The sequence below is a fragment of the Curtobacterium sp. AB451 genome (assembly GCF_050585845.1).
Classification (GTDB): domain Bacteria; phylum Actinomycetota; class Actinomycetes; order Actinomycetales; family Microbacteriaceae; genus Curtobacterium.
Map to the genome: position 1 here is coordinate 512,623 of NZ_JBOBQG010000001.1, position 55,819 is coordinate 568,441.

Sequence of the window (55,819 nt, forward strand, 5' to 3'; positions counted from 1 at the left end):
ACGCCGGCCGGTCCCAGATGGCCGCCGGGTACCTGCAGCACCTGGCGGGTGACCGGGTCCGGGTGTTCTCGGCCGGCAGCGAACCGGCGGACCAGGTCAACGCCGTCGCCGTCGCGGCCATGGCGGAGGAGGGCATCGACATCGCCTCGGCCGTGCCCGCCGTGCTCGAGACCGACACCGTCCGGGAGTCCGACGTCGTCATCACGATGGGCTGCGGCGACGCCTGCCCGGTGTTCCCCGGGAAGCGGTACGAGGACTGGGCGCTCGACGACCCGGCCGGGCAGCCGCTCGAGCGCGTCCGTCCGATCCGCGACGCGATCCGTGCGCGGGTCGAGGAGCTCGTCGCGAGCCTCTGAGCGGAGTGCTACCGCTCGTCGAGCGCGAGCAGTGGTGCCCAGTAGGCGTCCGGCCCGTCCGCGACCACGGCGTCCGGCTCGAAGCGGAAGCCGTAGCCGCGGACGAAGTCGAGCGCCGCTGCCTGCTCCCCCGCCGCGTCGTCGTCCGCCTCGTCGAAGAGGTACTCGCCGTGCCCCATGCGGACGCCCGAGTCGCTGATCACCGTGAGGTCCCAGCGGCCTTCCTCGGCACGTTCGATCCGCACGACGGCGGCCTGGTCAGCGGTGAAGTCAGCCATGCGGCGAGCATACGGACGCCACGTCGGTGACGTTCAGCCTAGGGTGGCGCCATGACGGCGACGGTGCGGCAGGTGCAGGTGACGTTCGACTGCGCGGATCCCGAGCGCGTGGCGCGCTTCTGGTGCGAGGTCCTCGGGTACGTGGTGCCGCCACCGCCGACCGGCTTCGACTCGTGGGACGCCTTCGACAGCGCACTGCCCCCGGAGCACCGCGGCTCGGCGTTCGCGTGCGTGGACCCGACCGGCGTCGGCCCGCGACTGTTCTTCCAGCGCGTGCCGGAGGGCAAGACGGTGAAGAACCGCGTGCACCTCGACGTCCGGGTCGGCACCGGCCTCGTCGGCGCCGAGCGGCTCGCCGCCCTCGACGCCGAGCGTGACCGACTCGTCGCGCTCGGCGCCACGCAGTTCCGTCGCATGCTCGCCGACGAGGTCAACGAGTCGTGCATCGTCATGCAGGACGTCGAGGGCAACGAGTTCTGCCTCGACTGAGGTCGCCTCGGTCCCGCAACCGGGTCGGCCCCGCAACCGCGTCGGCCCCGCAACCTGGTCGGCCCCGCAACCGGGTCGGCGAAGCCGCACCGCGTCTCCTGGACCCGTCCACGACCGCCGCGGTCCGCGCGCACGGGAACCAGTCGATCGCGGGGGTTCAACCACCTCGGGCGGTTCTCGGGGTACTCCGCCGAGGTCTACGCGGAGTCGCCCTCGCAGACCCTGCGCCGACGGGACGCGTCGAGGCCCTAGTCTGAGCGCATGTCAGTCGGTCTGCTCGCCATCGTCGACGACGTGCTCTCCGCGGCCCTCAAGGCCAGCGCCAAGACCGCTGGTGTCGTGATCGACGACGCCGCCGTGACGCCGCAGTACGTGCAGGGGCTGTCCCCCGCTCGCGAACTGCCGGTGGTGGGACGGATCGCACTCGGCAGCCTCTTCAACAAGTTCGTCATCATCATCCCGCTGGCGCTGCTGCTCACGGCGTTCGCCCCGTGGGTGCTCCCGTGGCTGCTCCTGCTCGGTGGCACCTACCTGTGCTTCGAGGGGGCCGAGAAGGTCACCGAGTGGTTCGGCGCCCACCACGAGGCCGGGTCGGACGAGACCGTCGCTGAACCCAAGCTCGTCTTCGGGGCGATCCGCACGGACCTCATCCTCAGCACGGAGATCATGCTCATCGCCCTCGCCGGGCTCGACCCGAACCTCGGGCTCTGGCCGACGCTCGGCGCGCTCATCGTCATCGGGCTCGTCATGACCGGGGCCGTCTACGGCGCGGTGGCCCTGCTCGTGAAGATCGACGACATCGGTCTGCAGATGATGAAGCACTCGGTCCGCCGGACCCGCCGGGTCGGCGCGCGGATCGTGCGGGCGATGCCGACGGTGTTCCGCGTGATCGGCGTGGTCGGCACGGTCGCGATGCTCTGGGTGGGCGGGCACCTCGTGATCGCGAACCTCGCGGAGACGTCCTGGCACGCGCCGTACGACCTGCTGCACACGATCGAGCACGGCATCGAGGCGGCCGGGCCGGTCGTCACGTGGATCGTGGACACCGCGGTGTCGGCGGTGGTCGGACTCCTGCTCGGCCTGGTCGTCGTCGCCGTCGTCCTCGGCATCGGCCGGCTGCGGGGCCGCACGCACTGAGCGCCGGCTGCGGGGCCGCGCGCACTGAGCGCCGGCTGCGGGGCCGCGCGCACTGAGCACGCGGTCCCCGACCGGCTCAGTTCCAGATGGCGACCCAGTCGATGCTGACGTGCCCGACCGCGCTGGCCGGGATCTTCCCGCCGTTCGTCGTCGTCTCCGCCTGCAGCGTCACGCGGAAGGCCGTCTTCGGCACCGCCTTCGTGGTCGAGGAGACGAGCTTGCCGTCCCAGTAGAACCGCACGATGCCCTTGTCCCACTCGGTCGTGGCCACGTGCCACCCCGTGCTGTCCGTCGGGGCGAAGGCCTCCTTGCCCGGCTCGAACCGCATGCCGAGGGGCGACCAGCTGCCGGGCACCGCCGACGCCGGGCGGGGCCGGGCGCCGAGGTCGGCCTCCGGCCAGTCGATCTCGCCCTCGTTCCAGTCGTCGCTCGAAGGCCAGAGGATCGTGGAGAACTTGTAGCCCTGCGTCTTCGTGGTCTTGTACCGGATGGACACCCGGCCGGTCGTGTGGGGCGCGTACCCGTCGGGCATGATCGCCGCGACGAGGGGCTGGCCCTTCTCGGTGTGGAGGGCGAAGTCGAGCACCCCGTCCTTGACGCTCAGGACCTTCGACGGTGCGTACTTCCCCTTGCCGGTGGTGTCCTTGAACCCGTCGTAGAGACCGATCTTCGGGTACTTCGACGCGAACTTCCCGACCGGGACGTAGCTGTCGAAGCCGGTGCGGAAGGTCTGCTTCCACGTCCGGCCGTTCGACACGACGTTCGTCTTCGGGATCGCCCGGCCGTCGGGCACGGTGGCGGTCGCCCTGGACGAGGCGGGGAGCGCTGCTGCGCCGGCCGGAGCTCCGGCGGCGAGGCTGGTGGCCGCGACGAGAGCGATCGAGAGCGCGGCGACGACGACTGACGGGGACCGCATGCGAACTGCCTCCTGTGTGGGACGGGCGTGTGGTGCGATGGCCGAGGTGCTTGTGCGTTGGAGTATCGGGCGTCAGCGTCCGGCGGTTAGCCGATTCCCGGTCTGGATGCCCCGGCACCCAGGTTCGCTGTACCCGACGTACCCGTCTACCCCTGCTCGGATCCCCCGAGCAGGGGGCACGGGACCACGCCGGACGCACGGACGGGAGGCGCGGTGCCAGCTGGCACCGCGCCTCCCGTCCGTCGACCGGTCACGCCCGACGGTCGTCAGATCTCGACGTCGCTGCCCATCGTCACGGTGCGTTCCGCCGGCAGGCCGAAGCGCGCAGCCGGATCCGCCGCGTTGTGCGCCAGCCCGACGAAGAGCTTCTTCCGCCAGCTCACCATCCCGCGGTTCCCCGGCATCGGCCGCAGGGCACCCCGCGAGATGAAGTACGACGCGTTCGCGATCTCGTCCGGATCGATCTCGAGCACCTCGGCCAGGCACGCGGCGTGCAGTGCCTTCGGCAGGTCCTGGTCGTCCGAGAACCCGAACTTGATCGTGACGTGGTCGATGCCGTCGTCCTCGTAGCCGAGGTCGTCGCGGAAGAAGGCCTTGGCGTGCGGGACGTGGGGCACGTTCGCGGTGATGACGGACACGATGACCACGGTCCGGTGCACGACGTGGTTGTGCTCGACGTTCGCCCGGAGCGCGAGCGGGGTCGTCTCCTTGTTCGGGTGCGGGAAGATCGCGACGCCCCGCACGCGCGGGATGCCCTTCGTGTTGATCTTCTCGATGAAGTCGGCGAGGGACCCCTCGCGCTCCTTGCGCTCCTCCTGCACGAGCTGCCGACCGCGGCGCCAGGTGGTCATGAGCGTGATCACCGCGAGGGCGATGAGGAGCGGGACCCACCCACCGTGCAGGATCTTCGACAGGTTGCCGGCGAGGAACGTCAGCTCGAGTCCGCCGAAGGCGATCGCGGCGACGACGAGCTTCCACGTCTTCCACTGCCAGAGCGGCTTCACCACGAGGAGCAGCAGGAGCGTGTCGACGACGAGCGCGCCGGTGACGGACACCCCGTATGCGGTGGCCAGGCTCGCCGAGGACCGGAACGCGAGCATCACGGCCAGCACCCCGATGAACAGCAGGAGGTTGACGGCCGGCAGGTAGATCTGCCCGCCCTCCTGCCGTGAGGTCTGGCGGATGGTCAGGGGCGGCAGCAGGCCGAGCTGCACGGCCTGGCGGCTCAGCGAGAACGCCCCGGAGATGACGGCCTGGCTGGCGATGACGGTCGCCATCGTCGCGAGGATCACGACGGGGATCTGCAGCGCGCTCGGGAACAGCAGGAAGAACGGGTCCTTCGCCGCCCCCGGCTGGTTCAGCACGAGCGACGCCTGGCCGAGGTAGTTCAGCACGAGCGCCGGGAACACGACGAAGAACCAGGCCCGCAGGATCGGCTTCCGACCGAAGTGGCCCATGTCGGCGTAGAGGGCCTCGGCACCGGTGATGACGAGCACGACCGCACCCATCGCGACGAACGTGATGTACGGGTGGGCGATGAGGAAGGCGATGGCCCAGGTGGGCGAGAGGCCCTGCAGGACACCCGGGTGCGCCAGGATGTGCGGGACGCCGGCAGCGGCGATGACGACGAACCAGAGCAGCATGACCGGGCCGAACAGGTTGCCGACCTTGCCGGTGCCGAACCGCTGCACCGCGAACAGCAGCACGAGGATGACCGCGGCGATCGGCACGATGAGGTGTTCCACCGAGGGGGCCGCCGTCTGCAGCCCCTCGACGGCGGAGAGCACGGACACGGCCGGGGTGATGACCGAGTCACCGTAGAAGAGCGAGACGCCGACGATCCCGATGACGAGGAAGATCGTCGCTCCCCCGCGCCGCTTGGCGTACAGCCGCCGGGCCAGCGCGGCGAGCGCCATGACCCCGCCCTCGCCGTTGTTGTCGGCGCGCATGAGCACGAGGACGTACTTGATCGACACGATGACCGTGATGCTCCAGAACATCATCGAGATCACCCCGTAGACGTCCTCCTGGTTCGCCTGCACGATGCCGCCGTCGATCGTGAACACGGTGCGCAACGCGTACAGCGGGCTCGTGCCGATGTCGCCGAAGACGACACCGAGCGCGGCCAGGGCGAGGGCGGCGATGCCCTTCGCTGGGCCGTGCGTTCCGGCGTCGTCGGTGGTCTCGGTCGTCGGGGTCTGAGAGCGGGTCTCGGTCACGCTCGTCACTTCCGTCTCCTCGCCGTCCGGCGACGGCGTCCTCGCCGTCGGGGCGACGGCCGCGGATCATCATCGCACCAGCGCGGCCCGGGCGCTCGCAGCGCGCGCACATGCGCACGCCGGCGGGACCGGATGCGCAGACCGGACGACCCTGTGCGACCCGGAATGCGGACGGACCCGGGTCACCGCACGCGTCGAGCGACGCGGTCGTAGTGTCGGGGCGACACATCGGGAGGAACGATGAACTTCGACGGCTTCGACCCCGCGGGACTGATCGTCTTCTGCGTGGCGGTGGTGCTGGTGTTCGGCGGGCTGCTGTCCACGCGACGTCGGCGCTGACGCCCGGCCGTCAGGGGCCGGTCGGCCCCTGACGCTCCAGCTCGTCCGCGACCGCTCCGGCGAACGCGTCCGCGCCGAGGTGGTCGTCGGCCGTGACGGTCACCACCGTGTCCCCGTCGAAGAGCAGCATCTGCCCGTACGCGCCGTGCAGCCGCCAGAGCCGCCCGGGGCCGTCCCACCCCGCCATCGCGTACCGCTCGTAGCCCGGCCCCGCGCCGTCGCGCTCGACCCAGTCGGTGTGCATCGCGTCGCACCAGCGGGTCCCCACGACCCGGCGGCCGTCGTGTTCGCCGCGGTCGCGGACGAGCCGCCCGATCCGAGCGAGCTCACCGGTGCGCATCGCGAGGCCCTCGCCCCCGGCGACGTGGCCGTTCGCACAGCGGGCCCAAGAGACGTCGTGGATGCCGAGCGGGTCGAACAGGCGACGGGACACGAACGTGCCGACGTCGCCGACGTGCGTCTCGAGCACCCGCATCGCCGTGTAGGTGCTGGCGTTCGCGTACTGGAACACGCGACCGCGTGACGGTCGCCCGAGGAACTCCAGCGCGAGGTCCGGCCAGTCGTGCAGCTCGGTCGGCGACCACGGCATGTCGACGCCGCTCGTCATGGTCAGCAGGTGGCGCAGGGTGACCGCGTCCGTCCCCGGGCCGTACCGGACGTCGGGGAGCGAGACCGACACCGGGGCGTCGACGTCGACCAGCCCGTCGTCGGCGGCGATCCCCGTGGCGAGGACCGCGATCCCCTTCGCGACCGAGTGCACCTCGCGCCGGACGTCGGGCGTCCAGTGGTGCTCGGCGGTGTCGTCGCCGACCAGGACGTGCAGACCGTGGGCGGCGAAGCCCGAGGCGTCGACGTGTCGGACGAGGGCGTCGAGCAGGCTGGTCGCGGTGCGCACCCGGCCATCCTCTCGCGGACGGTGCCGACGACCCACGGGAGGCACGGTGCGGGCCCGCACCGTCCCTCCAGTCCGTCCCGTCACGGCCGTCGCCCCGCACTCGCGTCGCGACCACGGCGCCCGGGAGCGGGCGGAGCACGGCCTGGTTGGCTGGTCCCGTGCCCCCTCCGGACACCGTCTCCGTCGTCGTGCCGTGTCTCGACGACGCGGACGAGCTCCGCTCGTGCCTGGAGGCGCTGGCTCGGCAGACTCGGGCACCCGACGAGGTGATCGTCGTCGACAACGGCAGCGCCGACGACAGCGTGGCCGTCGCCACCCGGTCGGGCGCGCTCGTGCTGCACGAACCCGTCCGGGCGATCGCCGCCGCGGCTGCGCGGGGGTACGACCAGGCGACGGGGACCCTGGTCGCCCGGCTCGACGCGGACTCCCGCCCGGACCCCGACTGGCTCGAGCGAGCACTCCGGCACTTCGACGACGACCTGGTCGTCGCCGTCACGGGGCCGGGCGAGTTCCGCGGGCTCGGCCGGCTGGAGCGCGCGTTCTGGCGCATCGCGTACATGCGCGCGTACTTCGCCCTGATGGGCGCGGCGCTCTGGCAGCCGCCGCTCTTCGGTTCGAACATGGTCATGCGGCGGGTCGCGTGGCTCGCGGTGCGGTCGCGCGTGCACCGCACGGACCCCCGGGTGCACGACGACGTCGACCTGTCCGTCCAGTTCGATCCGGCCTGGCGGGTGGTGCTCGACCGGTCCCTCGTGATGAGCGTGTCCGGCGGACCGGTCCGCGACCTCAGGGGGTTGGTCGTCCGGACCGGCAAGGCGCTCCGGACCCTCGCGCTCGGCGGGTTCCGGATCGTGCCGGTCGTCCGGGCGGTCCGGCGATCGTCGGCGGGTCCCCGTGCGGTGCCGGTCCGGCGTCCCGAGGTCGGGCATCCGCACGCGGACGCGCTCCGCCCGGTGCGCGGATGATCTGGGACTGAGCGGTCGTACAGGCTCGTCCGCGGGCACGATGGGTGCATGGCAACGACCGACCCACCCACGACGACCCCACGACTCAAGACCTGGGTGTTCTGGCCTGCCGCCGTCATCGTGCTCGCCTTCGTCGCGTGGACGCTCATCGCCCCGTCGTCGGCCGAAGCGGCGTTCTCGGCCCTGCAGGACGGCATCGTCCGGAACTTCAGCTGGTACTACGTGCTCATCGCCGCGTTCTTCGTCGGTTTCTCGGTCTTCGTCGGCTTCAGCCGGTTCGGCGACATCAAGCTCGGCAAAGACCAGGACGAACCCGAGTTCTCGACCGGCTCCTGGTTCGCGCTGCTGTTCGCCGCCGGCATGGGCATCGGCCTCGTGTTCTACGGGGTGTCCGAACCGCTCAGCCACTTCGCGGACCCGCGCCCGGGCGTCACCGGCGACGAGGCGTCCCTCGCCCAGCAGGCCATGACCCAGACCTTCCTGCACTGGGGCCTGCACGCCTGGGCGATCTACGTCGTCCTGGGCCTCGCCCTCGCGTACGCGATCCACCGCCGCGGCCGCCCCGTGTCGATCCGGTGGGCCCTCGAACCGCTCCTCGGCGCACGGGTGAAGGGCGGATGGGGCAACCTCATCGACGTCATCGCACTGGTCGGCACCCTGTTCGGCGTCGCGACGTCGCTCGGGCTCGGCGTGATCCAGATCGGTGCCGGACTCGAGAGCGCCGGGATCGCCGAGAGCAGCACGGTCAGCCAGATCGCCATCATCGCCGTGATCACCGCCCTCACGATCGTCTCCCTCGTCACCGGCGTGACGAAGGGGATGAAGATCCTGTCGAACTTCAACCTCCTGCTCGCGGCGGCGCTGCTGCTCTTCATCCTCATCGTGGGCCCGACGCAGTACCTCCTGCGCGACTTCGTCCAGTCGATCGGCGCGTACCTGCAGAACCTCGTCGGGCTCTCGTTCACGGTGAGCGCGCAGCAGGGCGCTGCCGGTGAGGCGTGGCAGGCGGCCTGGACCACGTTCTACTGGGGCTGGTGGATGTCCTGGGCACCGTTCGTGGGCATCTTCATCGCCCGCATCTCGAAGGGCCGCACCGTGCGGCAGTTCGTCTTCGGTGTCCTGCTCGTGCCGACCGCGCTGACGATGCTGTGGTTCGCCGTGCTCGGTGGCGCGGCCATCCACCAGCAGATGAACGGCGGCGGTCTGATCGGGGCCGACGGGTCGGTCGACGTCGAGGGGTCGCTCTTCACCCTGCTCAGCGACCTGCCCGCAGGCACCGTCCTGACCTTCGGCGCGATCCTGCTCATCGGCGTGTTCTTCGTGACCTCGTCGGACTCGGGATCGCTCGTGATGGCGATGATCGCGTCCGGCGGTGACATCGAGCCGAAGAACTGGCTCCGGGTCTTCTTCGCCGGCGTCTCGGCACTGCTCGCCGTCGCCCTGCTGCTGACCGGAGGGCTCAACGCCCTGAAGACGGCCGCGATCACCACGGCGCTGCCGTTCAGCATCGTCCTCCTGCTCACCTGCTGGTCCACGGTCATCGCCTTCACCCGCGAACGACGCGCGTACGACCGCGCCGAACGGGCGCTCCTGCTCGAACGCGTGGGCGAGTACTACGGCCTCGAGGTCGACGGCCCCGCCGACCGCGGCGTCTACACCGGGATCGGCAGACCGTGGCAGGCGCTGCGCCACCGGCTGCGCCCCGCTCGCTCGTCCGAGGAACGCGGGCGGTCCGATCGCCAGGCCCGTCCGGACGTCGCGATCGAGCCGGATCCGCCGATCCACACCGAGGCGGTCTCCCCGGACCCGGCGCTCGATCCCCGCCTCGACGTCGCGACCGCGCGCGGCGACGAGGACGCGACCGGCGGTCGCTGACGCGACCACGGGCGGACGGGAGGCGCGGTGCCAGCTGGCACCGCGCCTCCCGTCCGTCCCCGCGGCGGGCGCCCCTGATCGGGTTGGACCGCGTCCAGCAGCCCCGGCGGATCATGGCACTGCCCACGACCCCCGAGCGAGAGACCGCGCATGACCACACCCTCCACCACCGACGGCCCGACGTCGTCCGGCCTCCGCGCCGGGGCGGTCTTCGCCGGTCGGCTCCTCGTCATCGCGGCCGCCATCGGACTCGCCGGGTACGTCGCGTTCACGCTCGCCAACGTCGTCGTCCCGCTGCTCATCGGGCTCGTCGTCGCGGCGCTGCTGGTCCCCTTCAGTGCGCTCCTGCAACGGCACGGCGTCCCGAAGTGGCTCGCGATCACGGCCGCGTTGCTGACCCTCGTCGCCGGGATCGCGTTCCTGGTCTTCCTCGTCGTGTGGCGGGTCAACGAGCAACTGCCCGACCTCGAGCGGCGGAGCGTCGCGCTGATCGGTACGGTCCAGGACCTGCTGCGGCACCCGCCGTTCGGACTGCCGTCGGTCGACCTCGACACGATCTCGACCGACGCGAGGACGTTCATCGAGCAGCACAGCGCCGAACTGCAGCAGGGCGTCGCGGTCGCCGGCGCCACCCTGGTCCACCTCGGAGAGGGCCTGTTCATCGTGACGTTCGTCACGATCTTCGCCCTCACCGGTGGCCGGCACATGTGGGACTGGATCGTGTCGCTCTTCCCGCGGCGGGCACAGCACCGCCTGCACGTGGCGAGCGAAGCCGGCTGGACCACGCTCACGCACTTCATCCGGGTGCAGGTCGTCATCGCCGCGACGGACGCGATCGGGATCGCCCTCGGCGCGTTCCTCCTGGGCGTGCCGCTCGCCGGACCGATCGGCGTCGTCGTGTTCGTCGGCGCGTTCATCCCGGTGGTCGGGGCGTTCGCGGCCGGAGCGGTCGCGGTCCTGCTCGCGCTGCTCTTCAAGGGCTGGGTCGTCGCCCTGGTGATGCTCGGCATCGTCGTCCTGGTGCAGCAGCTCGAAGGGCAGGTCCTGCACCCGTTCCTGACCGGCTCGGTCGTCGCGGTCCACCCGCTCGCGGTGCTCGTCGCCGTGATCGCCGGCACCACGGTCGGCGGGATCGCCGGCGGGTTCTTCGCGGTCCCGCTCGCTGCGACGGCCAACTCCATGATCCGAGCCGCGCGCGAGGGCGACCCGGACGTCGAGATCGCCCTGCCGATCCCGCGGGCCGCCGAACCGTCGTCCTGACGGCTCGGCGTGCGACCCCGCTGTCAGCTCGCGGTGCCGGTGCCGGTGCCGTCGTGACGTCGACGCTGCAGGAGGTCCGCGGTCCGCACGAGCCGCAGCGCGGTCACCAGGACCACGCCGCCGATCACGTTGAACAGGAGCGTGTACCCGAACCACGCGAGCCACTGACCGTACGTGATCGACGACCCCGCCAGGATCGCCCCGAACACGAGCAGCGAGTCGAGGATCGAGTGGAAGAGCTGCAGCCCCGAGAGCAGGAAGCCACCGACGACGGCGGCGACGATCTTGGCCGGATCGGAGTCCGTCCCCTGCTGCATCCGTGTCACGAGGGTGATGGTGCTGCCGCCGATCACCGCGAGCACGGCGGTCTGCAGGCCGAACGGCGCGTCGACGTAGTGCCGGGCGGACTCCTCGAGCACCGTGTGCCACTGCGGGAACGCCTGGACGACGAGCCACATGAACAGCCACCCACCGGCGAGGTTGCTGAGCAGGGTGCCGACCCACAGCCGGACCAGCTGTCCGACCGTGCCCTCGCGAGCGATCAACGCGGTGATGGGCAGCAGGAAGTTCTCGGTGAAGAGCTCGCTGTGCGCGAGGTACAGGGCGATGAGTCCGACGCTGAACGCGAGACCGGCGAGCAGGTGGCTGTCGGTCTCGTGCAGCACCGCGAGGTAGCCCATGACACCAAGCCCGATCTCGAGGCCGCCGGCGAAGCCCGTCGTGAGCACCACCCGTGTGGTGCGCTGGAGCCGCTCGGCACCCTCCTCGACGATCGCGGTGAACGACTCGTGGATCTCGTCCTCGACCGGGGCGTCGCTGTCGCCCAGTTCCCTGCGTCGCTCGTCGTTCACCTGCCCGAACGTAGTCGCCGGTCCGTCTCGTCGCCGCGTCTGGGACGCCAGGCGCGGTGCAGGTGAGCCGATCGACTCCACCCGCACCGCGCCTGGCGCAAAGGGCCCCCGGGCGCCGCGTCAGCTCCGGAGGAACGCGAGGATGTCCGGGTTGACGACGTCGGCGTGGGTCGTCAGCATGCCGTGCGGGTAGCCCTCGTAGATCTTGAGCGTCGCGTCGCTGAGGAGCTCCGCCTGCTTGAGCGAGGCGTCTTCGTACGGCACGACCTGGTCGTCGTCGCCCTGCAGGACGAGGACGGGAACGGTGATGGCGCGCAGGTCCTCGGTCTGGTCGGTCTCCGAGAAGGCCTTGATGCCCTCGAGGTGCGCGAGGGCGCTGCCCGTCATGCCCTGACGCCACCAGTTGGCGATCACCGGCTCGGACGGCGTGACGCCGTCACGGTTGAAGCCGTAGAACGGACCGGAGGCGACGGCCTGGAAGAACTCGGCACGGTTGGCGGCGAGTGCCTCGCGGAACCCGTCGAAGACCGAGATGTCGGTGCCGTCGGGGTTGGCCTCGGTCTTGACCATGAGCGGCGGCACCGCCGCGACGAGGACGGCCTTGGCGACCCGGCCCTGCGGCTGGCCGTACCGGGCGACGTAGCGGGCGACCTGACCACCGCCGGTGGAGTGGCCGATGTGGATCGCGTCGTGCAGGTCGAGGTGTTCGACCACGGCGGAGACGTCGCTCGCGTAGTGGTCCATGTCGTGCCCGGTCCCGATCTGCGACGAGCGGCCGTGGCCCCGACGGTCGCTGGCGATGACGCGGTAGCCCTCGGCCAGGAAGTACAGCATCTGCGCGTCCCAGTCGTCCGAGGACAGCGGCCAGCCGTGGTGGAACACGATCGGCTGCGCGTCGGCGTCCCCCCAGTCCTTGAAGTAGATCTCTGCACCGTCGTCGGTGGTCACGTATCCCATGGTCGTCTCCCTGTGTTCGATCGTGGTGGTGTGTGGGTGCTCGGTCGTCAGTCGCGTTCGCCGGCGGTCTCGCGGACGGCGGTCTCGATGACGTCGGCGACGTCCGCCGGGTGGGTGTGCATCACCAGGTGCGGAGCGGGCAGCTCGACGACGCCGCGGAGGCCGGCGCGCTCGTAGCCGAACCGTTCGACGTCGGGGTTGATCGTGTGGTCGTCCGCCGAGACGATGCCCCACCCCGGCGTGGTCTTCCAGGCGGCGACCGATGCCGGTTCGCCGAACGCCGCACCGCTCAGCGGGCGCTGCGACACCGCGAGGACCGCCGCGGTTCCCGGATCGACGCCCTCGGCGAAGACCGGCGGGAACGCGTCGATCTTCACGGACACGTCGGTGCCGTCGTCCGCCCCGGCGATCGGGTAGGGCGTGTACACGAGGTTCGCGGCGAGGTCGGAATCCGGGAAGCCGCCCTGCAGCTGTCCGAGGCTCTCGCCCTCCTCGAGGACGTACCCGGCGACGAAGACGAGTCCGACGACGTTCTCGGCGGCACCCGCCACCGTGACGACCGCCCCGCCGTAGGAGTGCCCGGCGAGGACCACGGGACCGTCGACCGCCTCGGCGACGGCGCGGATGGAGGCGGCGTCATCGGCGAGGCTGCGGTTGTAGACCGGCGGCACGATGACGGTGTGGCCGCGGTCGAGGAGCTCCCGGGTGACCGGGGCCCAGCTGGCGGCGTCGGCGAAGGCGCCGTGCACGAGGATGATGGTGGGCGATGGCATGGTGTGGTCCCCTCCCCGATGGTGCGGTCCGCTCGCTTCTGATCGGACGGTCAGGCACCATGGTGTTGCACCTCATGGAACGGCAACCCGGGGACCCGACACCAGGAAGAAAGCATGAAGAAACCCCGCGTCGACACAGATCCCGATGACTGACCCGCTCGGTGTGCGGTTCCGACGCCACCGACTCACGGCGGGCCTCACGCTCGAAGCGCTCGCGCACGCGTCCGGGATCAGCGACCGGACCATCAGCAACATCGAGCGTGGCATCAGCGCGGCGCCACAACGACGGACCCTCACCGCCCTCATCGACGCGCTCGGGCTCCCCGAACACGAGCAGCAGGCGATGCTCCGTCTGGCGCGCGCGCCGCGCATCGCGGCTGACGGCTCGCTCCGCTCCGCGATGCTCGCGCCCGCACTGGTGACGGACTTCACCGGTCGACCCGACGTGATGCGAGCTGTCGCCGAGTTCCTCGGTCGTCCCGCCACTGACCTCGCTGCGCCGATCCTCGTCATCTGCGGGCCCGCCGGTGTCGGCAAGACGACCCTCGCCCTCGAGGCGCTGAGCCGGCACGGGTACGACACCGGCAAGCGCGCCTTCGTCGACCTGAACGGCATGCACTCGCTCCCCCTGTCGCCCCTCGACGTGCTCCAGTCGCTCATCGCGCAGACGTCGGAGATCCGCGACATCGCGACACTCGACGCGGCCATCACCGAGTGGCGACGCATCACGGCTCGGGAGCGGATCGCCGTGGTCCTGGACAACGCTGCGAACGAGGAGCAGGTCCGTCCCGTGCTCGCCGCGACGAACACCGTGGTCGTCGTCACGTCCCGCCGCAGCCTCGCCGGCCTCGTGAACGTGCACCGTGTCACCCTCGAACCGCTCGACCGCGCCGAGAGCGTGCAGCTGATCGGTCGGATCGTGCCCGCGTCGCAACGCACCGACGCCGATGCGGATGCCCTCGCCAGCGCGTGCGGTGACCTCCCGTTGGCGCTCCGGATCGCCGCGAACCGCGTCGCCGCGCAGCCCCGCTCGACCGTCCGGGACTTCCTCGACACGATGACCGCGCGGCGCGATCCCCTCCGCGCGCTGGTCGCCGGCGACCTCGCCGTCGAGCCGGCCCTGACGCTCTCCTACGGCCACACCGATGCCGCGTCACAGCACCTGTTCCGCAGCCTCGCGCTCATCGACGGCGCCACGTTCGACGCGGACCTCGCCGCAGCGGCAGCGTCCGCCGACGTCGACGAGACCGCCGACGTCGACGAGACCGCCGAGCGCCTCGACGAGCTCACCGACCTCGGACTGGTCGAGGCCCGCGGCGGGAACCGCTACCAGCTCCACGACCTCGTCCGGCTGTTCGCCGCGGCACTCTCGCGACGCGACGAGCCGGCCACCGCACGGCAGCGGCGGGCGCTCCGGCACTGGGTGCTCGCCACCGCGCAGAACGCCGGACTGTGGTTCGAACCCGACCGCGAGCCGGATCCCGCCGCCCCCGGACGCCACTTCGACTCCGCCGAACAGGCTCGGACGTGGTTGCGCATCGAGGGCCCGCAGTGGGCGAGCGCGGTGACCCAGGCCTTCGCGCTCGGCGAGGACCGGCTCGTGCTCGACGTCGCCGAAGCCCTGCACTGGTTCTCCGACACCTGGCCCGCGTGGGACCTCTGGCGGATCCTGTTCCTCACGTCGGCCGACGCCGCCGAGCGATCCGGTACCGACCGGGACGTCGCCGTGCACCGGGGCTACGCCGCGTGGCTCCACCTCACCCAGGGCGAGTTCGACGCCGCCCTGCGCGACGCCCGACGCGCCGTCGCCGCGGCGGACCGGACCGACGACGACAAGGAACGGGGATGGGCGTCGTTCTACCTCGCCTGGGCGCACGGACGCCTCCTCGACCACGACGCCGCGCTGCGCGAGGCGAGCCGCGCCATGGAGCACCTCACGCGCGCCGGCGACGAGGAGGGCACCACCCAGGTGCTCGCGATGATCGCCAACTTCCTGATGCACACCGGCGACCTCGCCGGCGCGGCCCGGCACTACGAGGACGTCCTCGGGCTCCTCGAACGCCGCAGCGGTTCGGTCCCGCCGAACCTCGTCCTCGTGACCGGCGTGAACACGAGGGCCCTCCTCGCGAAGGTCCTCAACCGCGACGGGCAGCCGGCGTACGCGCTCGAGACCATGCCCGGGGTGATCGAGGAGGCGACGGCGGCGCAGTTCCCCGACGGCCTCGCTCGCGCACACCTCGAGCTCGCCCACGCGTTGCACCTCACCGGGCGCTCCGGCGACGCCGGAGTCCACCTCGAGATCGCCGACCGGACCGCGACGGAGCACCGTCTCCTCGGGGTCATCCCCGAGATCGAGAAGCTCCGGTCCGGATGGAGCGGTTCCGACGTGCCGGGAGGTCCGACGCCGACCGGTCCGTGACCTGCGTGTCGGGCGGGTCGACGGTCGGCTCCGATCCTCACTCGACGATGGAGACGACGACCTTGCCGCGGGTGCCACCGCGACGGGCTGCCTCGACCGCCGCAGGGGTCTCGGCGAAGGGGAAGACCCGGCCCACGACCGGACGGATGATGCCGGCGTCGACGAGGTCGGCGATCTCCGACAGCTGCGGACCGGATGCGCGCATGAAGAGGAACGAGTAGTCGACTCCGAGTCGTCGCGCCCGTCGTCGGATCGCAGCGCTGATGACGCCGATCACCGTCCGGAGCACCGGGTTCAGCCCGGCGGCCGCGGCGAAGGTCGGGTCGGGCGGTCCGACGATGCTGACGGCGGTGCCGCCACGACGGAGGACCGTGAGTGAACGCTCGAGGTTCTTCCCGCCGACGGTGTCGACCACGACGTCGAAGTCGGACAGGCGCTCGGCGAAGTCCTCCGTCCGGTAGTCGATGACCTCGTCCGCGCCGATCGAGCGGAGCCACTCGGCGTTCGATCCGCTCGCGGTCGTCGCCACGTGGGCACCGAGGTGCCGGGCGAGCTGGATCGCGATCGACCCGAAGCCTCCGGAGCCGCCGTGGATCAGGACCCGGTGTCCGGGCCGGACGTGCGCACGCTCGACGAGCGCCTGCCACGCGGTCAGCGCCACCAGGGGCAGCGAGGCCGCCTCGGTCATGCTCACCGCGGTCGGCTTGCGCGCCAGGTCCGCCTCGGCGACCGCGATCCGCTCGGCGAAGGTCCCGATCCGGTGGTCACGGACACGTGCCATCACGGCGTCGCCCACGGCGAACCTCGTGACGGCCGACCCCACCTGCTCGATCACGCCGGCGACGTCGTGCCCGAGGACCAACGGCGTCCGGTAGCGCAACAGCGCCGTGAACTCGCCGTCGGCGATCTTCGCGTCGAGCTGGTTCACGCCCGCCGCGTGCACCCGCACGAGCACGTCACGTGCGCCGACGGTCGGCTCGCTCACCGTCGCCGCGTGGATCGGCGTCTTGTACCGGTCGATCTGGAACGCCTGCATCGTGTTCTCCATCCTCATTTTTCTGAGCGTACTCATTTCCGATCACACTCGCAACTGAGTGCGATGCGGGAGGCGGTACGATGCCCGCATGAGTTCTTCGGACACGGCGCCGGTCGGCCGTCGCGAGCGGAACAAGCAGGAGAAGCTCGCCCGCATCACCGCGGCAGCGTCCGACCTGTTCGACCGGATGGGCGTCGACGAGGTCACGACACAGCAGATCGCCGACGCCGCGGACATCGGCACGGGCACGCTGTTCCTCTACGCGCGCAGCAAGGCCGAGCTCCTCCTCCTGGTGCAGAACGCCCACTACGAGGACGCCATCGCGACGGGGCTCCGTGCCTCCACCTCGGACCTGACGACCCTCGATGCCGTCATGGCGCTCATCGAACCGGTCGTCGTCTGCAACCGGCGGCACGTCGGCAACGGCCGCACCTACCTGAAGGAACTGATCTTCGGGGACCCGACCGAGCCGTTCCACCAGCGCGGACTCGAGCTCATCCAGCAGGTCGACCTCGCGTGCGCCGACGTCCTCCGACGGAACGGCTCCTCCTACGACGATGCCCGCGTGCTCGCGCAGACCGTCTCCGCGGTGCTGTTCGTGCACCTGGCGTCACCGGAGCGCACCGACGCCCCGACCGACGCGGTGCTGGACGCGATCCGCCGGAACCTCGACCTCGTCCTGCCGGTCCGGGGGGCCTGAACCCCGACCGGGAGCGTCCACCAGCGGCGGAGGATCGAGACCGCCACCGGGACGAGTGTCCACCCCGAGCTCCGCCTCCAGGATTCGAACCCGGACCTAACGGCACCAAAGGCCGTCGTGCTGCCATTACACCAAGGCGGAACGCGCACGGAGGCGCCAGACCATCCTCCCACGACGCGGCGACTGGTCGTGCAGCCCCGGCTTCCGCCAAGATGGTCAGATGCCGCATGAGGACGAGGTCGACCGCATCGTCGCGGCGTGGGGTCGCGAGCGCGCCGACCTGGACTTCGGTCCGCTCGAGGTCCTGTCCCGCGTGGACCGGCTCGCGCGGCACCTCGACCGTGCCCGACGTGCCGCGTTCGACGCCGGTGCCATGGAGCCGTGGGAGTTCGACGTCCTCTCGGCGCTGCGGCGGGCGGGCGAGCCGTACGAACTGAGCCCGAAGTCACTGCTGCAGCAGACGCTGGTGTCGAGCGGCACCATGACGAACCGGGTGGACCGGCTCGCGGCGCGCGGGCTGGTCGGCCGGCGCACGGACCCGAAGGACGGCCGGGGCATCCTCGTCTCCTTGACGGCGAAGGGCCGGGTCGCCGTGGACGCAGCGATCGCCGACCTGCTGACGGCCGAGCGGGACATCCTGGCCGGGGTCTCCGACGACGAGCAGGACCAGCTCGCCGGACTGCTCCGTCGGCTCATCCTGGGCCTCGGGGACTGAGCCGTCCCCGCGGCGAGACCGGGCGTAGTCTCCGGCCCATGCACGCGATCACCCTGGCCGTCGCCGACGTCGCACGATCGGCGGCGTTCTACCGCGCACTGCTCGGCATCGAGGGCAGCGGGATCATCGGCACCGAGTACCCGTCGACCGAGACCGAGGCGGGCGGCACGACGGCGATGTTCACCCTCGACGACGGGCTCATCGTCAGCGTCTACGGCCGCGACGACATGGTGAAGGACTCGGGTGTCGACCTCGCCGACGGCCCCGCGGCGACGATCGGGCACTTCGTCGAGAGCCAGGCCGACGCCGAGGCGTTCCTCGACCGGGCCCGGGCCGCCGGCGCCACGATGCTCGCGCCGCCGTACACGCGCCCGTGGGGGATGTGGTCCGGCTTCTTCCAGGACCCGGACGGCCACCTGTGGGAGGTCGTCGCGAACCCCGGCGGCGGTGCACCGTCGGAGGCACAGCCGGCCGAGTAGACCGTCTCAGACCCCGAGCTGCTCCGCGACCTCGAGCCAGCGCTCCTCGAGCTGCTCGATCTCGGCCTCGTGCGCCGCGAGCTTCGCCTGGAGCTCCCCGAGACCCGCGTAGTCCGACTGGTCGTGCGTCGCGAACTGGTCGAGCAGCTTCTTCCGGTCGTCCCCGACCTTCGCGATCTTCCGGTCGAGCGCCGACATCTCCTTCTCGGCGGTCCGCCGCTCTGCGCCGGACAGGCCGGAGGCGGCCGCAGCGGACGCGCCCGGACCGGCCGGCCCCGTGGACCCGGCCACGGGACCGGCCGAGCCGGTCCCGCCTGCGGTGTCGGGCCTCCCGGCTGACGCGGCGGCAGCCGCAGACGCGGTCCCGCCACCGGTGCCGGCCGCACGGAGCCGCATGTACTCGTCGACGCCACCCGGCAGGTGCCGCAGGTGGCCGCCGAGCACGGCGTACTGCTGGTCCGTGACGCGCTCGAGCAGGTACCGGTCGTGGGAGACGACCAGCAGGGTGCCCGGCCAGGTGTCGAGCAGGTCCTCCATGGCGGCGAGCATGTCGGTGTCGAGGTCGTTGGTGGGCTCGTCGAGGATGAGCACGTTCGGCTCGTCGAGCAGGATGAGCATGAGCTGCAGGCGGCGCTTCTGCCCACCGCTCAGGTCCTTGACCGGCGTCGACAGCTGCGCCGACGTGAAGCCGAGGCGTTCGAGGAGCTGCGACGGCGTCATCTCCTTGCCGTCGGCCACGTAGCTCGTCTTCTTGCGGGCGACGACCTCGCGCACACGGTCGTCGGCGAACTGCGCGAGGTCGGCGAGCTGCTGGTCGAGCACCGCGACCTGCACGGTCTTGCCCGTCTTCACGCGGCCGCTCGTGGGCTGGAGCCGTCCGGACACGAGACTCAGCAGGGTCGACTTGCCGGCACCGTTCGGACCGAGGATGCCGGTGCGCTCCCCCGGCGCGATCCGCCACTCGATGCGGTCGAGGATCTCGGTGCCGTCGAACGAGACGCTGACGTCGAGCAGGTCGACGACGTCCTTGCCGAGGCGCGCGGTGGCCGTCTTCGCGAGGGCGACCGTGTCGCGGATCGGCGGCACGTCGTCGATGAGGGCGTTCGCCGCGTCGATGCGGAACTTCGGCTTGCTCGTACGGGCCGGGGCGCCGCGGCGGAGCCACGCGAGCTCCTTGCGGGCGAGGTTCTGCCGGCGCTGCTCGCTCGCGGCGGCCTGCCGGTCGCGCTCGACGCGCTGCAGGATGTACGCCGCGTAGCCGCCCTCGAAGGGGTCGACGACGCCGTCGTGGACCTCCCACGTGTCGGTCGACACGGCGTCGAGGAACCAGCGGTCGTGCGTCACGACGACCATGCCGCCCTGGTTCGCCGACCACCGGCGGTTGATGTGCTCCGCGAGCCACTGGATGCCCTCGACGTCGAGGTGGTTCGTCGGCTCGTCGAGGAACAGCACGTCCCAGTCGCCGACGAGCAGCCGCGCGAGCGCCACGCGACGCCGCTGCCCACCGCTCAGCTCGTCCACCGAGACGTCCCACGGGATGTCCGACACGAGGCCGCCGATGATGTCGCGGATCTTCGGGTCGCCCGCCCACTCGTGCTCGGCCAGGTCGCCGACGACGACGGTGCCGACGGTCTCCCCCGCTGGCAGGATGTCCCGCTGGTCGAGGTAGCCGACGGTCAGCCCGCGGCGGTGCGTGACGCGGCCGCCGTCCGGCTCGAGGCGCTGGGACAGCAGGGCGAGGAGGGTCGACTTGCCGTCGCCGTTCCGGCCGACGACGCCGATGCGGTCACCCTCGTCGATGCCGAGGGTGACGTTGTCGAAGACGACACGGGTAGGGAACTCGAGATGGAGGTTCTCGGCGCCGAGGAGATGAGCCACCCGTCAAGGGTAGGCGGCGCGGCGGGGTGGTCGGTGCGGGGGCGGTGAGGGAGCGCGGGCACGCACGGTGCGGGGTGGCGGGGCAGCGCGGGCGCGCACGGTGCGGGGTTGCTCAGCGGGTGCTGCGCTGCCCGCTCGGTGCGAGCTTGTAACACCGCACGAAGCGGTCAACCTCGCACCGGCCGACGCACCGCGCACCGCGCGACGCCCAGGAGGCGCGACCCACCTCCCCACGCCGGCCCGCGTCGCGCACGGCGCGGCCGGAAGCGCACCGTACCGGCTCGGGACCCGACACCGCCGGATACGCACCGTGCGGAGTTGTCCAGCGGGTGCGGCGCTGCCCGCCCGGTGCGAGCTTGTAGCGCCGCACGAAGCGGTCAACCTCGCACCGGCCGCCGGACCACGCACCGGCCGCCGGACCTCGCACCGGCCGACGCACCTCGCACCGGCCGACGCACCGCGCACCGGCCGACGGACCGCGCACCGGCCGCCGGACCGCGCACCGTGCGCCGCCGACCGGACGCGCGCGTCAGCTCGACGGCGCGACGTCGCTCTCGCCCGCGGCTTCCTTCGCCCGCTTGAGGCGCGCCTGGGCCTCCCAGTACTCGATCTCGCGCTCGAGCTCGGCGAGTTCCTGCTCCGTGCCGCTCACGCGCTTGTCACCGTGGGCGTTGCGCGCGTCACCGAGCGTGGCGTAGCGGTCCTCGTGGCGGTTCGGCTCGATGTACCGTCCGTGGTTCCGGTCACCGGGGGCCCAGTCGTGCCCGACGGCGAACCACACGATGCTGCCGACCACGGGCACGAGGACCACGAGGAGCACCCACGCGAACTTCGGGAGTCCACGGACCTGGTCGTCGCCCTTGGTGAGGATGTCGATCAAGGCGAAGACCAGCAGGACCACACCGGCCCCGTACAGCAGCACGCTCATGGTCCCGGATTCTATGGATCCGCTCGGAACCCGCGCTACGCCCCGAACGCGTGGCGCGGTTGCGATCCGGCAACGGTCAGCTGCGGAGTCCCACAGGGTCGGATCAGAGGGCGGCGACCCACTCGTCGGAGCCGTCGGTGAACCGCTGGTGCTTCCAGATGGGCACCTGCTCCTTCACGAGGTCGACGAGGGCCCCACAGGCAGCGAAGGCCTCGGCACGGTGCGGCGACGACACGGCTGCGGCGAGCGCCACGTCCCCGATGCCGAGCGCGCCGACGCGGTGCAGCACCGCGATGCGGACCTCGGGGTGGGCGGCGGCGATCGTCCGGGCCACCTCGGCGATGACCTCGCCGGCGCTCGGGTGCCGTTCGTACTCGAGGGCGGTGACCCCCTTGCCGTCGTCGTGGTCGCGGACGACCCCGGCGAAGGTGACGACCGCGCCGTCCTGGTCGGTGGCGACGACGGCGGCGACCTCGTCGACGGTGATGGACCGGTCGACGACGTCGGCGAGGACGACCCGCTCGGGGGCGTCGGCGGAGCCGTTCACGAGGCGCTCCGCGGTGCGTGGCCCTCGCCCGAGACCTGGGCGAGGACGTGGTCGAGCAGGCCGTCGAGGACCCCGAGCCCGTCGGCGACACCACCGCGCGAGCCGGGGAGCGCGACGATCAGGGTGCCACCGGCGATCCCCGCGACGCCCCGGCTCAGCAGCGCGGTGGGGCCGGCGCCGGCGAGCCCACGGCGGCGGATCTCCTCGGCGATGCCGGGCAGCTCGAGGTCGATGAGCGGCGCGATCGCCTCTGGCGTGCGGTCGGTCGGGGTGACGCCGGTGCCGCCCGTGGTGATGACGACCCGGGCGTCCGACAGGAGCTCGGCCGACACCGTCTCGGCGATCGGGCCGCCGTCGGGGACGATGATCGGCTCCGTCACGGTGAAGGAGCGTTCGCGGAGCCAGCCCGCGATGACGGGGCCGGTCCGGTCGAGGGCCGGGTCGGCGGAGGCCTGGGTGGACACCACCACCACGGCCGCTCGTCCCCGTGTCGGCTGCGAGGTCATCGGTTGCTCCAGTCCCCCGAGCGCCCACCGTGCTTCTCGAGCACCCGGACGTCCGTGATCACGGCCGCGCGGTCGACGGCCTTCACCATGTCGTACACGGTCAGTGCTGCGACGCTCGCGCCGGTGAGGGCTTCCATCTCGACGCCCGTCCGTGAGGTGGTGCGCACGGACACCTCGACGACGACGCGGTCCTGTGCCCCGGTGATGTCGACCTCGACCCCGGCGATCGGCAGCGGGTGGCAGAGCGGGACCAGGTCGGAGGTCTTCTTCACGGCCATGATCGCGGCGATCCGGGCGGTGCCGATCACCTCGCCCTTGGGGAGCGATCCGTCGAGGATGCGAGCGACCACGTCGGGACGGGTGACGAGCGTCGCCGTGGCGGTGGCGGAGCGTGCGGTGACGTCCTTCTCGGAGACGTCGACCATGTGCGCGGTGCCGTCGGCGCGGACGTGCGACAGGTCACCGCCGGGCAGGGTCGGGTCGGGCATCGGTTCGCCGGTCAACGGAGGCTCCAGACGGTCAGGGGGTCGCCGGGTTCGACGGTGGTGGTGCCGACCGGGACGTGGACGAGGTGCGTGGCCGCGGCGTAGTGCGCGAGCAGGTGGGAGCTCGGGCCGCCCACGAAGTGCACGCGGCCGCCCTCGACCCGGCCGCGGCGGACCTGGTGCTTGGTGGACGGCGAGGTCGCCGACTCGGCTGCGGGGAGCTCCTGCGCCGGCCGGTCGTCGGGCAGGCCGGCGTCTTCGGCGAGGAGCGGCCGGAGGAACAGCTCGAACGAGACGAGCGCCGAGACGGGGTTGCCCGGGAACGAGACCACCGGAACGTCCCGGCCCGTGAGCTCGACCGTGCCGGACGCCTGGGGGCCGCCGGGCTGCACGGCGACCGGGGTGACCACGAGGCCGCGCGGTTCGAGGGCCTGCCGCACGACCTCGTACGCGCCGGCGCTGATCCCGCCGGTGGTGAGGACGAGGTCGGCCCAGTCCCCCACCGCCTCGTCGAGGGCACCCGTGAACGCGGGGACGTCGTCCGGCACACGGACCGCCCGCGTCTCGACCCCGACCTGGGCGAGGGCGGCCCGCAGGGCGATGCCGTTCGCGTCGCCGATCGTGGCGTCACCGGCGCCGCGGAGCTCCGACCCGGTGGAGACGACGAGCACCCGCAGCCGCCGCACGAGGTCGACCGCGGTGACCCCGGCGGACGCCAGCGTGCCGAGCAGTGCGGGCGTCACGGCGGTGCCGGCCGGTGCGAGTCCGCCGCCGCGCGCGAGGTCCGTGCCGGTCCCGCGCACGAACGTCCCCGCGGCGAGGTCGTCCGGCACCGTGACCTCGGTCAGGGACAGCGCGGCCGGGAAGGAGCCGGGTCCCGTCGCCTCGACCGGGAAGACCGCGTCGGCGCCGTCCGGGATCCGCGCTCCGGTCATGATGGGCGCCGCGGTCCCGGGGTCCAGCGGAGCGGGGACGACCCCCGCGGGGACGGGCTCGACCACCCGCAGCACACGACCGGCGTCGGCGGCGCGGACGGCGAAGCCGTCCATCTGGCTGTTGTCGAACGGCGGGAGCGGCACGGGTGCGACGACCGCACGTGCCAGCACGCGGTAGCCCCGACCGCTGCCGGCACCGGTGGCGAGGTCGTCGACGTCCCGCGCCTCCGGGACGGACGTACGCCTGCCGGACAGGACCGGCGCGACCAGGGCGGCGATCTCGTCGCGGTGCTGACCGATCGTTCGCACGTGCGCCTCCGAACAGGTGAGATGTGTGCCCGCTCCCGGTTCGACCGAGGGCGGTCCCAGTAGCGTAACGAGCGCGCAGAACGCGCCGAGGATCATTCGGAGGACCTGTGGAGAACGACGTGACCACGACCGGAGCTGTGGACGAGACGCGTGTGGGCATCGGGGTGATCGGCGGTTCGGGACTCTACGAGCTGTTCGAGCCCGGCACCGCGGACGAGGTCGACGTCGACACCCCGTTCGGCGCCACGTCGAGCCCGATCAGCATCGGGACCATGTCCGGCAAGCGGGTGGCGTTCCTCACCCGGCACGGCCGCGAGCACTCCGTGGCGCCGCACCGCATCAACCACCGGGCGAACCTGTGGGCACTGCGCTCGCTCGGCGTCCGTGCCGTGGTGTCGTCCAGTGCGGTCGGTGGCCTGCACCCCGACTACGCCCCCGGGACGTTCGTCGTCACCGACCAGCTCATCGACCGGACGTGGGGCCGAGCGGACACGTTCTTCGAGGACGCCGTGCAGCACCTCTCCTTCGCGGACCCGTTCGACCCGGTGCTCCGACGCGTCGCGATCGGTGCGATCGAGCGCCTCGACGTGCCCTTCCGGCCGACGGGCACGTGCGTGGTGATCCAGGGGCCACGGTTCTCGACGCGTGCGGAGTCCATCTGGATGCGCGAGGCCGGCGGCCACACGATCAACATGACGATGACGCCCGAGGTCCCCCTCGCGGCCGAGCTCGGCATCGGGACGGTGAACCTCTCGTTCGTGACCGACGCCGACGCTGGCCTGGCCCCGTCCGAGGCCGAGGCAGAGGCGCAGGCCACCGCCGGAACCGGCGAGGCACCGGTCACCCACGGCATGGTGATGGAGCGCCTGGCCCGGGCGAACGAGGTGATCGTCCGTGCGATCGGTTCGATCGTCGCGGCTATCCCGGACGACTACACCCCCCGGGAGCTCGTCCCGGCCGCGGCGAGCGCGAGCGCGATGACGAGCGCACGGCCCGCAGCAGCGACCACGGAGGCCTCCGCGTGACCCGCCTGCTCGTCACCGGCGGCGCCGGCTTCATCGGGTCCGCGATCGTCCGCCGGGCCCTGGCCGACGGCCACGAGGTGCGCGTGCTCGACTCCCTCCGCGACGACGTCCACGGCGACCCCGCGGAGATCGTCACCGCGCACCAGCAGCAGGGCATCGAGTTCGTGCACGGCGACGTCCGCGACCGGATCAGCCTCGATGCAGCCCTCGACGGGGTCGACGTGGTCTGCCACCAGGCCGCCAAGGTCGGACTGGGCGTCGACTTCCAGGACGCCCCCGACTACGTCTCGTCGAACGACGCCGGCACCGCGCATGTCCTCGCCGGCATGGACCGCCACGGCATCGGCCGCCTCGTGGTCGCCAGCTCGATGGTCGTCTACGGCGAAGGCGCCTACACGACGGCGTCCGGCGGGCCCGTGCGCCCGCCGGCCCGTCGTCGCGCCGACCTCGACGCCGGGGAGTTCGACCCGATCGGACCGGACGGCAAGCCGCTCCTGCCTGGGCTGATCGACGAGTCGGCAGCGCTCGACCCGCGCAACGTCTACGCGCAGACGAAGGTGGCGCAGGAGCACCTCGCGTCCTCGTGGTCGCGAGCGACCGGTGGTCGGGCGATCGCGCTCCGCTACCACAACGTCTACGGTCCGGGCATGCCCGCGAACACCCCGTACGCCGGGGTCGCCTCGCTGTTCCGGTCGGCACTCGCCCGGGGCGAGGCGCCGCGCGTCTTCGAGGACGGCCGCCAGCGGCGCGACTTCGTGCACGTCGACGACGTCGCAGGGGCGAACGCCGCATCGATCGCCGCGACGGCGGACCTGCCCGCCGAGACGTTCCGGGCGTACAACGTCGGGTCCGGCATCGTGCACACGATCGGGGAGATGGCCGCCGCGATCGCCGGGCCCGAGGGTCCCCAGCCGGTCGTCACCGGCGAGTACCGGCTCGGGGACGTCCGGCACGTCACGGCGTCGTCGGACCGGATCGCCGCCGAGCTCGGGTGGCGTGCCGAGGTCGACTTCGAGCGCGGCATGCGGGAGTTCCAGTCGGCGCCGCTGCGCGCGGCGGTGCGGTAGCCGCCACCACCACCCTGAACCGGCGAGCGAGCGGACGAGCCGGCGAGCGCACGACGCGTGACCGCATGGAGGCGCGGTGCCGGTCCCGGGGACCGGCACCGCGCCTCCAGGCCCTCGCCACCACGTCGACGCGCCCGCACCCGTCCGCCGGACGCCGGACCGCCGTGTCCCCCACCCGGGGGTACCCGACCCTCGCGAGTGCGCGGATCGTCCACCGGGGGACGCCGAACCTGTACCCCGCCGATCGATCTCGTGTTGTGTCGAGGGTATGGAACGACAGCCGGCCGACGAGACCGACCGCCCGACACCGCCGACGCGCGCGGCAGACCCCGCGACCAGTCGTTCCGTCGACCCGCACCGAATGGCCGACATGAACGTCGACGTGATCCTCCCCTGTCTCGACGAGGCAGACGCCCTCCCCGAGGTCCTGGGTCGGCTCCCGCGTGGCTACCGCGCGATCGTCGTCGACAACGGCTCCACCGACGGATCGGCCGACGTCGCCCGTGCCCACGGCGCCCTCGTCGTGACCGAACCGGTCCGCGGCTTCGGGTCGGCCTGCGCCGCCGGGGTCGCCGCCGCCACGGCCGAGTACGTGGCCTTCTGCGACGCCGACGCCTCGATGGACCCCGCCGAACTCGTCCCGCTCGTCGCCCGCGTGGCGACGGGCCACACCGACCTGGCGCTCGGACGCCGCGTCCCCACGACGCCGGGCGCATGGGCCCCGCACGCCCGCTTCGCGAACCGCGTGCTCGCCGTCCTGATGCGCCGCGCGACCGGCTACCGACTCCGCGACCTCGGCCCGATGCGGGTGATGCGCCGCGAGGACCTGGTCGCACTGGACCTCCGCGACCGCCGCAGCGGCTACCCGCTCGAGATGGTCCTCGCCGCGCACGCCGCCGGGTGGCGCGTCGACGAGTCCGACATCGGCTACGCCCAGCGCATCGGCGACAGCAAGGTCACGGGCACGCTGCGCGGCACCGTCAACGCCGTCAAGGACATGTCGCGTCTGCTGCGCGAGTACCGCCGGGAGGCGCGACCCACCGTGGTCGCCCCGGCTCCGGTCCGCCACGTGGCCGGTCCCGTCGAGACCGAGGAGGTCCACTCATGACGACGTCCGACATCACCGTCGCGGTGGTCGCGAAGGAGTGCCTCCCGGGCCGGGTGAAGACCCGTCTGACGCCGGCACTCACCCCCGAGGGGGCCGCGCGCGTCGCCGCCGCGAGCCTCGCCGACACGCTCGCGACGGTCCGTGCCCTGCCGGCCGCCCGCCGGGTGCTCTTCTACGACGGCACGGTGCTGCCGGACGGCGCCGAGGGCTTCGACGTCATCCACCAGACGACTGGCGGGCTCGACGAGCGCCTCGGTGCGCTGTTCGACGCGGTGGACGGCCCGACCCTGCTCGTCGGCATGGACACGCCGCAGATCGGTCCGGCCGACCTCGCCCCGGTCTTCGACGACCCCGAACGGGACGCCTGGTTCGGCCCGGCCGAGGACGGCGGCTTCTGGTCCCTCTACCTGCGGGACCCGGACGGCGCGCACCTCCGCGGCGTGCCGATGTCCCAGGACGACACCGGCGCGGTCCAGTTCCGTCGCCTGACGGACGCCGGCCTCGACGTCGGCACCCTCGGGGTCCTGCTCGACGTCGACACCGTGCCGGACGCCGAGCGCGTCGCGGCACTCGTGCCCGACTCCGGGTTCGCCACCGCACTGCACGCCGAGACGGTGGGGAGCCTCCGATGACCATGCACGCACCCGTCTCCTTCGGCGCCGGCGGCGGCGAGCCCTACGCTCGCGCCCTCCGCACCGACGGCCGGATCCGACTCACCGACACGTCCCGACCGGACCGGGCGGTGACGCTCGACGTCGGCCGCTGGAGTGCGGCGGCGGACCGGATCGACCGGTCCCTCCTCGACGGCGCCGACGGTCCGGTGATCGACATCGGGTGCGGGCCCGGCCGGATGCTGGTCGCCGCGCGCACCCTCGGGATCCCGTCCCTCGGCGTGGACGTCTCCGCCGACGCCGTCGCGATCGCACGACGCTCCGGCGGCACGGCGATCCAGGGGTCGGTCTTCGACGCCGTCCCCGACGAGGGCCACTGGGACACCGCGCTCGTGATCGACGGCAACATCGGCATCGGCGGCGACCCGGCGGCACTGCTCGCCCGGTGCCGCGAGATCGTGCGCGACGGCGGCAGGATCATCGTCGAGACCCACGTCGACCACACCGCGGACCGGGTGTACACCGCTCGCGTGGTGGATGCCGACGGCCACGAGAGCGCCGGCTTCCCGTGGGCCGAGGTCGGGGTCGACGCCCTGCTCGACCACGCCGAGGCGGTCGGCCTCGTCGCGAAGCAGAGCTGGACGGCCGAGGGTCGGACCTTCTGCGAGCTGGTGGCCTGAGCGATGTGGGCGGCTCGCCTGAGCAATCCTTTTTTTGCTTCATGCAAAAGAAGCGCGTAGTGTGGGGGTTCCAGCCGACGGCGTCGCGGTCGCCGGCCCGGTGACCGACGATCCTCGGCACGACGACGAGGAGCATCCATGCAGAACCGTCAGAACCCCCTGGGCGGCGCGTACGTGTCCGGCCTCGAACACCGCGACGAGCTCGGTGGCTACGCGGTCCAGGCCGCATGGCGCCCGATCGGTACCTTCACCGGGACCGGGCGCGCGCTCGGCCGGTTCGTCGACACGCAGTTCCGCCGTCCGGGCACCGCGACGTCCTCGACGCGCACGGCCACCGGCTCGCTGCGCACCGCGACGGGTTCGTTCCGCACGGCCTGACGCCGCCTCCAGACCGCGAGCGGTCGTCCCCCCGGGAAGTCCCCCTTTCTTCCGCGGTGGGACGGCCGCTCGCTCCTCGTCCACAGGCACCTCCGCCGTCCACAGGCGTCACGTTCCTGGGCGTGCCGACCGGTGCGATGCCAGGATGGACGCATGAACGACCGCGCCGGCACCCCTGCCACTGCAGACGACCTCGTCGACCTCGACGCCCTCATCGCCGCGTACCACGAGCGGGTCCCGGACGTCTCCGTCCCCGAGCAGAAGGTCGTCTTCGGCACCTCGGGCCACCGCGGGTCCTCGCTGGACTCGGCGTTCAACGACACGCACATCGCCGCGATCACGCAGGCGATCGTCGAGTACCGCACCGCGCAGGGCACCGACGGACCGCTGTTCATCGGTCGTGACACGCACGCACTGTCCGGCCCCGCGGAACGCACCGCGCTCGAGGTGCTGGCCGCCAACGGCGTGCACGTCCTCGCCGACAGCGAGAACGGCTACGTCCCCACCCCGGCGCTCAGCCACGCGATCATCGCGTACAACCGCGCCGGCAACCCGGACACGGCGGACGGCATCGTCATCACGCCGAGCCACAACCCGCCCCGCGACGGCGGCTTCAAGTACAACCCGCCGCACGGCGGCCCGGCCGACAGCGACGCGACGAGCTGGATCGCCGAACGCGCGAACGCGATCATCGCCGGCGGCAACACCGAGGTGCGCCGCACCGAGCAGGCGTCGCCCGACCGCTACGACTTCCTCGGCGCGTACGTCGCCGACCTGGCGAACATCATCGACATCGACGCCATCAAGCGTGCCGGCGTCACGATCGGGGCCGACCCCCTCGGTGGCGCGTCCCTGCCGTACTGGAACCGCATCCGCGACCACTACGGGCTCGACCTCACGGTGGTCAACCCCGACGTCGACCCCACCTGGTCCTTCATGACGCTCGACTGGGACGGCAAGGTCCGGATGGACCCGTCCAGCCCGAGCGCCATGGCCTCGGTCGTCGCGCGCAAGGACGAGTACGACGTCCTCACCGGCAACGACGCCGACTCCGACCGGCACGGCATCGTCACGCCCGACGGCGGCCTGATGAACCCGAACCACTACCTCGCGGTCGCGATCGAGTACCTGTACGCGCACCGGCCCGCCTGGCGCGACGACGCCGCGATCGGCAAGACCCTCGTGTCCTCGAGCATCATCGACCGCGTCGCAGAGTCCCTCGGGCGTCGCCTGTGGGAGGTCCCGGTCGGCTTCAAGTGGTTCGTGCCGGGGCTCATCGACGGGTCCGTGGCGTTCGGCGGCGAAGAGTCCGCAGGTGCGTCGTTCCTCCGCATGGACGGCACCGCCTGGACCACCGACAAGGACGGCATCATCCTGGCGCTCCTGGCGTCCGAGATCATCGCGGTCACCGGCAAGACCCCGTCGCAGCTCTACGACGAGCTGACCGAGCGCTTCGGCGCTCCGGTCTACCAGCGCGTCGACGCCGCGGCGACCAAGGAGCAGAAGGCCCGCCTGTCGAAGCTCGACGGCGACGCCATCACCGCCGAGACACTCGCCGGTGACCCGATCACCGCGAAGCTGTCGAAGGCGCCGGGCAACGACGCTGCCGTCGGCGGCGTGAAGGTCGTCACCGACAAGGCGTGGTTCGCAGCGCGGCCCTCCGGCACCGAGGACGTCTACAAGATCTACGCCGAGAGCTTCGTCGGACAGGAGCACCTCGAACAGGTGCAGCGTGAGGCCAAGGAGATCGTCGACGCCGCACTCGGGGCCTGAGGTCCCAGCGGATGGGGTGGTTCGGCCGGAAGCAGGACGACGGGCGTGACGGACACGCCCCGTCCCTCGTCGCGCTGGCGCAACGGGCCCTCGCCGAGCGGGGCATGGAGACCACCGTCGAGGCGCCGGTCGGCGAGCAACCACGGCTGGTCGGCACCGACGGCCGGGTCTTCCTGCTCGAGAACCTCGCGTCGCAGGTGCACGGCGAGTCCCCGTCCGTGCAGGCGGACATGGTGGCCGAGCACTTCGACCGCATGATCCAGGCGTACAGCGAGCCGGCGGTAGAAGACCTCAGCGCGGACGAACTGCGGCAGCGCATCCGGCTCCGGATCCTGTCCGAGCACACCGGTGTCGCGTCCGACCCGACCGACCTCGACTACGCCAGGCCGTTCGCGCCCGGGCTGGTGCTCGGGTTGTGCGTCGACTACCCCACCATGGTGAGCACGCTGTCGGGTCCGACGCTGCTCCGGCTGCCCCTCGGCACCGACGAGCTCTTCGCCCTCGGGCAGCTCAACACCGACGACGAGCCGGTGGACGAGCACGCCGAGATCGCTCCGGGCGTGTTCCTCGTCGAGGGCGAGTCCCTGTTCGTGGCCTCGAAGGCCGTGAACCTGCCCGCGCTGTTCGGCGCGGCCGGCTTCGGCACCGTGTTCGCGGTCCCGCACCGACACCTCCTGCTCGCCGTCCCCATCCGTGACGCGTCGAGCATCACCGCGGTGCAGACCCTCGCCGGCCTGGTCGTGCAGGTGCTCGCCGACGGTGGGCACGGACCGCCCGGCGGGGTGCTCAGTCCGCTGCTCTACTTCTCGCGCCACGGCGAGGTCAGCGCCGTGTCGGGCTTCGACGGCGAGACGGGCGCCATGCGGATCGAGGTCGACGAGCGGTTCGGCGCGGCGCTCGAGCAGGCGGCCGCAGCAGTCTGACGGACGTCCTCCACCCGCGGGCGTACTGTGACGGCGTCGGGCCTCCTCAACTCGACGGACACCTCCCGAAACCGGCGCCGACGCTGCCGATCCACTCAGGAACCGGTTCCGGCGCGACCCACCACCTTGCGGCAGATGTAACTTTGCAGCCAGCGCAAAGTTTCCGGGAGACACTGCACATGACCCAGACCGCGACCGCACCCGTGGCCCCCACCACGTCGTCGAACACCGTGATGAACCACCGGCAGATCCTGCTGGTCATCTACGGCCTGATGGCGGGGATGTTCCTCGGCGCCCTCGACCAGACGATCGTCGGCACCGCGATCCGCACGATCGGTGACGACCTGCACGGGCTCGACCAGCAGGCCTGGGTCACCACGGCCTACCTGATCGCCTCGACGATCACCACGCCGATCTACGGCAAGCTCTCCGACATCTTCGGCCGCCGTCCGCTGTTCCTCACGGCCATCGGCATCTTCATCGTCGGGTCCTTCGCCGCGTCGTTCTCGACCTCGATGCTCATGCTCGCCGGCTTCCGCGCGCTGCAGGGCCTCGGCGCGGGCGGTCTCATGTCCCTGCCGCTCGCGATCATGGGCGACATGCTCGCTCCGCGCGAGCGCGCCAAGTACCAGGGCTACTTCCTCGCCGTCTTCGGCATCTCGAGCGTCATCGGACCGCTCGTCGGCGGCGTGTTCGCCGGGGCTGACCAGCTGCTGTTCGTCGCCGGCTGGCGCTGGGTCTTCCTGATCAACGTGCCGATCGGCATCATCGCGCTCTTCATGGTGCTGACGTTCCTGCACCTGCCGAAGTTCGGTGACCGCGGCAAGCCTCGCATCGACTGGTGGGGCGCCACGCTCGTCATCGTCACGCTGGTGCCCCTGCTCCTCATCGCCGAGCAGGGCCGCGAGTGGGGCTGGAGTTCGCCCGGCGCCTTCGCCTGCTACGGCATCGGCGCGGTGGGACTCGTCGCGTTCATCCTGGTCGAGCGTGCGATGGGCGACGACGCGATCCTGCCGCTCAAGCTCTTCGGTTCCCGCGTCTTCTCGATGTCGGCGGTGCTGTCGGTACTGGTCGGCTTCGGCATGTTCGGCGCGATGCTCACCATCCCGCTGTACCTGCAGATCGTGAAGGGCGTCACGCCGACCGAGTCCGGCTTCTCGATGCTCCCGATGGTCCTCGGCCTGATGATCTCGTCGATCGCCTCCGGCCAGATCATCTCGCGGACCGGCAACTACCAGGTCTTCCCGATCACCGGCACCGCGTTCACCGCCATCGGCTTCCTGGTCCTGACGTTCCTCACCGCCGACAGTCCGCTGTGGTTCCTGATGCTCGGCATGTTCGGCATCGGCCTCGGACTCGGACAGCTCATGCAGACCCTGACGCTCGCGGCGCAGAACTCCGTGAGCCCGCGGGACATCGGTGTCGCGACCAGTGCCGCCACGTTCTTCCGCCAGATCGGCGGCACCATGGGTACGGCCGTGCTGCTGTCCGTCCTGTTCACGCTCATGCCGACCAACATCACGACGGCGATGCAGAACGAGGGCGACCTGAAGAGCGCCCTGAACGCTGCCCTCACGCCCTCGGTCGCGAACGCGTCGGCGAACAAGGGCGTGATGGACCAGATCTGGAACAAGATCGTCGACCCGGTGCAGCAGAAGGTCCAGGACGGCCTCGACGAGGGCGCCACCCAGGCCAAGCAGGCCGCGGACGCCGCCGTCACGAAGCAGGTCACCGCAGCGGTCCAGCAGCAGGTCGCCGCCGGTGCCGTCCCCGCGGCGTCGGCCGACTCGATCATCGCCGAGAAGGTCGCCGCGGCGACGCCCGCCGCCGAGCAGCAGGCGCTCGAGACCGCCGCCTCGAAGGCCGGTGCCGAGGTCGTGGACGGCTCGCTGCAGGTCGACTACTCCAACGCCGACCAGCGTCAGAACGTCGTGGACGAGGTCGCGCCGACCCTCGTCAAGCAGCTCGAGCAGGGTGATTCGAGTGCGAGCTCATCGAGCAGCTCCGCGACGAGCGACACGTCGTTCCTGAACGGCGCGGACAAGCGGCTCACCCGCCCGTTCCTCGTCGGGTTCAGCGACTCGGCCGTGGTCGTGTACTACGTCGGCCTCGCCGTGATCCTGCTCGCGTTCGTCCTCACCTGGTTCTTCCGCGTGCCGCCGCTCCGCAAGGTCTCGGCGCTGCAGGAGCAGGCGAACACCGAACGCGCCGACAACGAGCGCGCGAGCGCCGACGCGGACCGTCTGACCATGGACGCCCAGCACGCGGCGGCCCGGACGGGCTCGCTGGTCTCGCCGGACACCGGCTCGACGTCGGTCGTGCCGACCTCGCCGGACGTCGTGTCCCAGCCCCGTCCCGCCGGTTCCGCCGTCGGGAGCGGTCAGCTCGGAGGCACGGCCTCCCCCGCCGGCACCGCCCGGTCAGACGCGTCCCCCCGCCCGGCGACCGGCGCTGCCCGGACCGCCACGCTCGAGGACACCCGCGCACCGCTGCCCGACGCGACCACCCACGGCGCACACTCCGCCGCCGCCCCGGTCGACGAGCCGCCGACCACCACCGGGACGATCCGCACCCGGGCCGCCCACGCACTGCCGACCCCGGTGGACGCGGTGCCGGACGCGACCAGCGACCGGGCCGACACGACACGGTTGGCGGACCTGCCCACGAACACGACGCGGGTCGACGGCGGCGAGGCGAGTCGCGCCTCCCGTCCGGACGCCCACGGGCACGGCCGCCACTCCGCCGGGTAGCGCCCGGCCACGCGGCGCCACCCGCGCCGGCGCCCGACGACCGGGAACGACGAGGTCGATGTCGTACGACGTCGACCTCGTCGTTCCGAGTCGACACCGCCAACGCCACCGACAACGCCACCGACACCGACACCGCCATCGGCACCGGCACGCGTCAGCCGGCCGAGGCCTCCGACCCGACCACCTCGAACGCCGCCCCGGGCAGCCGCCGACGCATCACGTCCACCGCGACCGGGTTGTCGTCGACCAGCACGAACCGCCGGCCGAGCGCCCGGGCCACCGCTCCCGTCGTCCCGCTGCCGGCGAAGAAGTCGAGCACCCAGTCCCCCTCGCGCGACGAGGCCTGCACGATCCGGCGCAGCACCCCCTCGGGCTTCTGCGTGGGGTAGCCGGTCTTCTCCTTGCCGGTCGGCGACACGATCGTGTGCCACCAGACGTCGGTCGGGAGCTTCCCGCGCTCGCGCTTCTCGGGGGTGACGAGGCCCGGCGCCATGTACGGCTCGCGGTCGACCGCCTCGGAGTCGAACCAGTACCGCGACGGATCCTTCACGTAGACGAGGATCGTGTCGTGCTTCGTGGGCCACCGCGACCGGGACTTCGCACCGAAGTCGTACGCCCAGACGATCTCGTTGAGGAAGGCATCGCGGCCGAAGAGCGCGTCGAGCAGGACCTTGGCGTAGTGCGACTCGCGGTAGTCGAGGTGGAGGTAGAGGGTGCCGTCGTCGGCGAGGAGCCGCCACGCCTCGAGCAGCCGGGGTTCGAGGAAGGACCAGTAGTCCTCGAACCGGTCGTCGAAGCGCATCAGGTCACCGCGCACCCGCTCGTACGAGCTCCCCCGGAAGCCCGTCACCCGCTCGCGACGACGATCCGCCGCGACCGGCTCGGCAGTTGCCGACGGCTCGGCAGTTGCCGACCGCTCGACCGCTGCCGACCGCTCCCGCACCGCCGCGCTCGCGTGGCGACGCTGGTACCGACCGGTGTTGAACGGCGGGTCGAGGTAGACGAGTGTGAACGACCCGTCCGCCAGGGTCGGCAGGACGTCGAGGTTGTCGCCGAGCACCACCCGGTCCGGGCCCCGATCGTCGCCGCTGTGCACCCGACCATTGTGGTCCACGCCGAGCGACGGGTCAGCCGCAGGTCACCCGGGTGATGCGGGCGTCCTCGTCCGGCATCCACGCGCCCCCGGCCCAGACGTCCACCGGCTCGCCGGCGTGCAGTGCCGTCGTCACGACGAGGTCGTGCGGACCGGTCACCTGGGCGACCTCCTCGTCGACGGAGAACTGGACGGTCGCCGAGGCGCAGCTCGTGTCCGCGGTGACCTCCCACCCGGCACACCCGTAGTCGACGCAGCCGTCCGGCCACGACCCGTCGGCGTCCTCGTCGTCGGAGTCGAGCGGCGTGCGGGTCAGCGCGACGGGCTGGTCCGGCGCGGTGAAGCAGGTCACGTCGCGGATGCCGCCCCACTCCTCGGAACCCTGCTCGGTGAGGATCAGCGGCGTGCCGGAGGTCAGTACGACGGTGCGGGTGTCGGTGCGCACGTCGTCCCCGCTCTCGGTGTCCGAGAAGCCGACCGTCACCTCGGCGGGACCGTCGCACTCGGCGTCGATCTGCCACGCCCAGCAGCCGTCTGCGAAGTCGATCGCTCCGCAGGTCGCCTGCCACGTCTCGTCGTCGGCGATGAACGACGCGGTGACCGTCCCGTCGTCGGACGTCCACGGCTCCTGGTCGCCCGCGTCCGGTGCGGCGTCGTCCGTGGCACCGCCGCCGGGTGCGCCGTCGTCCGGGACGCTGCCGTCCGGCCCGGTGTCCTGGAGCCCGACCGCGAGCGTCTGCCCGCTGTCCTGCACGGCGCGCACGACGGGATCGACGGCGGCCGTCGCACCGACCACGAGCAAGAGCGCCGCTGCTCCGGCCGTGACGGCGACGACGGTCCGGCTGCGGTGCCGCAGCGGCGAAGGGACCCCGGGCCGGTTCGGCGAAGGGACCCCGGGCCGGTCCGGCGAGGCGGTGGTGTCGTCCGCAGTGGCGAAGGGCCGTGCGCTCGTCATCCCCCACGCGGCGGCCTCCCAGGCCGCCAGCGCCCGGTCGTCGTCGAGTCCCGGGGACGCGGCCCGCGCCCGCACCGGGACCTCGGCCGCCCGCCACGTGGCCGCGTCGTCCCGGATCGAGGCCGCGGTTCGTTCCGCGGTCTCGCCGAGCCGCGCGGAACCCACCACCAGTACCGCGACGCCGGCCACCAGCGGTACCAGGGCGACCGCGCCCGGACCGCCGAGGGCACCGACGACGACGACGACGGCGAGCGAGAGCGCCGCCACGGCGAGGGCGATCCACCGCACGGCACGCAGGCGACGGGCCGCCGGCGGCAGGAACCGCCGGAACGAGCGCGGGACCGGCTCCCAGAAGCGCCACCCCGCGGGGGCGAACGGGATCTCCGGCGCGGGCGACCAGCCCGGAGCGGGCTCGGCGGCCTGGTGGAGTTCCACCCACTCGGCGGTCGGCGTCGGCCAGCCGGGAGGCGTCCGGAACCGGAAGGGCGGGGTCGACTCGTCGCGCACGATCAGACCGTACCCGAGCGTCCAGCCGGTTCACAGACCCTTCTTCGGGAGGGGCGTAGCGTCTGCCGCATGGCGACACCCGAGGTGCGGAACGACACCGACAAGCAGCAGTACTCCCTCGTCGAGGACGGCGAGGTCATCGGCTTCGCGGCGTACGAGGTCGACGACGACGAGATCCGGTTCGTGCACACCGAGGTCGATCCCGCGCACCGTGGTGGCGGTCACGCGTCGATCCTCGTGGAGCACGCGCTCGACGACGTCCGGTCGGGATCGTCGCGCCGGGTCGTCCCGCAGTGCAGCTACGTCGCCGCGTGGATCGAGCGGCACCCGGACTACCAGGAGCTCACGACCCGCTGACCGGGCTCAGTACGTCCGGTCGTGCGTGCCGGCCCGGACCGCGTGCCGACCGGCGCTGCGCACCGCCGGCACCTTGATGAGGACGCTGCCGCTCAGCAGGTCGTGGTCGTCGTCCGCCGGCGTCGGTGCCTCCTTCGGGAGGCGCGACTGCCGTTCGTACTCCGCTTGCGTCTCGTGACGGGTCGGCGCGAACACCTCGTCCATCATCGAGACCACGCCGCCGGATCCGCCGCTCCGCGTGGACTTGTTCGACAGGTCGATCCACCCCACGCGATCGGCGATCCACATCACGACGGCCGCCGCGGCCACCGCCCCCAGGAAGATCAACCAGTTCACGCACACGACGCTACGTGCGCGTTCCGGAGGGGACATCCGCCGCGCGGAGGATTCTCACGATCCACATGGCTCGTTCTTCAGGACGACACCCACACTGGTCCTGCGGCCGCCCGGAACCCCCCTCTCCGGGCGGCCGACCACGTGTGACCGACGACGTGCGGCCGGTCGCGTTCCAGCGCTGCGTGCCAGGATGGCGACGTGCTCGACGACGCAGACCGGGACCTCATGCGGGCGTTCGCTCGCTACATCGAGAAGGCGAACGAGCTCGCCGCCGCGGAACAGCAGGCGGTGACCACACCGATCGGTGAACGGATCGGCGCCCACCTCGGCGTCGACCCGCAGTCGGTCCCCGTGGTCACCGAGGAGTTCCCCGACCACCGCCTCGTCGACGCCGACATCGCCCTCGAGGAGCTCGCCGGCACCGACCCCGATGCCCTCGTCGGCATCGCGGGCGACGACAGCCGGTTCCACAGCTCGGTCAGCGAGTTCATCGCGAACCCGCACGTGCGGTGGGCGCCCGGCCCCGTGAGCTTCGCCACCCGGGCCACCGGTGCCGACACCACCCGTCGGGTCGTGTCGTTCGGGCTCCGGTTCCTCACCTTCGACGGCGCTCCGGTCGCGGTCGTCCAGCGGTCCGCCAAGCCGGAGTACGGCCGTGGCCGCGCCAGCCTCGAGATCCTCTCCCCCGACCAGGACGCCGCCACCGCGTTCCTGCTCCGCCTCCGTGCCCTCATGATCGAGCGGAGCGTCCTGCGCGGGCAGGTCCTCTCGTTCGTGCAGTCCGAGTACGGGGCCGATGCCGGGGCGACGTTCCTCCGCCGACCCGAGGTCGACGCCGACGACGTCGTCCTCGGCACGGGCGTGCTCGACGAGGTGGTCGACCACGTCGTGGGGATCGGCGAGCAGCGTGCGGCGCTCCTCGCGGCCGGACAGCACCTCAAGCGCGGTGTGCTCCTCTACGGCCCTCCCGGGACGGGCAAGACGCTCACGATCCGGCACCTCCTCACCCGGACGACCGGAGTCACCGCGATCCTGCTCACCGGCTCGAGCATCGCGGCGATCGGTGCCGCGGCCGAGATCGCCCGGACCTTCCAGCCGTCACTCGTCGTGATGGAGGACATCGACCTCGTCGCGATGGAACGCCACAGCTCCCCGCAGCCGCTGCTGTTCGAAGTGCTCGACGCCCTCGACGGGCTCGACGGCGACGCGGACGTCGCCTTCGTGATGACCACGAACCGGGTGTCCGTGCTCGAACGCGCCCTCGCGGACCGTCCCGGCCGGGTCGACCTCGCCGTGGAGATCCCGCTCCCCGCCCTGCCCGAGCGCGTCCGGCTCTTCCGCCGGTACGCCGGCTCGCTGCCCTTCTCCGAGGCCGCCCTCGCCGAGGCGGCCGAGCGTGCCGAGGGCACGACGGGCTCCTTCGCCAAGGAGCTCATGCGGCGGAGCGTCCTCGGTGCGGCCCTGCGCGGTGCCGAACCCGCGGACGTCGACCTGTGTGCGGCCCTCGACTCGCTGCTCACCGAGCGGAGCGCCCTGACCCGGAAGCTGCTCGGCACGCGCTCCGCCGAGGACACCGGTGAGCCCGATGACGACGAGGAGGAGGACGACGACACAGCTGCAGGCGAGTGGGTGGCCTTCGCCCCGCTCGCGCGAACCACGTTCACCCCAGACGGCGTGGGTCGGACGATCGCGACCGGGACCCAGTCCGACGACGGAGCGGGAGACGACGAGGACGACGACCCGTCGGCGGAGCGCTGATCAGGGGACGCGCTCGAGCCACTCCCGCGTGGCGAACTTCGACGCCACGAGCTCCTGTGCCCGTCGACGCTCGTCCTCGGTCACGTGCCCCTCGTGCGCCCCGTACAGCTTCGTGAACGTCGCGATGAGGCGGTCGATGATCTCGGCGCGGGTGAGCCCGGTCTGGGAGCGCAGCGGGTCGACCCGCTTGGCGGCCGACGTGGTGCCCTTGTCGCTCATCTTCTCGCGGCCGATGCGCAGCACCTGCACCATCTTCTCGCCGTCCATGTCGTAGCTCATGGTGGCGTGGTGCAGCAGCGACCCGGTGCCGAGCCGCTTCTGCGCGGCCCCACCGATCTTGCCCTTGGTCGACGAGATGTCGTTGAGCGGCTGGTAGTACGCCTCGATGCCGAGGGACTTCAGCGCCTCGATCACCCACTCGTCGAGGTACGCGTAGGAGTCGGCGAAGGTCATGCCCTGCACGAGGTCGGTCGGCACGTACAGCGAGTACGAGATGATCGCGCCGGCGTCCATGAACATCGCGCCACCGCCGGAGATCCGACGGACGACCTCGACGCCGTACTTCGCCGCGCCCTCGGGGTCGACCTCGTTCTTCAGGGACTGGAACGACCCGATGACGACCGCCGGCTGGTCCCACTCCCAGATGCGCAGGGTGGGTCCGCGGCGACCTGCCCCGACCTCTTCCGTGAGCACCTGGTCGAGCGCGAGGTGCTCGTTCGGGCTGATCGGTCCCTCGTGGATGATCTCCCAGTCGTACTCGCGCCAGGTCGACGCACGCGAGAGGGCTCGGCGGACCGCGACCCCGACGGACTCGGGGGTGAAGCCGAGCAGGACGGCGTCCTCCGGCAGGGCGGACCGCACGGCGGCGGCGATGCCCGCGGCGTCGGTCGTGGCCGGCAGGCCGTCCACGGCGGCGTCGATGAGCGGCAGCGCGTCGTCCGGTTCGAGGAAGAAGTCCCCGGCGAGCCGGAACTGGTCGATCACCCCGTCGACGACCTCGAGGTCGACGACGACCAGCTTCCCGCCTGGGACCTTGTACTCACCGTGCACACGACGAGCCTACGCCGCGTCGGACGGGAGGCGCGGGACGGCGCCGACCCGCGCCTCCCGTCCGACAGCCGGAACCGTCTCAGGCCGTGCGCGCGACCGCCCGGTCCAGCCACCTGACCAGGTCCGCGACGACCTCGTCGCGGTTCGTCTCGTTGTAGACCTCGTGGCGGGCCCCCTCGTACACCCGCACGGTGACGTCGGAGAGTCCGCCGCGACGCCGGTAGGCGTCGGCCAGCCGCTCGACCGAGCGTGGTCCGCCGAGGGAGTCCTCGGAGCCGACCTGCAACAGCATCGGCAGGTCGTGCGGGATCCCCCGACGCGGGACCCCGAGGAGCCGCAGGGCGTCGCGGATCCCGAAGAGCCCGATGACGTCCGCCTCGACCGCGAGCGGGTCGGCCGCGACGGCCTCGATGACGGACCGGTCGCGTGTCAACCACTCGAACTTCGTCGGGCCGGAACCCGCGTGCCGGGCGTTCAGGTCACCGCTGTTCATCCACCCCGGCAGCCGGTACGCGCTCGCGGACAGGACGACCCCGTCGTACGACCCCGACGAGGTGTTCACGATCCGCTGGGCCATGAGCGAGCCCCACGAGTGTCCGAGCAGTACGAGCGGGACGCCGGGGGTGTCCTCGCGCGCGACGGCGCTCATCTGCTCGACGGCCGCGATCGCCGCACGGAGTCCACCGGGGCCGAGTCGTCCGAGCTTCGCGTGGTCGCCGTCCCACTGCGCCAGCCCGGTGCGACCGTGCCCACGGTGGTCGTTCGCGTGCACGGTCCAGCCGGCGCGGACGAGGTCCTGCGCGAGCGGCTCGTAGCGGAGCCCGTGCTCACCGACGCCGTGGGCGATCTGCACGATCCCCTTCGGTCGCGCCGCACGCCAGGTCGAGTAGACGATCTCGACGCCGTGCGCGTCGGTGAACGAGGCGTCGCCTCGGGCTGCAGAGAACGTGGGCACACCCGCATCCTCGCAGACGGGCGCGCCCGCGCGCTGTTCACCCGGCGTTCACGCAGTGGGCTCGGAGCGGGCCTACCGTCTCGCGCATGGACGTCCTCGTCACCGTCGTGCTGGTGATCGTGGTGGCCCTCGTGTTCGACTTCACGAACGGCTTCCACGACACCGCGAACGCCATGGCCACCTCGGTCGCCACCGGAGCACTGAAGCCCCGGACCGCCGTGCTCATCTCCGCCGTCCTCAACGTGGTCGGCGCGTTCCTGTCCACCGAGGTCGCGAAGACCGTCTCGCAGGGCATCATCCGCGAGGGGCAGGACGGCATCCACATCTCGCCGACGATGATCTTCGCGGGACTCGTCGGCGCCGTGCTGTGGAACCTCGCCACCTGGTACTTCGGGCTGCCGTCGTCCTCGACGCACGCGCTCTTCGGCGGGCTCATCGGCGCGTCGATCATCGGCGCGGGCCTGAACTCGGTCGACTGGGCGACGGTCGTCTCGAAGGTCGTCCTGCCGGCCCTGCTCTCCCCCGTCATCGCGGGCGTCATCGCCCTCGTCGCGACGTACCTCGCGTACACGCTGACGAAGAACGCGACCACCCACGGTGCCGCGACGGGCTTCCGGCACGGCCAGACGATCTCGGCGTCGCTCGTGTCGCTCGCGCACGGCACGAACGACGCCCAGAAGACGATGGGTGTCATCACGCTCACCCTGATCGCCGCGAACTACCAGTCCGCCGGGACCGGACCGGCACTCTGGGTGATCCTGGCGTGCGGCCTGGCGATCGGCCTCGGCACCTACATGGGCGGCTGGCGGATCATGCAGACCGTCGGCAAGAAGATCTCCGACGTGCAGTCGCCGCAGGGCTTCGCGGCGGAGACCAGCTCGGCGGCGACGATCCTCGTGTCGTCGCACCTCGGTTTCGCGCTCTCGACCACCCACGTCACGAGTGGCTCGGTGATCGGCTCGGGCCTCGGCAAGAAGCTCGCCGACGTGCACTGGTCGGTCGTCGGTCGCATCGTCGTGGCGTGGGTGATCACGCTGCCCGCGGCCGCGGTCGTCGGCGCCCTCGCCACCTGGGTCGCGTCGACGTCGACCATCGGGCTCGTCCTGGTCGCGGTGCTCGCCCTGGCCGGCGGGCTGACCTTCTTCTTCCTCGCCAAGCGCAAGCCGATCTCCCGCGACGACGTCGCGGCCGGATCGACCGGACCCACCGACCGGGCCGAGCCGCAGCCGGCCGGCGCGACGAACTGAGGGGCACGACGATGGAGATCGACTTCACGAGCATCGGCCTGGTCGCCGGCGTCGGGTTCGTGGCCGCGGTGGGCATCGTGCTCGTCTACACGCTCGGTCTGCGGCTGCTCGGCCTCGGCCAGCCGGTCGACGCCGGCGGCGAGCGCACCCGGTACTCCGAGGAGACCCCGCGGTCCGGGCACACCCCCCGGTCGCCCTGGCGGGAGCCGTGCTGTGCTTCGCCGTGTGCGTCGCCGCGGTCCTCCTGGGCATCTGGCTGACCATCCCGCAGTTCCACTGACCGACGCCGCGAACCGCCTGCGATGATCGATCGGTGACCCACCACCACCTCGACGCCACCGTCGACACCGCGATCGACGTCCTCACCGCCGAGCGACGCCCGGTCCTGACCGTCGCACCGGGCGACACCGTGACCGTCCGGACGCTGAGCGCCGCGGGCTACACCGAGCGCCAGTCGGCCCCGGGGGTCGAGGCCCCGACCCTCGTCGACCCGCGCCGGGGGCACTGCCTGGTGGGCCCGATCGCCGTCGCGGGGGCACAGCCGGGGGCGGTCCTGGCCGTGCGGTTCGACGCGCTCGTGCCGGACGACTGGGGGTACACCGGCTCCGGCGGCGTCGACACCCCGGTGAACCGGGCGCTCGGCCTGACCGACCCGGCGGCACGCGGACCGCTGCTCTGGGACATCGACCCGGCGGCCGGCACGGCGGTGAACCAGCTCGGCCTCGGCGTGCGCACCGCACCGTTCCTCGGGGTCGTCGGTCTCCCGCCGGAGCCCACCGGCGAGCACTCGACGATCCCACCCCGCGAGGCCGACGGCGGCAACGTCGACTGCCGCGAACTCGTCGCCGGTTCCACCCTCTACCTGCCCGTGACGGTGCCGGACGCCCTCCTCTTCGTCGGCGACGGCCACGCCGCCCAGGGTGACGGCGAGGTCTCCGGCACCGCGGTCGAGTGCGGCATGACGACCACGATGACGCTCTCGCTGCTCGACGCGGCACCCGTCGCCGGCGTGCACGCCGACACACCGGCCGGCCGGGTCACCCTCGGCTTCGACGCGGACCTCAACACCGCGACGACCACCGCCCTCGACCGGATGGTCGACTGGATCGCCGGACTCCACGGCATCGGCCGCGCCGAGGCGCTCGCCATGGCGAGCGTGGCGGTCAGCATGCGGGTGACGCAGGTCGCGAACCGCACGTGGGGTGTGCACGCGCTGCTCCCCCACGACGCGATCCTGCCGTCGGGCGCACCCCGCTGACGGACAGGAGGCGCGGCTCGGGTCCGCAGATCCGCTCGCCCACGCCGCGCCTCCCGTCGGCGGTTCCTTCCCATGGCGCCCGCGCTGGGAAGCAGGAACGGGCGTACCTGGTCGGAAGTTCCGACCAGGTACGCCCGTTTCGGGTAGGTACGCCCGGTTCCGCCAGGCACCGGCGCGCGCCGAGGCGCGGGCGGGCACGGGGCGGTCAGTGGGCGCTGTAGCCGCCGTCGACCAGGTGGTAGCTGCCGCTGATGAAGGACGCCTTGTCGCTCAGCAGGAACAGCACCAGGGCGGCGACCTCGCTGTCGGTGCCGAGTCGCTTCGCGGCGTGCTCGGCCTCGAGGGCGCTGAGCTCCTCCGGCGAGAGCGACGCGCGCACGAGCGGGGTGTCGATGAAGCCGGGACCGACCGCGTTCGTGCGGACACCCTTCGCCGTGTACTCGAGGGCTGCCACTTTCGTGAGCCCGACGAGCGCGTGCTTCGACGCGACGTACGCGGCGTTCTGCGCGATGCCGACCGACCCGAGCACCGACGCCATGTTCACGATCGCGCCACCGCCGGAGGCGAGCATCGCCGGGATCTCGTAGCGGAGGCCGTAGAACACCCCGTCGAGGTCCACCGCACGCACGCGGTCCCACGCGGCGACGTCGTACTCGCCGATGGGCTGCGGTGCGGCGCCGATGCCGGCGTTGTTCACGGCGAGGTGCAGGGCGCCGTACGTGTCCACGGCGAACTGCACCATGCGCTCGTCGTCGGCCGCGACGGCGGAGTTGGCCTCGAACGCGCTCGCCGTCCCGCCGGCCTCCTCGATCGACGTCACGACCCGCTGTGCGGCGTCGAGCCGGATGTCGGTGACGACGACCGACGCGCCCGCCGCGGCGAGCTCCTTCGCGATGGCCGCACCGATGCCGCTGCCGCCACCGGTGACGATGGCGACCTTGCCCTCGAACTCGGACATGATTCCTTCTCTCTCGACAACACCTGTTGGTCATCAGCACGATACACCCGGAAACCAGTTCGTTCGCTGAACTAATTTGCTAGGCTAACGACCTGTGACCGACGCCACCGACCTCCGCATCGCGGTGAACCGCCTCTCCCGCACGCTCCGCGCGCAGAAGGCCGACACCACCGTCAGCGATGCCCAGTTCTCCGCGCTCGCTCGACTGCACCGCGACGGCCCGATGACCCTCGCCGAACTCAGTCGGCAGGACGGCGTCACCCCGCCGTCGATGACGAAGACGATCGCCGTCCTCGTCGAGCGCGGCCTCGTCTCGAAGGGCGACCACGGCGACGACCGCCGCAAGGTCCTGCTCGGCGCGACCGGTGCCGGCGCCGCGTTCGTCGAGGAGACCCGGCGCCGTCGGGACGGCTGGCTCACCCCGAGGCTCGCCGAGCTCACCGAGGCCGAACGACGCACCCTGGCCGACGCCACCGAGATCATGAGGAGGCTGGCCCAGCAGTGACCGCCATGTTCCGCTCCCTGTCCGCCCGCAACTACCGCATCTGGTTCGCCGGCGCCCTGGTGTCCAACGTCGGCACCTGGATGCAGCGCACCGCCCAGGACTGGATCGTCCTGACGAAGCTGTCCGACAACGACGCCATCGCCGTCGGCATCACCATGGCGCTGCAGTTCGGTCCGCAGCTGCTGCTCCTCCCGCTCACCGGACTCGCCGCCGACCGGTTCGACCGGCGGAAGATGCTCATGCTCACGCAGGGGCTGATGGGCGCTCTCGGCCTGGGGCTCGGCATCATGGTGCTCACCGACACCGCCACGCTCTGGTCGCTGTACGGGTTCGCGCTCGCGCTCGGCATCGTCGCCGCGTTCGACACCCCGATCCGCCAGGCCTTCGTGTCCGACGTCGTGCAGGGCGAACACGTCGCCAACGCCGTGGCGCTCAACTCCGCGTCGTTCAACGCCGCCCGGCTCATCGGCCCCGCGGTCGCCGGTGTGCTCATCGCGGCGATCGGCTCCGGCTGGGTGTTCGTCATCAACGCCGGCTCGTTCATGGCCGTCCTCATCGCGCTGCGCTTCGTCGACCCGGCGCAGCTCGCCGAACGGATCCGGGCGAAACGGGGCAAGGGGCAGATCCTCGCGGGCTTCCGGTACGTCCGCACCCGACCCGACATCATCGTCGTGCTCTGCATGATCTTCGTCGTCGGCACCTTCGGCGTGAACTTCCCGATCTTCACTTCGACGATGGCCCGCGTCGAGTTCCACAAGGGGGCCGGCGAGTTCGGCCTGCTCAACTCGGTGATGGCGATCGGCTCGGTGGCCGGCGCCCTGCTCTCGGCACGCCGGGACCGCCCGCGGATGCGCACGCTCGTCATCGCCTCCGCCGGGTTCGGACTGGCGTGCGTCGCCGCGGCCGTCGCACCGACGTACTGGTCGTTCGCGATCGTGCTGGTGTTCGTCGGACTCGCGTCGCTGACGTTCATGACGACCGCGAACGCCCTGGTGCAGACCACCACGAAGCCCGCGATGCGCGGCCGCGTGATGGCGCTCTACATGGCGATCTTCGCGGGCGGTACCCCCATCGGCGCCCCGATCGTCGGAGCCGTCGCCGATGTCTGGGGTCCGCGCTGGGCCATCGCCGTCGGCGCGGCCTCGGGGTTCGTGGCCCTGGCGATCGCTCTCGTCTGGCTCATCCGGTACGAGCGGTTCCGGGTGCGGTACGACGCGGACACACGACTGCACCTGGCGATCACGCACGCGATGCCGGTCGTCGGGACCCGCGCGTCGCGCGCGGCGCTCCGGCAGGACCTGGAACGCGACGAGGCGGTCGCCGACCGGTCCAGCGCCGTCTGACGTGACCGCCTGACGGCCGGGAGGCGCGGGTCCAGCCCGCCCCGCGCCTCCCGTCCGCCGCGCGCCGGGCCTCGCCCGCCCCGCGCCGGTCTCGCCTGCCCGCGCGGGTCTCGCCTGCCCGAGCGGGCGGAAAAAGTCACGCTCGGCGCTGCGGAGCGGCCGATTCCGCGCGCTCGGCGGAACCCCGCGGCGTGTCCTGCCCGGTCGTCGGGCGGGCTGTCCCGGCGTGTCGTGCCCACTCAGCGGGCGGCTGCGGGCGCGGCTCAGCGAGCGGCCGCGGGCGCTGCTCAGCGAGCGGCCGCGGGCGCGGCTCAGCGAGCGGCCGCGGGCGCTGCTCAGCGAGCGGCCGCGGGCGCGGCTCAGCGAGCGGCCGCGGGCGCGGCGAAGACACGTTCATCGAGGGCCTGCGCCACCCGGTCGGCCGCCGCGGCGAGCCGCTCCCCCGCGGCCCGCGCCGCGAGCACGGCGGCGTCGCCCGACACCGACTCGAGTCCCGCTCGGGTGTCTGCGAAGGCACGCACCTCGTCGGCGATGCACGACGGGGCGACGTCGGCCAGGCACTCGTCGGCACGCCGCGCGAGGAAGCGGAGCGACCTGGGACTGTGCTCGTCGAGGAGCAGGAAGGCCGCCGCGTCGTCCGGTCCGGGCGAGTGGTGGTCGCGACCGCGCTGGAACGCCTCACCGGCGCCGCACGCTCGCAGTGCAGTCGTCCACGACGCGCCAGACTCCGGGTCGAGCAGGGCCGACGCCAGCAACCGCGCCGTCACCGAGCACCGCTGCAGCGCCCGTCCGAGGGTGAAGAACTCCCAGACCTCGTCGTGGCTCGCATCCGCCTCGACGACCCCGATCGCGAGGGCGCTCCGCTCCCGGACCCAGGCGAGGAACTCGTGGGCGCGCTCCGGACCGACCTTGCGGGGCATCCGGGACCGCGTGACGTTGAGGCAGTCCCACAGCTCGGTGGAGACGACCTCGCGGGCACGGCGCGCGTTGTCCCGCGCGACCGCGACGGCGGACGCGATGGACGCGGGCTCGTGGCGGTCGAGCGCGAGGGAGTCGATCGTCGCGGCACGGTCGGGGTCGTTCGCCGGGCCCGCGGCTCCGACGACCGATCGGAGCTCGGCCGCGACCACCCGGTCCTGGTCGACGCCGGCCGGTTCACCACGGGCGACGTACACGTCGAGCATGCGTGCGACGACCTCGGCGCGTTCCACGGCGCTCCCGACGTGGAACACGCTCCCCGCGAGTCGGCTCAGCACGTCGGCTCCTGCATGCCGTGAACCTACTGACCGGGGATTGCGAGGGTGTTTCGTCGCCGCGTCACGGGTGTTGCGGGTCCGCCAGGGACGCTTGCAGGGGTCACTGAAGGACCGTCCCGACCGATCCGGTCCCCGCGCTCGCTAGACAATCTAACTAGAGCGTCTAGCATTGTGTTCATGAGTACCGAGGTGACGACGAGCGCCGCGGGGTTCTGGTACGGCGAGGATTCCCGGGTCGACGCGGTGGATGTGCTGAACGCACTCCGCAGGTACCGCAGCGCCGAGAGTGCTGCGCAACGCCGTGCGCGCGAGGCACTGGGCATCGGTGAGAACGCCCTGCTCGCCCTCCGCGCACTCATCGACGCCGAGGAAGCCGGCCGGACGGTCAACGCGAAGGACCTCGCCGAGCGCCTCGACATCACCCCTGCCTCGACGTCGGCCCTCGTGGACCGACTCGTCCGCAGCGGCCACGTCGAACGCCACGCCGACCCGAACGACCGCCGCGGCGTCATCCTTACCGCGTCCGGTGGATCCATGCGCCAAGTGCTGCAGGTGATCGACCAGCTCGACTCCCGCGCGGTCGAGGCGGCGGAACACCTGTCGACCGACGACATGGCCGTCATCGTGTCGTTCCTCGACGAGATGGTCCGCGTCGTGGACGAGGTCGACGTGGACGTCCGCGACCACGACCGCGGGATCAGCCGGTCCGCGTAGCCTGCTGCCATGGCAGACACGGGCACCGGTGGCACTGCGGTGCCCGCGCCGCACGACCCCGAGGACGACATGCCCCTCGCCGAGCTCGACGCCCGAGCCCGGGCGGACGCGGCACTCCGTCGGATCCGGGCCGGGGCCGACCCCGCGCGTGAGGCGTTCGACCTCGCGAACACCATGAACGACGAGGCCGTCGGGCGCGTGACGAACGCGCTCCGACGGTTCCTCGGTCGCGACGGACGCCGCTAGAAGGCCGTGCCGACCGCCGCGATGTCGTCCCCGCCGTGGCCCGCGGCACTGGCATCCGCGTAGACCCGTCCGAGAGCGTCCAGCACGACCGTCGACACCCCCGTGGCACGTGCGGCGTCGGTGATGAGCCCGATGTCCTTCCGCAGGCCGTCGAGGGCGAACTGCGCCGGGAACGACCCGTCGATGATCGACTTCCCCTTCGTGTGGGCGTAGGCGGAGTCGCTGGCGCTGCCGTCGATCGCCTCGAGGAAGAGCGCCGGGTCCAGGCCGAGCGACCGGGCGAGCGCGAGGGACTGCCCCGTGGCCGCCGTGATCGACGCGATCCAGGCGTTCGCGGCGAGCTTGAGCGCCGTCCCCGCCCCGACGTGGTCGCCGGCGCGGACGGTCTTCGCACCGATGGCGTCGAGGACCGGGTCGATGCGCTCGAGCACGTCGGCGGGTCCGGCGGCGAGCATCGTCAGGGTGCCCTGCTCCGCCGGCGCTTTCGTGCCGAGCATCATGGCCTCGACGAGGGTGATCCCGTACTTGCCGGCGAGCTGGACGACGGTCTCGGTGCCGGCGACCCCGATCGTGGAGCACTGCACCCACACGGCGTCGGTCGGCGCCTCGCCCGCGGCCGCCTCGAGGACGTCCACCACCGCGTCGGTGTCGAAGAGCGTGAGGAGCACGACCTCCGCTTCGGCCACGGCAGCACCCGGGTCGTCCGCGACGGTTGCACCCCGGTCCCCCAGCGGAGCGGCCTTGTCGGCACTCCGGTTCCACACGGTCACCGCGTGGCCCTCGCGGAGCAGCGACCCCGCCACCCCGGCACCCATCGCCCCGGTCCCCAGCACACTCACCCGCACGCGCGTCTCCGTCCCTGCGCCGCACCGTGCGGCAGCGGGTCCGACGCTACGCGCCGCAGGTCAGAGCAGTCCGCGATCCCCCAGCCACACCGCCGGGTCGATCGCCACCCCGCCGCGGAGGACCTCGAAGTGCAGGTGCGCCCCGGTCGAGACGCCGGTGTTCCCGACGGCGCCGATGCGCTCGCCCGCCGTGACGCTCTGCCCGACCCGGACACCGATCTGCGACAGGTGCCCGTACCGGGTCTCGGATCCGTCCGGGTGCTGCAGCAGGACCTGGTTGCCGTACCCGCCGAGGGGCCCGGCGGCGACCACGCGGCCGGACATCGCCGCGACGACCGCGGTCCCTTCGCGCGCCGCGAAGTCGAGCCCGCGGTGGTTCGTCGAGCAGGCCCCGCACCCACTGACCGACCGGGTGCCGAAGCCGCCCGCCACCGGGATCGTCCCGACGACGGGCCGTGCCACCGCGGTGCTGGCCGGCCGACCGGACGCCGAGCCCGACGCCGGAGCCCGTTCCGGCACCCGCCCGATCGCCAAGCCGTCCCGCTCGGCGCGGACGGCCTCGGTCGCCGAGGTCGTGTACTCCTGTGCGTCGAGCACGGCGGCGGACGACGTCACGCCGGCAGCAGCACTGGCCACGGCGGTCTGCGGCGTCGCGACGGTGACCACCAGGCAGGTCGCGACGGCGATCGCGGTGAGGGGCACGGCACGTCGCGGACGCGACGGCAGTGCGATCGAACGGGTGACGGGCCGCGCTCGGTGCGCCGACCGGCGACCGGACCGGCGAACACGGGTGGAGACCGGGGCGGCAGGACGGTGCACCGCCGCCCCGGTGGTCGGGTGCGTGGCCGGACGAGCGGTCACGGGGGCGAGCGACGCGCGGCGAGCGGCACCGCGCGGGCGCAGCGGCAACGGGTGGGACGTCGTGGACGACGGCATCGACACGGGCGCGGTCAGACGTGGACGGCGTCGGCGCGGGCACAGGCGCAGGCGCAGGCGACGGCGCAGGCGACGGAGTGGACGAGCGGGGTGGAGGACATGCTGCTGGCCTGCCGATCAGGTGGTCGGGCACCCCGTTCTCGGTCGGGATGCGGTCGGAGCGTGCCCCTCGGCACCCTTCCATTGAACCACCGGTATTTCAGATGTGCAACACCACGTCCTGGGTGATGGAGCTAGTCCGGTTCGACCGAGTCCGTCGGGTCGTCGCGACGAAGGACCTGCCGGACCCGTTCGACGATCGTCGCAGGCGGGTTGTTGTAGGCGTTCGCGGGCTCCTGGCCGCTGAGCTCCTGGATCGCCGCCATCACCGCGTCGGTCGCGTGCCGACGCGCACGGCCGGACGATGCATCGCCGAACCCGGAGAGGTCGATCGGGGCGCCGAACTCGATCGTGACCCTGGCGAGCTTCGGGACGCGGGACCCGACGGGCTGGACGTCCTGGGTGCCGGTGAGGGCGACGGGGACGACGGGAGCACCGCTCGTCAACGCCAGCCACGCCACACCGGTGCGCCCGCGGTACAGCCGGCCGTCGAGCGACCGGGTGCCCTCGGGGTAGATCGCGAAGGCCTCGCCCGCCTCGAGTCGCTCGAGCCCGAGGTCGAGGGCGTGCTGCGCCGCCGAACCCGCACCGCGCTCCACGCCGATCGCGCCGATGCCCTCGAAGAACCCGCGCGACACCGCACCGCGGAAGCCCGTGCCCGTGAAGTACTCCTTCTTCGCGAGGAAGAACACCTTGCGCGGGGCCAGCAGCCCGATGGTCGGCGAGTCGATGAAGGAGCGGTGGTTGCTCGCGAGGATCACCGGACCGTGCTTCGGCACGTTCTTCCGGCCGATGACCCGCGGTCGCCACACCAGGCGCGCGAGCGGTGCCACGAAGGCACGGCTCAGCGTCGTGTACTTCGACGAACCGGACACACGTACCTCCTCGTGACGGGAGTCTCCGAGTGTAGTGATCGCAACCCCGATCACATGCCCACCTCGGAATGTGTCACCGCTACTCCGCTCGGGCGACCACGTCGAGCACCGCGCGGCCGTACCGCTCGAGCTTCGCGCCGCCCACGCCGGAGATCTCGGACAGCTGGTCTTCGTCGGCCGGTTTCACGGCCGCGATCCCCCGCAGCGTCGCGTCGTTGAACACCACGTACGCCGGCACGCCCTGTTCGCGCGCCTGCGCAGCACGCCAGGCACGCAGCGCCTCGAACAGGCCGAGGGCCTCCTGCGGCATGTCGGTCACGACGGTTCGACGGTTCCGGGACGCCCGCGGGGCCTTGACGGGGTCCCGCCGCATCCGGACCTCGACCCGGCCGGCGAGGACGTCGGCGCTCGTCGGGCTCAGGACGACCGTGCCGAACCCGTCGCCGGACACCGCCGCGTACCCCTGCGCGAGGAGCTGTCGTGCGACGGCCCGCCACTCGGCCTCGCCCAGGTCGCTGCCGATGCCGAAGGTGGCGAGGGACTCGTGCCGCAGTTCCTGCACGCGCGGCGACTGCTTGCCGACGAGGATGTCGACGAGGTGCGAGACGCCGTAGCGCTGCCCGCGTTCACGGTCGAGCCGGACCACAGTGGACAGGAACTTCTGGGCCGGCACGGTGCCGTCCCACGACTCTGGTGGGGCGATGCACGTGTCGCAGTTGCCGCACGCGGTGGACTCCTGCCCGAAGTACGCGAGCAACCGGACGCGTCGGCACTCGATGGTCTCGCACAGGGCGAGCATGGCGTCGAGGTGCGCGCTGAGCTGCCGACGGTGCGCGGCGTCGCCCTCGGACTGGTCGATCATCCGCCGCTGCTGGATGACGTCGTTCAGGCCGTAGGCGAGCCAGGCGGTCGAGGGGAGCCCGTCACGCCCGGCGCGACCGGTCTCCTGGTAGTACCCCTCGACCGACTTCGGCAGGTCGAGGTGCGCCACGAACCGGACGTCCGGCTTGTCGATGCCCATGCCGAACGCGATGGTGGCGACCATGACGATGCCGTCCTCGCGCAGGAAGGCGGACTGGTTCCGTTCACGCACCTTGGCGTCGAGTCCGGCGTGGTACGGCAGCGCCGGGATCCCCTGCTCGGACAGCGCGGCGGCCGTGCGCTCGACCGAGTTGCGGGACAGGCAGTACACGATGCCGGCGTCACCGCTGTGCTCGGTGCGGATGAAGGTGAGGAGCTGCTGGAGGGCCCCGGTCTTCGGTTCGATGCGGTACTGGATGTTCGGCCGGTCGAAGTCGGCGACGAAGTGCGCGGCGTCGTCGAGGCCGAGCCGCGCGGAGATCTCGCGGTGGGTCTGCGGGGTCGCGGTCGCGGTGAGGGCGATTCGCGGGACGGTCGGCCAGCGTTCGTGCAGGACGCTGAGCTCGAGGTAGTCGGGCCGGAAGTCGTGGCCCCACTGGGCGACACAGTGCGCCTCGTCGATCGCGAAGAGGGCGATGCGGGCGCGGTCGAGCAGCGCCCGGGTGGACTCGAGCCGGAGTCGCTCCGGCGCGAGGTAGAGCATGTCGACCTCGCCCGAGACGACGGCCCGCTCGACCCGGGCTCGCTCGTCCGGTCCCTGCGTCGAGTTGAGGAACGCGGCCCGGACGCCGTTCGCCGCGAGGGCGTCGACCTGGTCCTGCATGAGCGCGATGAGCGGCGAGACGACGACACCGACGCCGTCCCGCACGAGCGCGGGCACCTGGTAGCAGAGGGACTTGCCACCGCCGGTCGGCATGAGGACGAGCGCGTCGCCGCCGGAGACGACCTGGTCGATGATCGACGCCTGTTCGCCCCGGAAGTCGTCGTACCCCCACACCCGGTGCAGCACGTCGAGCGCGGCGGCACGCGACGCGGACACGGCAGCGGGCGCGGGCGTGGTGCTCATGCGACGAGCCTACGGGCGACCGGAGACACCCACCGCACTGTCCACAGGCTCCGCCGACTCCTCGCCGGGCCCGGCCACGTCGTCCGGCCCGGCCGGCGCGTCCGCCCAGCCCGCGCCTCCTGGACGGAACCAGCGCGCGCCACCGGCCCAGACCGGCACCGGACCCCGGAAGCGGGGCGCGGGCGCCCCGGCGAACCGCCGGTCGAGCTTCCGCCACCACGCGAGGAGCTCGATCATGCCCCAGTAGGCGAGCGAGGTCCCGAGCGTCACGAGCCAGCCACCGATCGTGCCGTTCGCGTCCTGCGACGTGAGGTCGATCCGCGACCAGCCCGGTGCCTGCAGCACGAAGATCATGATGTTGTTGAAGGCGTGCTGCAGGACGGTGGCCTCGAGCCCGCCGGTGCGCAGCACGATGATCGCGGCGACGAGCCCGAACGAGCCGACGTCGAGGATGCCCCAGACGTTGTAGCCGTTCGGGATGTGCAGCAGCGCGAAGACGACCGTCGAGACCGCCACCGCGAGCACCGTGCCGATGCGCGCCGGGATCCACGAGCCGATGGTCTGCATGAGGAAGCCACGGAAGATGTACTCCTCTGCCGCGCCCTGGAAGGGGACGAGCACGAGGACGAGCACGATCGTGAGGGTCAGCGTGCCGAGGGACACGGTCGACTGGCCGATCACGGCGTGGTTCCACCCGAGCCCGCCGTCGGTGGTGAACATGCCGTCGGCCGAGAACAGCCCCGTCTGCGCGATGAACATCGCGACCGCGATCACGAGTGTCGGGAGCATGCACCACGCGGTCCAGCCCCACCGCACCCGGAAGCGCGTGGACGTGAGGATGCCCGCCGGCCCGATGCGCGCGATCTTCACCGCGAGCAGGATCCCCGGCAAGAGGACCACGAGCGAGACCAGGGTCAGCGAGAGCACCACCGGGTCGGTGGGGTCGAGCGCGCCGTCCTGCAGGGTGTCGAGCAGCCCGGTCAGGCCCGATTCGCCCTTCGTCGCCGCGATCGGCACGAAGTAGGCGATCGTGATCAGGACCTGCGAGGCGACGTACCAGCCCGCCAGGAACGCGATGGCCACCAGTGGGCGCCACCACCTCCAGCGTGCGTCGACGCGGGGCAGGCGGTGGTAGGGAACGCTCACGTCACGCAGGGTACCGGGCCGGGCAGGATGGGACCCGTGCTCACCGTCGTCCTCGGCCTCTCCGGCGCCCTCGTCTACGGGTTCGCCGACTTCCTGGGCGGCCTCGCGTCCCGGCGGGTCCGCGCGGTGACCGTCGCCGCGGTCGCCGCCGCGGTCGGTGTCCTGCCGCTCCTGGCCGGGCTCCTGCTCGTCGGGGGCGTGTTCGCGACCGAGACGGTCCTGTGGGGTGCGGCCGCGGGCATGTCCGGTGGGGTCGGCGTCCTCCTGCTCTACCGCGCGCTCGCGATCGGCCCGATGAGCGTGCTCTCCCCGCTGACCGCCGTGTTCGCCGCCCTCGTGCCGGTCGTGGTGGCGGTGCTGCGCGGGACGGCGTTGTCGGGCCTCGCGGTCGTTGCCCTGGTCGTCGCCGTCGTCGCGGTGGTCCTGGTGGCCGCGGTGCGCGACACGTCGGGAGCGCGGGTGACCACGGTGGGACTCGTGACGGCGGCGGTCGCGGGGTGCGGGTTCGGCGGGATCGTGCTCGCGTACGACATGACGCCGTCGGACTCCGGGGTCGTGCCGCTGGTCGTCGCGCGGGTCCTGCAGGCCGTGTTGCTCGGGACGGCGGCGGTCGTCGTCGCCCGGCGGGCGGCCCCGGTGCGGGGTCCTGGAGGCGCGGCAGACCCCGGGACGTCGGCCGACGTCGCGGGGTCTGCCGCGTCTGGCCGCATCCGGGTCGGCGGACGCTGGCCGGCCCGCCTGGTGTGGACGGTGGTCGTCTGCGGCGTCCTGGACGCGGCGGCGAACGTGTTCATCCAGGCGGGACTGCACTCGAGCGACGACCCGGCGACGCTCCCCGTGGTCAGCGTGCTCAACGCGCTCTACCCGATCGGGACGGTCGTGCTCGCCGGG

General features: G+C 72.1%; 55 protein-coding genes, 1 tRNA gene and 1 pseudogene (2 of these 57 running past the window's edge). 29 read left to right on the plus strand and 28 right to left on the minus strand.

Going from position 1 to position 55,819, the window contains the following annotated elements; translation table 11 throughout:
• Positions 1-356 carry the 3' portion of an arsenate reductase ArsC gene (locus tag ACQXVK_RS02340; RefSeq protein WP_402264879.1) on the plus strand. 40 nt of this gene lie to the left of the window's left edge, so 356 of the gene's 396 nt are visible here — the last part of the coding sequence; the start codon falls outside the window, past its left edge; it ends in the stop codon at positions 354-356.
• A gap of 8 nt (positions 357-364) precedes the next feature.
• Here ACQXVK_RS02340 and ACQXVK_RS02345 read toward each other — a convergent pair whose 3' ends face one another.
• Positions 365-634: a hypothetical protein gene (locus tag ACQXVK_RS02345; RefSeq protein ID WP_022907953.1), complete on the minus strand. Its 270-nt coding sequence runs from the start codon at positions 632-634 to the stop codon at positions 365-367.
• Positions 635-685: 51 nt separating this feature from the next.
• Between ACQXVK_RS02345 and ACQXVK_RS02350 the strand changes: the two genes are divergently transcribed.
• Positions 686-1,123 (plus strand): VOC family protein, encoded by a 438-nt coding sequence (locus tag ACQXVK_RS02350; protein WP_430852540.1) that lies wholly within the window; start codon positions 686-688, stop codon positions 1,121-1,123.
• A 261-nt stretch (positions 1,124-1,384) separates the two neighbouring features.
• Positions 1,385-2,260, plus strand: coding sequence for a DUF808 family protein (locus ACQXVK_RS02355; protein ID WP_430852541.1), 876 nt, complete (start codon positions 1,385-1,387; stop codon positions 2,258-2,260).
• Positions 2,261-2,336: 76 nt separating this feature from the next.
• Here ACQXVK_RS02355 and ACQXVK_RS02360 read toward each other — a convergent pair whose 3' ends face one another.
• From ACQXVK_RS02360 to ACQXVK_RS02370, 3 genes are all read right to left on the minus strand, one after another.
• A complete protein-coding gene (locus tag ACQXVK_RS02360) occupies positions 2,337-3,176 on the minus strand; it encodes a glycoside hydrolase family 16 protein (RefSeq protein WP_402264891.1) in 840 nt (279 codons plus the stop codon).
• A 266-nt stretch (positions 3,177-3,442) separates the two neighbouring features.
• A complete protein-coding gene (locus tag ACQXVK_RS02365; RefSeq protein WP_430852542.1) occupies positions 3,443-5,404 on the minus strand; it encodes a potassium transporter Kup in 1,962 nt (653 codons plus the stop codon).
• A gap of 340 nt (positions 5,405-5,744) precedes the next feature.
• Positions 5,745-6,629 (minus strand): serine hydrolase domain-containing protein, encoded by an 885-nt coding sequence (locus ACQXVK_RS02370; RefSeq protein WP_430852543.1) that lies wholly within the window; start codon positions 6,627-6,629, stop codon positions 5,745-5,747.
• Positions 6,630-6,787: 158 nt separating this feature from the next.
• Here ACQXVK_RS02370 and ACQXVK_RS02375 point away from each other — a divergent pair, with 158 nt between their 5' ends.
• The 3 genes from ACQXVK_RS02375 (at position 6,788) to ACQXVK_RS02385 (ending at position 10,729) form a co-directional block, all read left to right on the plus strand.
• The gene (locus ACQXVK_RS02375; RefSeq protein ID WP_416393656.1) at positions 6,788-7,594 is read left to right on the plus strand and encodes a glycosyltransferase family 2 protein; all 807 of its coding nucleotides are present in this window, start codon (positions 6,788-6,790) and stop codon (positions 7,592-7,594) included.
• Between the two features lie 48 nt (positions 7,595-7,642).
• Positions 7,643-9,469 carry a BCCT family transporter gene (locus ACQXVK_RS02380; RefSeq protein ID WP_430852544.1) on the plus strand — a complete coding sequence of 609 codons (1,827 nt, stop codon included), beginning with the start codon at positions 7,643-7,645 and terminating at the stop codon, positions 9,467-9,469.
• Positions 9,470-9,619: 150 nt separating this feature from the next.
• Positions 9,620-10,729: an AI-2E family transporter gene (locus tag ACQXVK_RS02385; protein WP_430852545.1), complete on the plus strand. Its 1,110-nt coding sequence runs from the start codon at positions 9,620-9,622 to the stop codon at positions 10,727-10,729.
• A 23-nt stretch (positions 10,730-10,752) separates the two neighbouring features.
• On the opposite strand, the gene ACQXVK_RS02390 is transcribed toward ACQXVK_RS02385, so the two are convergent.
• The 3 genes from ACQXVK_RS02390 to ACQXVK_RS02400 form a co-directional block, all read right to left on the minus strand.
• Positions 10,753-11,580: a formate/nitrite transporter family protein gene (locus ACQXVK_RS02390; protein WP_402264914.1), complete on the minus strand. Its 828-nt coding sequence runs from the start codon at positions 11,578-11,580 to the stop codon at positions 10,753-10,755.
• A gap of 120 nt (positions 11,581-11,700) precedes the next feature.
• Positions 11,701-12,537 (minus strand): alpha/beta fold hydrolase, encoded by an 837-nt coding sequence (locus ACQXVK_RS02395; protein WP_430852546.1) that lies wholly within the window; start codon positions 12,535-12,537, stop codon positions 11,701-11,703.
• 47 nt (positions 12,538-12,584) lie between these two features.
• On the minus strand, positions 12,585-13,310 hold the full coding sequence (locus ACQXVK_RS02400) for an alpha/beta fold hydrolase (RefSeq protein WP_402264919.1): 726 nt from the start codon (positions 13,308-13,310) through the stop codon (positions 12,585-12,587).
• 145 nt (positions 13,311-13,455) lie between these two features.
• Between ACQXVK_RS02400 and ACQXVK_RS02405 the strand changes: the two genes are divergently transcribed.
• Positions 13,456-15,729, plus strand: a complete 2,274-nt coding sequence (locus ACQXVK_RS02405) for a helix-turn-helix domain-containing protein (RefSeq protein WP_430852547.1) — start codon at positions 13,456-13,458, stop codon at positions 15,727-15,729.
• A 37-nt stretch (positions 15,730-15,766) separates the two neighbouring features.
• Here the strand turns inward: ACQXVK_RS02405 and ACQXVK_RS02410 are convergent, their stop codons facing one another.
• Positions 15,767-16,765 carry an NADP-dependent oxidoreductase gene (locus ACQXVK_RS02410; protein WP_402265701.1) on the minus strand — a complete coding sequence of 333 codons (999 nt, stop codon included), beginning with the start codon at positions 16,763-16,765 and terminating at the stop codon, positions 15,767-15,769.
• A gap of 88 nt (positions 16,766-16,853) precedes the next feature.
• On the opposite strand from ACQXVK_RS02410, the gene ACQXVK_RS02415 reads away from it, so the two are divergent.
• On the plus strand, positions 16,854-17,465 hold the full coding sequence (locus tag ACQXVK_RS02415) for a TetR/AcrR family transcriptional regulator (RefSeq protein ID WP_430852548.1): 612 nt from the start codon (positions 16,854-16,856) through the stop codon (positions 17,463-17,465).
• 69 nt (positions 17,466-17,534) lie between these two features.
• On the opposite strand, the gene ACQXVK_RS02420 is transcribed toward ACQXVK_RS02415, so the two are convergent.
• A tRNA-Gln gene (locus tag ACQXVK_RS02420) sits at positions 17,535-17,606 on the minus strand.
• Positions 17,607-17,685: 79 nt separating this feature from the next.
• Between ACQXVK_RS02420 and ACQXVK_RS02425 the strand changes: the two genes are divergently transcribed.
• Complete coding sequence (locus ACQXVK_RS02425) at positions 17,686-18,180, plus strand: MarR family winged helix-turn-helix transcriptional regulator (RefSeq protein WP_416393673.1); 495 nt, start codon at positions 17,686-17,688, stop codon at positions 18,178-18,180.
• Between the two features lie 38 nt (positions 18,181-18,218).
• On the plus strand, positions 18,219-18,659 hold the full coding sequence (locus ACQXVK_RS02430) for a VOC family protein (RefSeq protein ID WP_022908104.1): 441 nt from the start codon (positions 18,219-18,221) through the stop codon (positions 18,657-18,659).
• Between the two features lie 6 nt (positions 18,660-18,665).
• On the opposite strand, the gene ACQXVK_RS02435 is transcribed toward ACQXVK_RS02430, so the two are convergent.
• From ACQXVK_RS02435 to ACQXVK_RS02465, 7 genes and pseudogenes are all read right to left on the minus strand, one after another.
• Complete coding sequence (locus ACQXVK_RS02435) at positions 18,666-20,012, minus strand: ABC-F family ATP-binding cassette domain-containing protein (RefSeq protein WP_430852754.1); 1,347 nt, start codon at positions 20,010-20,012, stop codon at positions 18,666-18,668.
• Positions 20,013-20,068: 56 nt separating this feature from the next.
• Positions 20,069-20,537, minus strand: a pseudogene (locus ACQXVK_RS02440) (ATP-binding cassette domain-containing protein); the annotation flags it as partial.
• A gap of 529 nt (positions 20,538-21,066) precedes the next feature.
• On the minus strand, positions 21,067-21,465 hold the full coding sequence (locus ACQXVK_RS02445; RefSeq protein WP_402264932.1) for a PLDc N-terminal domain-containing protein: 399 nt from the start codon (positions 21,463-21,465) through the stop codon (positions 21,067-21,069).
• 103 nt (positions 21,466-21,568) lie between these two features.
• Positions 21,569-22,012, minus strand: coding sequence for a molybdenum cofactor biosynthesis protein MoaE (locus tag ACQXVK_RS02450; RefSeq protein WP_031263058.1), 444 nt, complete (start codon positions 22,010-22,012; stop codon positions 21,569-21,571).
• Positions 22,009-22,518 (minus strand): MogA/MoaB family molybdenum cofactor biosynthesis protein, encoded by a 510-nt coding sequence (locus tag ACQXVK_RS02455; protein ID WP_031263059.1) that lies wholly within the window; start codon positions 22,516-22,518, stop codon positions 22,009-22,011. The genes ACQXVK_RS02450 and ACQXVK_RS02455 overlap by 4 nt, the downstream gene beginning before the upstream one ends.
• The gene (moaC, locus tag ACQXVK_RS02460) at positions 22,515-23,006 is read right to left on the minus strand and encodes a cyclic pyranopterin monophosphate synthase MoaC (protein ID WP_430852755.1); all 492 of its coding nucleotides are present in this window, start codon (positions 23,004-23,006) and stop codon (positions 22,515-22,517) included. Before moaC ends, ACQXVK_RS02455 begins: the two co-directional genes overlap by 4 nt.
• A gap of 11 nt (positions 23,007-23,017) precedes the next feature.
• Positions 23,018-24,247 (minus strand): molybdopterin molybdotransferase MoeA, encoded by a 1,230-nt coding sequence (locus ACQXVK_RS02465; RefSeq protein WP_430852549.1) that lies wholly within the window; start codon positions 24,245-24,247, stop codon positions 23,018-23,020.
• 119 nt (positions 24,248-24,366) lie between these two features.
• On the opposite strand from ACQXVK_RS02465, the gene ACQXVK_RS02470 reads away from it, so the two are divergent.
• From ACQXVK_RS02470 to ACQXVK_RS02510, 9 genes are all read left to right on the plus strand, one after another.
• Entirely contained in the window at positions 24,367-25,272 is a 906-nt protein-coding gene (locus tag ACQXVK_RS02470; RefSeq protein WP_402264946.1) for an MTAP family purine nucleoside phosphorylase, read from the plus strand.
• Positions 25,269-26,339: an NAD-dependent epimerase/dehydratase family protein gene (locus tag ACQXVK_RS02475; RefSeq protein WP_430852550.1), complete on the plus strand. Its 1,071-nt coding sequence runs from the start codon at positions 25,269-25,271 to the stop codon at positions 26,337-26,339. The genes ACQXVK_RS02470 and ACQXVK_RS02475 overlap by 4 nt, the downstream gene beginning before the upstream one ends.
• A gap of 361 nt (positions 26,340-26,700) precedes the next feature.
• Positions 26,701-27,447, plus strand: coding sequence for a glycosyltransferase family 2 protein (locus ACQXVK_RS02480; RefSeq protein WP_042724013.1), 747 nt, complete (start codon positions 26,701-26,703; stop codon positions 27,445-27,447).
• Positions 27,444-28,079, plus strand: a complete 636-nt coding sequence (locus ACQXVK_RS02485; RefSeq protein WP_430852552.1) for a TIGR04282 family arsenosugar biosynthesis glycosyltransferase — start codon at positions 27,444-27,446, stop codon at positions 28,077-28,079. Before ACQXVK_RS02480 ends, ACQXVK_RS02485 begins: the two co-directional genes overlap by 4 nt.
• A complete protein-coding gene (locus ACQXVK_RS02490) occupies positions 28,076-28,738 on the plus strand; it encodes a class I SAM-dependent methyltransferase (RefSeq protein WP_430852553.1) in 663 nt (220 codons plus the stop codon). The genes ACQXVK_RS02485 and ACQXVK_RS02490 overlap by 4 nt, the downstream gene beginning before the upstream one ends.
• Before the next feature lie 138 nt (positions 28,739-28,876).
• Entirely contained in the window at positions 28,877-29,116 is a 240-nt protein-coding gene (locus tag ACQXVK_RS02495) for a hypothetical protein (RefSeq protein ID WP_430852555.1), read from the plus strand.
• Between the two features lie 153 nt (positions 29,117-29,269).
• Complete coding sequence (pgm, locus tag ACQXVK_RS02500; RefSeq protein ID WP_430852557.1) at positions 29,270-30,889, plus strand: phosphoglucomutase (alpha-D-glucose-1,6-bisphosphate-dependent); 1,620 nt, start codon at positions 29,270-29,272, stop codon at positions 30,887-30,889.
• 11 nt (positions 30,890-30,900) lie between these two features.
• Entirely contained in the window at positions 30,901-31,812 is a 912-nt protein-coding gene (locus tag ACQXVK_RS02505; protein ID WP_430852558.1) for a hypothetical protein, read from the plus strand.
• Between the two features lie 179 nt (positions 31,813-31,991).
• Positions 31,992-34,562, plus strand: coding sequence for a DHA2 family efflux MFS transporter permease subunit (locus tag ACQXVK_RS02510; RefSeq protein WP_430852559.1), 2,571 nt, complete (start codon positions 31,992-31,994; stop codon positions 34,560-34,562).
• 154 nt (positions 34,563-34,716) lie between these two features.
• Here the strand turns inward: ACQXVK_RS02510 and ACQXVK_RS02515 are convergent, their stop codons facing one another.
• Together ACQXVK_RS02515 and ACQXVK_RS02520 are read right to left on the minus strand one after the other, a co-directional pair.
• Positions 34,717-35,658 carry a DNA methyltransferase gene (locus ACQXVK_RS02515; RefSeq protein WP_430852560.1) on the minus strand — a complete coding sequence of 314 codons (942 nt, stop codon included), beginning with the start codon at positions 35,656-35,658 and terminating at the stop codon, positions 34,717-34,719.
• 31 nt (positions 35,659-35,689) lie between these two features.
• Positions 35,690-37,117, minus strand: a complete 1,428-nt coding sequence (locus ACQXVK_RS02520) for a hypothetical protein (RefSeq protein WP_430852561.1) — start codon at positions 37,115-37,117, stop codon at positions 35,690-35,692.
• A 69-nt stretch (positions 37,118-37,186) separates the two neighbouring features.
• On the opposite strand from ACQXVK_RS02520, the gene ACQXVK_RS02525 reads away from it, so the two are divergent.
• Entirely contained in the window at positions 37,187-37,474 is a 288-nt protein-coding gene (locus ACQXVK_RS02525) for a GNAT family N-acetyltransferase (protein WP_022906845.1), read from the plus strand.
• Positions 37,475-37,480: 6 nt separating this feature from the next.
• Here the strand turns inward: ACQXVK_RS02525 and ACQXVK_RS02530 are convergent, their stop codons facing one another.
• Positions 37,481-37,810 carry a hypothetical protein gene (locus tag ACQXVK_RS02530; RefSeq protein ID WP_148286919.1) on the minus strand — a complete coding sequence of 110 codons (330 nt, stop codon included), beginning with the start codon at positions 37,808-37,810 and terminating at the stop codon, positions 37,481-37,483.
• A gap of 198 nt (positions 37,811-38,008) precedes the next feature.
• On the opposite strand from ACQXVK_RS02530, the gene ACQXVK_RS02535 reads away from it, so the two are divergent.
• Positions 38,009-39,568 carry an AAA family ATPase gene (locus tag ACQXVK_RS02535; protein WP_430852562.1) on the plus strand — a complete coding sequence of 520 codons (1,560 nt, stop codon included), beginning with the start codon at positions 38,009-38,011 and terminating at the stop codon, positions 39,566-39,568.
• Here ACQXVK_RS02535 and ACQXVK_RS02540 read toward each other — a convergent pair whose 3' ends face one another.
• Together ACQXVK_RS02540 and ACQXVK_RS02545 are read right to left on the minus strand one after the other, a co-directional pair.
• A complete protein-coding gene (locus ACQXVK_RS02540; RefSeq protein ID WP_402264978.1) occupies positions 39,569-40,618 on the minus strand; it encodes a lipoate--protein ligase family protein in 1,050 nt (349 codons plus the stop codon).
• 79 nt (positions 40,619-40,697) lie between these two features.
• Positions 40,698-41,573 (minus strand): alpha/beta hydrolase, encoded by an 876-nt coding sequence (locus tag ACQXVK_RS02545; RefSeq protein ID WP_022906841.1) that lies wholly within the window; start codon positions 41,571-41,573, stop codon positions 40,698-40,700.
• An 86-nt stretch (positions 41,574-41,659) separates the two neighbouring features.
• Between ACQXVK_RS02545 and ACQXVK_RS02550 the strand changes: the two genes are divergently transcribed.
• The 3 genes from ACQXVK_RS02550 to ACQXVK_RS02560 are packed head-to-tail and all read left to right on the plus strand — an operon-like array spanning position 41,660 to position 44,078.
• The gene (locus tag ACQXVK_RS02550; protein ID WP_416393688.1) at positions 41,660-42,820 is read left to right on the plus strand and encodes an inorganic phosphate transporter; all 1,161 of its coding nucleotides are present in this window, start codon (positions 41,660-41,662) and stop codon (positions 42,818-42,820) included.
• Positions 42,821-42,831: 11 nt separating this feature from the next.
• Positions 42,832-43,080: a hypothetical protein gene (locus ACQXVK_RS02555; RefSeq protein WP_430852563.1), complete on the plus strand. Its 249-nt coding sequence runs from the start codon at positions 42,832-42,834 to the stop codon at positions 43,078-43,080.
• Positions 43,081-43,133: 53 nt separating this feature from the next.
• The gene (locus ACQXVK_RS02560; RefSeq protein ID WP_430852564.1) at positions 43,134-44,078 is read left to right on the plus strand and encodes an acetamidase/formamidase family protein; all 945 of its coding nucleotides are present in this window, start codon (positions 43,134-43,136) and stop codon (positions 44,076-44,078) included.
• A gap of 205 nt (positions 44,079-44,283) precedes the next feature.
• Here the strand turns inward: ACQXVK_RS02560 and ACQXVK_RS02565 are convergent, their stop codons facing one another.
• Positions 44,284-45,036 carry an SDR family NAD(P)-dependent oxidoreductase gene (locus ACQXVK_RS02565; protein ID WP_430852565.1) on the minus strand — a complete coding sequence of 251 codons (753 nt, stop codon included), beginning with the start codon at positions 45,034-45,036 and terminating at the stop codon, positions 44,284-44,286.
• Between the two features lie 94 nt (positions 45,037-45,130).
• Between ACQXVK_RS02565 and ACQXVK_RS02570 the strand changes: the two genes are divergently transcribed.
• Both ACQXVK_RS02570 and ACQXVK_RS02575 read left to right on the plus strand, forming a co-directional pair.
• The gene (locus ACQXVK_RS02570) at positions 45,131-45,541 is read left to right on the plus strand and encodes a MarR family winged helix-turn-helix transcriptional regulator (RefSeq protein WP_022905677.1); all 411 of its coding nucleotides are present in this window, start codon (positions 45,131-45,133) and stop codon (positions 45,539-45,541) included.
• Positions 45,538-46,884, plus strand: a complete 1,347-nt coding sequence (locus tag ACQXVK_RS02575) for an MFS transporter (RefSeq protein ID WP_430852567.1) — start codon at positions 45,538-45,540, stop codon at positions 46,882-46,884. The genes ACQXVK_RS02570 and ACQXVK_RS02575 overlap by 4 nt, the downstream gene beginning before the upstream one ends.
• A 359-nt stretch (positions 46,885-47,243) precedes the next feature.
• On the opposite strand, the gene ACQXVK_RS02580 is transcribed toward ACQXVK_RS02575, so the two are convergent.
• Positions 47,244-48,140: an alpha-E domain-containing protein gene (locus tag ACQXVK_RS02580; protein WP_430852568.1), complete on the minus strand. Its 897-nt coding sequence runs from the start codon at positions 48,138-48,140 to the stop codon at positions 47,244-47,246.
• A gap of 177 nt (positions 48,141-48,317) precedes the next feature.
• On the opposite strand from ACQXVK_RS02580, the gene ACQXVK_RS02585 reads away from it, so the two are divergent.
• Positions 48,318-48,854: a MarR family winged helix-turn-helix transcriptional regulator gene (locus ACQXVK_RS02585; RefSeq protein WP_042723537.1), complete on the plus strand. Its 537-nt coding sequence runs from the start codon at positions 48,318-48,320 to the stop codon at positions 48,852-48,854.
• A 9-nt stretch (positions 48,855-48,863) separates the two neighbouring features.
• Positions 48,864-49,100: a hypothetical protein gene (locus ACQXVK_RS02590; protein WP_416393693.1), complete on the plus strand. Its 237-nt coding sequence runs from the start codon at positions 48,864-48,866 to the stop codon at positions 49,098-49,100.
• Here the strand turns inward: ACQXVK_RS02590 and ACQXVK_RS02595 are convergent.
• The 5 genes from ACQXVK_RS02595 to ACQXVK_RS02615 all read right to left on the minus strand — a co-directional run bounded on the left by ACQXVK_RS02595 (position 49,097) and on the right by ACQXVK_RS02615 (position 54,928).
• The gene (locus ACQXVK_RS02595; protein WP_416393694.1) at positions 49,097-49,939 is read right to left on the minus strand and encodes an NAD(P)-dependent oxidoreductase; all 843 of its coding nucleotides are present in this window, start codon (positions 49,937-49,939) and stop codon (positions 49,097-49,099) included. The genes ACQXVK_RS02590 and ACQXVK_RS02595 overlap by 4 nt on opposite strands.
• 66 nt (positions 49,940-50,005) lie before the next feature.
• Positions 50,006-50,647 carry a M23 family metallopeptidase gene (locus ACQXVK_RS02600; RefSeq protein WP_430852570.1) on the minus strand — a complete coding sequence of 214 codons (642 nt, stop codon included), beginning with the start codon at positions 50,645-50,647 and terminating at the stop codon, positions 50,006-50,008.
• 467 nt (positions 50,648-51,114) lie between these two features.
• Positions 51,115-51,855: a lysophospholipid acyltransferase family protein gene (locus tag ACQXVK_RS02605; RefSeq protein WP_022905684.1), complete on the minus strand. Its 741-nt coding sequence runs from the start codon at positions 51,853-51,855 to the stop codon at positions 51,115-51,117.
• A 79-nt stretch (positions 51,856-51,934) separates the two neighbouring features.
• A complete protein-coding gene (recQ, locus tag ACQXVK_RS02610) occupies positions 51,935-53,782 on the minus strand; it encodes a DNA helicase RecQ (RefSeq protein WP_430852571.1) in 1,848 nt (615 codons plus the stop codon).
• Between the two features lie 9 nt (positions 53,783-53,791).
• Positions 53,792-54,928: a CPBP family intramembrane glutamic endopeptidase gene (locus ACQXVK_RS02615; protein ID WP_416393696.1), complete on the minus strand. Its 1,137-nt coding sequence runs from the start codon at positions 54,926-54,928 to the stop codon at positions 53,792-53,794.
• A gap of 36 nt (positions 54,929-54,964) precedes the next feature.
• Here ACQXVK_RS02615 and ACQXVK_RS02620 point away from each other — a divergent pair, with 36 nt between their 5' ends.
• Positions 54,965-55,819: the 5' portion of an EamA family transporter gene (locus ACQXVK_RS02620; protein WP_430852572.1), read on the plus strand. The gene runs 87 nt beyond the window's last position; only the first 855 of its 942 coding nucleotides appear in the window; its start codon is at positions 54,965-54,967; its stop codon lies off the right edge, out of view.

Excerpts from the sequence above, each read along its gene's own strand:
- ACQXVK_RS02345 (WP_022907953.1), bottom strand. The coding sequence starts at position 634 with ATGGCTGACTTCACCGCTGACCAGGCCGCCGTCGTGCGGATCGAACGT.
- ACQXVK_RS02350 (WP_430852540.1), top strand. The coding sequence starts at position 686 with ATGACGGCGACGGTGCGGCAGGTGCAGGTGACGTTCGACTGCGCGGAT.
- ACQXVK_RS02355 (WP_430852541.1), top strand. The coding sequence starts at position 1,385 with ATGTCAGTCGGTCTGCTCGCCATCGTCGACGACGTGCTCTCCGCGGCC.
- ACQXVK_RS02360 (WP_402264891.1), bottom strand. The coding sequence starts at position 3,176 with ATGCGGTCCCCGTCAGTCGTCGTCGCCGCGCTCTCGATCGCTCTCGTC.
- ACQXVK_RS02380 (WP_430852544.1), top strand. The coding sequence starts at position 7,643 with ATGGCAACGACCGACCCACCCACGACGACCCCACGACTCAAGACCTGG.
- ACQXVK_RS02385 (WP_430852545.1), top strand. The coding sequence starts at position 9,620 with ATGACCACACCCTCCACCACCGACGGCCCGACGTCGTCCGGCCTCCGC.
- ACQXVK_RS02395 (WP_430852546.1), bottom strand. The coding sequence starts at position 12,537 with ATGGGATACGTGACCACCGACGACGGTGCAGAGATCTACTTCAAGGAC.
- ACQXVK_RS02400 (WP_402264919.1), bottom strand. The coding sequence starts at position 13,310 with ATGCCATCGCCCACCATCATCCTCGTGCACGGCGCCTTCGCCGACGCC.
- ACQXVK_RS02405 (WP_430852547.1), top strand. The coding sequence starts at position 13,456 with ATGACTGACCCGCTCGGTGTGCGGTTCCGACGCCACCGACTCACGGCG.
- ACQXVK_RS02410 (WP_402265701.1), bottom strand. The coding sequence starts at position 16,765 with ATGCAGGCGTTCCAGATCGACCGGTACAAGACGCCGATCCACGCGGCG.
- ACQXVK_RS02415 (WP_430852548.1), top strand. The coding sequence starts at position 16,854 with ATGAGTTCTTCGGACACGGCGCCGGTCGGCCGTCGCGAGCGGAACAAG.
- ACQXVK_RS02425 (WP_416393673.1), top strand. The coding sequence starts at position 17,686 with ATGCCGCATGAGGACGAGGTCGACCGCATCGTCGCGGCGTGGGGTCGC.
- ACQXVK_RS02430 (WP_022908104.1), top strand. The coding sequence starts at position 18,219 with ATGCACGCGATCACCCTGGCCGTCGCCGACGTCGCACGATCGGCGGCG.
- ACQXVK_RS02435 (WP_430852754.1), bottom strand. The coding sequence starts at position 20,012 with ATGGTCGTCGTGACGCACGACCGCTGGTTCCTCGACGCCGTGTCGACC.
- ACQXVK_RS02445 (WP_402264932.1), bottom strand. The coding sequence starts at position 21,465 with ATGAGCGTGCTGCTGTACGGGGCCGGTGTGGTCCTGCTGGTCTTCGCC.
- ACQXVK_RS02455 (WP_031263059.1), bottom strand. The coding sequence starts at position 22,518 with ATGACCTCGCAGCCGACACGGGGACGAGCGGCCGTGGTGGTGGTGTCC.
- moaC (WP_430852755.1), bottom strand. The coding sequence starts at position 23,006 with ATGCCCGACCCGACCCTGCCCGGCGGTGACCTGTCGCACGTCCGCGCC.
- ACQXVK_RS02480 (WP_042724013.1), top strand. The coding sequence starts at position 26,701 with ATGGCCGACATGAACGTCGACGTGATCCTCCCCTGTCTCGACGAGGCA.
- ACQXVK_RS02485 (WP_430852552.1), top strand. The coding sequence starts at position 27,444 with ATGACGACGTCCGACATCACCGTCGCGGTGGTCGCGAAGGAGTGCCTC.
- ACQXVK_RS02490 (WP_430852553.1), top strand. The coding sequence starts at position 28,076 with ATGACCATGCACGCACCCGTCTCCTTCGGCGCCGGCGGCGGCGAGCCC.
- ACQXVK_RS02495 (WP_430852555.1), top strand. The coding sequence starts at position 28,877 with ATGCAGAACCGTCAGAACCCCCTGGGCGGCGCGTACGTGTCCGGCCTC.
- pgm (WP_430852557.1), top strand. The coding sequence starts at position 29,270 with ATGAACGACCGCGCCGGCACCCCTGCCACTGCAGACGACCTCGTCGAC.
- ACQXVK_RS02505 (WP_430852558.1), top strand. The coding sequence starts at position 30,901 with ATGGGGTGGTTCGGCCGGAAGCAGGACGACGGGCGTGACGGACACGCC.
- ACQXVK_RS02510 (WP_430852559.1), top strand. The coding sequence starts at position 31,992 with ATGACCCAGACCGCGACCGCACCCGTGGCCCCCACCACGTCGTCGAAC.
- ACQXVK_RS02525 (WP_022906845.1), top strand. The coding sequence starts at position 37,187 with ATGGCGACACCCGAGGTGCGGAACGACACCGACAAGCAGCAGTACTCC.
- ACQXVK_RS02550 (WP_416393688.1), top strand. The coding sequence starts at position 41,660 with ATGGACGTCCTCGTCACCGTCGTGCTGGTGATCGTGGTGGCCCTCGTG.
- ACQXVK_RS02555 (WP_430852563.1), top strand. The coding sequence starts at position 42,832 with ATGGAGATCGACTTCACGAGCATCGGCCTGGTCGCCGGCGTCGGGTTC.
- ACQXVK_RS02565 (WP_430852565.1), bottom strand. The coding sequence starts at position 45,036 with ATGTCCGAGTTCGAGGGCAAGGTCGCCATCGTCACCGGTGGCGGCAGC.
- ACQXVK_RS02585 (WP_042723537.1), top strand. The coding sequence starts at position 48,318 with ATGAGTACCGAGGTGACGACGAGCGCCGCGGGGTTCTGGTACGGCGAG.
- ACQXVK_RS02590 (WP_416393693.1), top strand. The coding sequence starts at position 48,864 with ATGGCAGACACGGGCACCGGTGGCACTGCGGTGCCCGCGCCGCACGAC.
- recQ (WP_430852571.1), bottom strand. The coding sequence starts at position 53,782 with ATGAGCACCACGCCCGCGCCCGCTGCCGTGTCCGCGTCGCGTGCCGCC.